The organism is Streptomyces sp. NPDC027962, from assembly GCF_055566095.1.
Window position 1 is genome coordinate 189607 of the sequence record NZ_JBVHTA010000005.1, and the last position, 55837, is coordinate 245443.

Genomic DNA, 55837 nt, shown 5'->3' on the forward strand with positions numbered 1-55837 from the left:
CCCAGCGACGAAGGGAGGCACCATGACCGTGGTGCCGCAAGGCGGAGGGGGCGTCTCCAGAGGAGGCGCCGGCTCCGGAAATCTCTACGACGTCCTCGAGCTCATACTGGACCGCGGACTCGTCATCGACGTCTTCGTCCGTGTCTCCCTGGTCGGCATCGAGATCCTGAAGATCGACGCACGCATCGTCGTGGCCAGCGTCGACACCTATCTGCGCTTCGCCGAGGCCTGCAACCGACTCGACCTCGAGTCCGGCAGAAAGGCGCCCGCCCAGCTGACCGACATCGTCGGCGACACCGTCGAGAGCGGTGCCCGCGGAAAGTCGAAGGGCGCCCTCGGCGGCGCGGTGGATGCGGTGACCGACGCACTGGGGAGCGGCGGGAAGAGCGGGCGCGACGAGGAGAGCGAGGACGAGGAAGAGTCCGAGCCGCAGCGGGTGGAGAGGCGCAAGCCGGTCCGGCGTACCGCCCGGCGCGAACGCGGGCGGGAGTGACCGGCAGCAGTGACCGCAGTGAGGAGCGACCATGGCCGTATACGTCTACTCGATCACCGCCGAGCGGCATCCGCTGCGCCTCGACGGCGTCGAGGGGATCGGAGACCCGCCGGTGGCCCTGCGGAAGGTGGTCGCGGGCCCGCTCTGCGCGGTCGTCAGCGACGCGCCCGACGGCCTGCGGCCCAAGCGCCGCGATGTCATGGCGCACCAGACGGTGCAGGAGCACCTCATGGCCGACGGCACCGTCCTGCCGCTGCGCTTCGGCCTCACCGCCGCCGATGACGACGCCGTGCGGGAGGCGCTGGAGAAGGACGCGGCGAAGTACACCGAGCGCCTGGAGCAGCTCGACAGCTGCACCGAATACAACCTCAAGGCGTCGCAGGACGAGGAGGCGCTGCTCCGCGAGATCCTTCTGGAGTCGGACACGGCCCGCGAGCTCAACGACCGGATCCGGGGCGGCGACACGTCCGCGGAACTGCCGATGCGCCTCGGGGAACTGGTGGCGGCGGAGGTGCAGGCGAGGCAGGAAGCCCTGGCGTCCGGTGTGATCGAGGCCCTGCGCCCCTTCGCACGGGACCTGAGCACCTCCGATCCCACCGGCGACGACTTCGTCAACGTGTCCTTCCTGGTGGCGGAGGACCAGGAGGAGCTCTTCCTCACGACCCAGCTCAGCGTCGCCAACCAGATGGGCGAGGGCTACAACTTCCGGCTGAACGGGCCACTGCCGCCGTACAGCTTCGTGTGACGCAACGGATGGGGGTGATCACCATGGGCCTGTTGACACAGATCGTCACCCTCCCGCTCGCGCCGGTGCGCGGTGTCGTGTGGGTGGTCGAGCGCGTGCGGGAGGCAGCGGAGGACGAGTACTACGATCCCGCGCCGATCCACCGTGCCCTGGCAGAGCTCGAGGCACAGCTGGTGGCGGGCGAGATCGACGAGGAGACGTTCGACCGGCGAGAGGACGAGCTGCTGGACCGACTGGAAGAGATCATGGAATACCGGTCGCAGGACGGGGCCTGACACCGGCACTCCGTCCACCGTGCGTCTGACGCGCACGCACCGGGAAACACGCCTTACGCACCGGGAAACGCGAGGTCCGATCGTGACCGAACCCCTGGCCGGCAGGACCGGCTCCTACCCCTCCCGAGCAGCGCCGCAGTACGCGCAGGGCTCGTCCGCGAACCTTGCCGACATCCTGGAACGAGTGCTGGACAAGGGCATCGTGATCGCCGGCGACATCCAGATCAATCTGCTCGACATCGAGCTGTTGACCATCAAACTCCGGCTGCTGGTGGCGTCGGTGGACAAGGCGAAGGAGATGGGCATCGACTGGTGGGAGCACGATCCCTCCCTGTCGTCACGGGCCGCTCCGGAGCGCTCGCTGGCCGCCGAGAACCGCCGCCTGCGAGAGGAGATCGAGGCCCTGCGGCGCGGCGGGGAAGTGACCGGCCGCACCGGCCTCGGGGAAGTGACCGGGCCTGCCGACGAAGACAGCGTCGAGGAGCTGACGGAGTCCGGAGAGGAAGCGTCTGCGGCACCTCGCACCAGGCGTGCGGCGCCTCGCGCCAAGCCTGCGGCGCCTCGCACCCGCAAGCGCGGAGGAACGGGATCCGATGACCGCTGAGGACACCGCACACGTCACCTACGTCTATGCCGTCGCCCGCGACACCGAGGTGCTGCGGAAGTCCGCGGCGGGGCTGGCCGGTGTGGCGGGCGCGCCGGTGCGTGTCGTGTCGGGTGGCGGCGCCGGGGACATCGCCTTCGCGGCGAGTTCCGTGAGCGCGCTGGACTTCGACGAGCAGGCCCTGCGGCAGCACCTGGAGGATCTCGAGTGGCTGGAGTCGGTCGCGCGGGCCCACAACGCGGTGATCGAGACTCTCGGCGCCGCCACGACCGTTCTGCCGCTGCGGCTCGCGACCGTGTACCTCGGCGATGAACGCGCCCGCGACGCGCTGGAAGCCGACCGGGACGGGTTCGCCCGGCTTCTGGACCGGCTGGAAGGGCACGTCGAGTGGGGCGTCAAGGTCTACGTGGAGCCTCCCGAGGAAGCACCCGAGCCCCCGGCGCCCCCCGCCTCCTCCGACAGGGATCTCAGCCCCGGACGCGCCTATCTCAGCCGGCGCCGCGCGCAGCGGCACCTCCGTGACCACGCCCACCGGGCGGCGCGGACGGCGGCGGAGCGTATCGAGGCCGCCGGGCGGGCGTTCGCGACCGACCGGGCCCGTCACCGTGTCCAGCAGGGCGAACTCGCGGGTTCGAACGGCGAGAACGTCGTGAACGACGCGTATCTGCTGGCCGAGGACCGGTCCGACGCGTTCCGCGCAGAAGTGGCCGGGGCCGCCGACGACCTGCCGGGCGTACGCGTCGAGATCACCGGCCCCTGGGCGCCCTACTCGTTCGCGGCACCTGCCGACACGGCCGTCGAGGTGGCGGAAGACGTGGAAGAGAACGTGGAGGAGGACTCGCAGGGAGGAGGGCGGCCATGACGGAGCCCGCCGTACCCGGTGCCGCGGACCCCCTCCCCGGGAAGGAACCCCTTCCCCAGCGACAGGTCGCCCTGATCGACCTGCTGGACCGCCTCCTCAGCGGCGGAGTGGTCATCACCGGGGACGTCCTGCTGTCCATCGCCGACATCGACCTGGTCCGCGTCTCGCTACGGGCCCTCATCGTGTCCGTGGACGCCGAGACCCGGCCGCTGTGGGCACGGACGCTTCCGGAAGGCGACCGCGAGCCCGGTAGCGCCGAGACGCTGTGGGCCCGGGCGCTCCCGGAGGGGGACCGCCATGCCCGTGACGCCGGGATCCGGCCGCTGCCCGGAGGCGACCCCGATGTCCGATGACGCCCCGCGCGTCCCGCAGCGGCTCGACGAGGTGGCCGACGCCGCTGCCCGCGCCTTCCGTCTCCTCCCGGCGGCCCCGCAGGATCTCCCCGCGTCGGAGCGCCTTCCGCACGCGCCCGCCCGCCGGATCCGCACCGACCCGGACACGGTCGAACGGGACCTGATGAAACTGGTCCTCACCCTCGTCGAGCTGCTGCGCCAGCTCATGGAGCGGCAGGCGCTGCACCGCGTCGACCAGGGCGATCTCACGGAGGAAGAGGAGGAACGGCTGGGGGCCACACTCATGCTGCTGCACGACCGCATGGCCGGGCTGTGCGAGCGGTACGGGCTGAGCATGAAGGACCTCAACCTCGACCTCGGCCCGCTGGGGACGCTCCTGCCGCCCGACGACTGACTGCCGCGGCGAACGGCCGGGTACGTGGTACCGACGACAAGGACTGCGAAAGGCCGGCCCCGTATGACCACGCTCCACCACGAGAGCGGCTTCCCCAGCGCCCTGATCTCCATCGAGGGGGCCACCGGCCTGCAGCGCAACGAACGGGGCCTGCGCCCGTTGCGACTGCCCGTGTGGGCCATGGACCAGGTGCTCGACCCGTTCTTCGAACTGGAGGCGCAGTTGTCCGCCGGCGTACGGCTCGCCCTGCGGACCGCGGCCACCCACCTGGAGCTGACCCTGCATGCCGTCCGTGCGCCGGGCCGCGGTGGTGAACCGGCACCCGCGTCCGTCGACCTGCTCGTCGACGGACGCCTCGCGCGCAGGGAGCCACTCACCGGCGGTGACCTGATGCTGCCCGCGACGGCGACGAGCGCCGCGACGCTCGTGTCCGGGGAGGCGGAGACGATCGGCTTTCCCGGCCTCCCGCCCGGCGAGAAGGAGATCCAGATCTGGCTGCCGCACACCGCCGTCAGCGATCTCGTCTCCCTCCGCGGCGATCTGCCGGTCCTGCCGTCGCGGCAGATCGCTTCACAACGGCGGTGGGTCCACTACGGGTCGTCCATCAGCCACTGCGCCGAAGCCGACGGCCCCACGGGGATGTGGCCCGCCGTCGCGGCGACGGCCCGTGATCTTCATCTGACGAATCTGGGCCTCTCGGGCAACGCGATGATCGATCCCTGCGTGGCGCGCACCATCCGGGATCTGCCCGCCGACTTCATCAGCCTCGAGATCGGCGTCAACATCGTCGGCGCCGCGGTGATGCGACTGCGGACGTTCTGGCCCGCCGTCCACGGCTTCCTCGACACGGTCCGTGAGAAACACCCCGACGTACCCCTGCTGATCGTCTCGCCCGTACCCTGCCCGGCCCTCGAGGACCGTCCCGGCCCCCTCGCCGTCGACCCCGACACCGGAACCGTCCACGCCGTGGGGGACCCACGGGACATCCCACTGGGTGCGCTCACCCTCGCCTCGGCCAGGTATCACCTGGCGCGCCTCGTCCGGGAACGGCAGCGGTCCGACCCCGCCCTCGAGCATCTCGACGGGCGGGCACTGCTGCGACCGGACGAGACGGCGGACCTGCATGACGGCCTGCACCCGAACGCAGCGGCGTATCTGCGCATGGGCGCCCGATTCGCCGATTTCTTCGCCGCACGGTACTGAATGGTTTCCAGTTCTTCACACACCCGGACGGCGGATGAATTCGACGCCGATTCAGAGACGGCGGACTCGTGCGGCTATTCCGTGTCCAATCAGCAGGTAGATGACGGCGGGCAGACCGTAATTGAGGAGAACTCGAAGACCCTCTGTGTCCATGGTGAAGATGTCCTGTGACCACCAGGCCAAGCCGTCCGCGACGCCCTCCACGAACTCGACGAATACGTTCCCCTGGTTGGCCTCGAGCAGGAACAGCAGGATCCACAGGCCCAGGAACAGGGCGGCGATGTCGGCGACGGTGTGGATGATCAGCGCCGTACGCCGTACGCCGGAGCCGTCGCCACCGCGTTCGTACCTGTGCTGATCGGCGACCGGGGAGTGGTCGTACCGCTGGTTCTCCGGCATGGGTTCGATATTGCTCACTGGAATTCCCATCTGAATAGGGAGCCGCCGTCCGCGTCTCTCTTCGCATCTGCGCCGCACGGGCGGCGCGCGTTACACAGAAGACCGAATTGAGCGCGTGCGAGCGACCACCAGTGCCCGACGCCTTCACGTCAGCCGGAAAACCGGGCCCCGGGGTGTGAACGGCAGAGTGGCACCCTGGGGGATCAGGAAGGCGTGCTCCCGCCGGATGCGCAGGGTGTCGCACCAGCCGTCGGTGATCACGAGCACCGGGGCGGCCGGCGGGAAGTCGTCGGCCCGCTGCAAGAGGTCGATACCCGGCTGCAGTTCCGTCCCGCCACGTCCGCGCACCCGCACCCGGCCGGCGATCTCGGTCGCCGGCAGATAGCCGGCGTCGTACGCCGCGGCGTCGCAGAACACGACGCGGGCGGCCGGCACGTCGCGTGCCTCCGCGTACGAGGCGATGGCGCCCAGGGCCTTGCCGAGCAGGGCACTGTTCATCGAGCCCGACGTGTCGAGGACGACGCCGAAGGTGCAGCGGGGCGTCTCCTCTGCGGGGAAGTACCGGCCCGCGCGCGGGATGTCCGGCGTGGAGGCCTGCCGGCGGGCGGGGCGCGCGTAGGAGCGTACGGGCTCCGGCCGGGGCACGTACTCGTCGAACCAGCGGGCGAGTCGCGCGTCCCACGGCACGGGCGGATGCGCGAGGGCCCGGATCTCCTGGACCAGCCCGGCGGGCAGCAGCCCACGCTCACCGCACTGGTGCAGATCGAACCCCTGGACCAGACCGCGCCGGTAGAAGTCGTCCAGGTCGGTGTACGGGCGGGCCGCCGCGTGCGGCAGCGGCTCGCCGACGATGTCGCCGACGCCCTTGCCGCGCAGGGTCGCGAACCGCCGCAGCCGGCGAAGGTCCGTGGCGATGCGGTCGTACACCTCCTCGACGGACAGGTCCTTCAGCTCCGGGTCGTACAGCAGCCCTTCGGGCATGTCGCCGACGCGCATCTGCACGAGCCAGCCGTTCACGACGTAGTCGGCGGCGACGTTGAAGAGGAACGGGTCCCGGGCGCCCGCGCGTTCGCCGTGGCGCAGGGCGGCGTGCAGCATCTCGTGGGCGAGGATGAAACGCCATTCCTCGTCGGTGAAGGTGCGCAGCGGATTGATGTAGATCTCACCGGCGGCGGAGCTCACGGCGGCGATCGAGATGCCCTGCGCGCGGGACAGTTCGGCGTCGGCGACGACCGTGAGACCGGCCGCGAGCCCGCCGAGCAGCGGGTACGAGGACACGAACCAGTTCAGCGCGCGATTCCAGGGCCGCTGCGGAACACGCTCGCCGGTGACGCGGTCGCGGCGGCCGCCCGCCACGTCCATGGCGGCGGACACGCTGCGGGTGAGCGCGTGCGCGAACGAGGTCTCCCAGTCGGGAACGGTGGTTTCCCATGCCGGCCAGACCGTCAGGACCTGGTCGGGATGTTCGCCCGCGGTGCCGCAGCGCTCGTAGGCGGCGGGGATGCCGTCGCGGCGCCAGCGGGCGGAGAGCTGCTCCTCGTCGCCTCCGGGATACGCCTCGGGGAGGTGCTCGGGAGCGGTGCCCATCGGGAAGGTGAGCAGGAAGCGGTTGACGACGGTGCAGCGGGCCGCGAGCTCGAACCGGTCGGGCTGCTCGCGCCGCCGGTCCTTGGCCGCGGGCACATGGCCGAAACCCAGGTGCAGCAGGCAGTGCGCCAAGGCCCAGGCCCAGTCGGCCGGTTCGGCCCGCTTGCTGGGGTGGACGTGGACGGTGCCGTTGGAGTCGACGGCCGCCAGCCCCCCGGCCGGCGTCATGGCGCACTTGTGCTGCCGGCAGAAGTCCGCCTCGACGGCGGCGAAGGCCGGGTTGCGTTTGACCATCGCGAGCCCGGCCGCGAACGCTTCCGTGGCGGGGTCCGGCTTGCCCTTCCTGCCGCCCGGTGCGGCGGTCATCGCCGGGCCTCGACCAGCCTGGGCATGTCCCGTGCGGCCTCCACCAGGAACCAGGCGGGCAGCACCGGCTGTCCGTCGGTGTCATCCGCGATGACGGTCTGCGCGACCTCGACGGAGATCTCGGCGAGCTGGACGAGCAGCGACTTGGAGCGGTAGACGGTCTGGCGCAGGGACGGCGAGACGTGTTCCTTCTGCCGGGGCAGCTCCTTCACGAGCCGCCCCCGGAACGCCTCCGCGAGGTAGTAGAGGAGGTCCCTGTCCTCGAGCCGGGTCGGCCAGGAGGCGTCGCCCTTGAGGATCGCCTCGATGCCGAACGTGTGCCGCACGATCTTCGCGTACCCGCAGAAGGAGACGGCGTGCGCGGGCGTGAGCGTGCCGTGGACGATCACCTTCAGGGTGTCCTCGTCGAGGCCGGGCCCGAAGGAGTGCAGGGCGTCGGAGAGCATGTGCCAGGAGCGGGGTGTGGAGAACGGCTCCTCGGTCTTGGGCGGCTGCGACCAGAGGTGGTCGGGACGGTCGGTGAGATAGTCCGTCACCCATGGATGGATGCCGTGCTCCCCCGCCCACACCAGCCAGTCCTCCGCCGAAGCCCGCAGATGGACGTGGGTGAGCCGATTGACCAGCGCGGACGCGATGGGCCGCGCCAGCGCGTTGTCCTTGGCGCGGTTGCCGGCCCCGATGACGATCGACCCGGGGGGCAGCTCGTACGAGCCGATCCGCCGGTCCAGGATCAGCGAGTAGAACGCCTTCTGGACATCGGGGGCGGCGGCGTTGAGCTCGTCGAGGAAGAGGCAGTACGGCTCGTCACGGGCGATGGCTTCCGGCGGGCAGAACACCGACCGTCCGTCCCGGATCTGCGGCACGCCGATCAGGTCCTCCGGCGCGAGCTGCGTCCCCAGGAGGCTGACGCACTCCAGCCCCAGCGACTCGGCGAACCTCCGCACGAGCGACGACTTCCCGATCCCGGGCGCCCCCCACAGGAACACGGGACGCACGGTGGCGAGCCCCAGCAGCAGTTCGGGGATCTGAGCGGGAGTGACGGTGACGGCGGCCTGCACGCGGAGGTGTTCCTTCGGGGCTCGGGAGATCGGGCCCGCCCAGTGTGGGCACGGCTGGTGCCCCCGCGCAGCCGAATTTCCCGCCCCCGGAGTCACTTCAGGTCCACCTCCACGCGCACGGTCTTCCCCACCGGTACGCGGTCGAGCACCGTCCACCGGTCCGCGAGCGCCTCGACCAGCAGGAGCCCCCGACCGCCGTCGAGGCGGTCAGCCTCTGCACGTACGAATGCCGGTTGATTCCGGGCCTGTTGCAGACGGAGGCGTACGCGCTGCGGCTGTTCCGGGACCAGTTGCCGCCGCTCGGTGACGAGCAGGTCGAGGCGCAGATGACGGCCCGGCAGGAGCGGCAGCGGCTGCTGACGGAGCGGCCCAACACCGCGTACAGCTTCATCGTCGAGGAGCATCTGCTGCGCAGGGAGCTGGACGGTGAGCGGACGACGCGTGAGCTGATCGACCACCTCATCAGCCTCGCGGAACGCCGCAACATCGAGTTCCAGATCATGCCGGTGGTACGGGAGAGCCACGCGGGGCTGCACGGCCCCATGCGGCTCCTTGAGACCCCGGACAACCGGTGGCTGGCCTACTGCGAGGGACAGGAGAGTGGGCAACTCATCACCGACCGAAAAGTGGTCAGCGTGCTCCAGATACGGTATGCCAGGATGCGATCGCAGGCTCTCACGCTTCCGGACTCCCTGGGCCTGCTACGGCAGATGCGAGGAGCGGCATGAGCGGCACCACCGAACTGGCCTGGTTCAAGAGCAGCTACAGCGGCGGCTCCGGCGACTCCTGCGTGGAGGTCGCCCTGTCCTGGCACAAGTCCAGCTACAGCAGCGGCTCCGGCGACGACTGCGTCGAGGTCGCCGCCTGCCCCACCACCGTCCACGTCCGCGACTCCAAGGTCACCGAGGGCCCGCAACTCGCCCTCGCGCCGTCCGCCTGGACGAACTTCGTGCGCGACACCAGGGACGCCGCCGCCGTCTGACACCTGTCGTCCCGGGTCCTCGTCCTGCACCGGGCGTTGTCAGTGGTGGGACCTACCGTGGAGCACGGAGGATCACCGCTGACGAGGGATATGGGGGACGATCATGTCGGCGAGGACTGTCGTAGTGCCTGAGGACATGCTCCATCCGGCGATCACGCACCACGCGACGCGGCGTCGGCTGGCGGGGGCGGGGCTGCCCGTCGAGGGGTCGGTGCGCTTCGTGCTGTCGGCCGGCTCCCGGGCTCGCACCGTGGACCGGTATCTGGCGGACTGCGGAGGCGACCCGGCGGAGCTCGCCCCGGGCATCTCCAAACTACTGCTCATCGGCCGCCTCCGGGGAAGCGACGGCGAGGACTCGGACGAGGTCGTCCTCGACGGCGCCACAGGACGCGTGTTCACGATGTGGCTGTACGACAAATCCCCGGAGAGCGCGAAGCTGTTCCCGCTCGCCCCGTCCCTCGACGCGCTGGTGCGTTTCGTGTCGGCGGTCGGCGACTTCGGCTCCCTGAGAGGGCGGTTCGCAGGGCTCGCCGAGCAGTCGGGGGCGGATGCGGTGGCCGAGGCGTCGGCGCTGCTCATGTCGGTCTTCACCGAAGAGGAGTGGGGAGAGGACGGCTGGGGCGATGCGGGCGCCCCGTCGGGATGGGCACACGCGATCCCGCCGTTCTGGCGGATGCTCGCGGTGATACGTCCGATGGCCCTGATGGCCGGGCCGGGGCGGGGCCTGCTGCTCGAACTGCCGAAGGGCCTGCTGGACGAGGAGTTCGGGGCGGACGACATCGTCCGCATCGACCCGTCCGGGCTGCCGGCCGTGCTGACGCACGAGCCGACACGGCGCTTCCTGACGGACGTGGGTCTGCCGCGCGGCGCCCAGATGTTCTGCATGGACCCGGAGGACGTTCTGGTACCCCTGCCGGACGACCGCGAACGCTCCAAGCAGAACCCCGCCCACCAGCACCTGTGGAACGGCAGCGACTCGCTGCCCCCCGACGCGGAACACCTGCTGGTCCTCGGCGGCCTGATGCACGACTTCACCGTCCTCGTCGACGGACGGACGGGCGAGGTCCACTACGCCGAGTACGACGCCGACCGGGTCGTTCCGGTCAACAAGGACGTCTCCACGCTCGCGTTCACGGTGTGGCTGCACAACCGCGAGCGGCAGCTCGACGAGGAGCACGACTTCACCGACGACTTCTACTACCAGCTCGCCGTCACCATGACCGACACTCTCGCCGCGGTCGACCCCGTGGCCTGCCTGCCGGCCAGGGACCCTGACGACTACCGCTACTGGCCGGAGGTGTTCCACGACTGTGCAGGGGCCGTTCTCTGACGCCCGCCGAGGAGCCGAGGAGGCATCCGCCGGCCCCGACGGCCTCCACCGAGGCTTCCGGCAGTGGGCCGATGGGGGACGACTGCGTCGAGGTCGCCGCCTGCCCCACCACCGTCCACGTCCGCGACTCCAAGGTCACCGAGGGCCCGCAACTCGCCCTCGCGCCGTCCGCCTGGACGAACTTCGTGCGCGACACCGCGGCCGCCGTCGTCTGACGGCGGTGCGGCCCCGCGCGCTTGCGGGGCCGCACGGCGGGCGTTCCTGCGCGGTCAGCTCGTGACGGCTGGCTGCTCCGGCTCCAGGGAGTTGCCGGCGGGGATACGGCCGCAACTGCTCGGGGCTGCCTCACCTTCGAAGCGGTTGTCCAGCCAGGCCATCGCGCGCGGCGTCCAGTACAGCATGGCTCCGACGTGGCTGAGCAGGTTGTACTGCTCGTAGGTGATCGCCTCGTTGCCCGTGGCGCAGTACTGGCGGGCCAATGCCCGCACGTCGCCGGCGACCATGACGCCGTCGCCCGTGCCGATGCCCGGCCGGTTGCCGAACGTCCCCTCCGGCCAGCCCGCGTTGCCCTGCCCGATGAACCCGGGGACGGTCGGGGTGGGGGCCTGGCCGAGGTTGACCTTGTTGACCGCCTCGGTGAAGGCGGGAATGGCGTTCGGGTTCTCGTACCCCGGCTTCACCAGCTCCTTCCACGTCATCCCCGGGTAGCGGCCCAGCGCGTCGATGATGGACGCGTGCTCGAGCTCACCGAAGACCTCACGACCCTTCTCGCTCAGGTAGGGCTCGAGGTCGATGCCGTACGCGCGGGCGACGCCGATGACCGCCATAGGGATCACGCCGTTCCACGCGAGCGAGGCGTCGACGTACTTCAGGTTGTGCGCCGGGGCGACGAGCACCCCTCCCTCGGCGAAGCCGACCAGCTGCTCGTTGACCTCGGGCGCGTAGGCCGGGGCCAGCGCCACCGCCCAGTTGGTGGCGATGGACCCGCCCGAGTAGCCGAACAGGCCGAACTCGGTTCCGCCGTGCAGGCGGGACCCCTCGGCGCGGATGCCCGCCCGGATCGAGTCCAGCGTGTTCGTCCCGTACGCCGGACCGGCGGCGAACTCGGCGGTCTGGCCCTCGGTGTCCGGGATGACGAGGTCGTACCCCTTGAGCAGCATCGGCGCCATGACGATGGCCTCGACGTTGGCGATCATTCCGCCGAGGGAGACATCACCGGCGATGGCCCGGGAGGGGCCGTGCTCGGGGTCGAGGGAGTCGTAGAACGACTGATACGACACGGCCTTGCTGCCGTCGCCGACATGGCTGCGGACCACCGTGGTCACGTTGGCCGAGGGTCGGCCCTGGGCGTCGGTCGAGCGGTATAGAAGCTGGATCGCCTTCACCGGTGTGGGGATTCCGACGACGTGGTAGTCCAGCGTGCGCTTCTTCAGGACGTCACCCGGCTCGTACGAGGACAGTGGTTTGCTGCCGTCATAGCGGTAGAACGGGTCGGACGACGCGGTGTCCGCCTGTGCGTACGCGGCGGTTGCGGTGGGCGCGGCGGTTGCGGTGGGCGCGGCGGTCGCGGCCGGCGCGGTGCCGACGGTGAGTGCAGCGACAACGGCGGTGGCCAACAGGCCGGCGGCTCTCCGGTTCATGGCTCCCCTGGGTATGTGAAGTGGGACACGCAAACTTACTCGGGGGTAAGTTACCGGAGGTTAACCGTGCTGCCCATAGGCGTGTTGACAAAATTTCAACACCCGCTGGTCCCGGTTCCGATCACCCGGCCGGTCACCGAAGAGGACACGCGCAGCCGTCATGACGGGGTCGTCAGTCAGACCCTGAAGCGACCTCCGGAACCTGAGTATCGGCATCGATGCCGGACCCGCGCGGCACAATGACGGGATGATCGGCAACCGGATCACCCATCGCACCGCGGACGGCGTCCGCATACCCGGCACCTGGCGGCACGCGTTCATCTGCAACGGCGGCCAGTACTTCCTCACCGACCTGTTCGTCTTCGCCGACGGACTGGTCGACTGCTGGGGCCTGGTCACCCTCGACGAGTTCGAGGAGAAGCTGCGCCAGGGCTGGGTGGCCACGACGCTCCCCGAGGGGGCACGCGCGTCCGCGCACGGCCTGGCCGCCTGGAAGTTCGCCGAGCCGCACATCTGGCTGACGCCCGAGCTGCTGATGGCCGAAGTGCTTGACACAGTGGAACAGTTGAACGGCCGCCCCGACTCGACGGCCCGGTGCCTGGCCGCAGTCGACGCCTTCCTCGCCGACCGGACCGAGGAGAACCGGGCCGCCGCCCGCGCCGCCTACCTCGCCATCCCGGAGACGCAGCGCCTCTACGCGCTCGGCGACATGGACAGCAAGGACTGGCCGCTCCAGGTGCTGGTGGCCGGGCCGGGGGGAGAGCTCGAGGACTGGTCCGACGAGCCGGTCTCGCAGGAGGACTACGACGACGCCCTCGCCTACTTCGAGGAGCGGGCGCGGTCGATCGCCGAACGCCCCTCACGGGTCCCGGCGGACGGACCGGTCACCTCGTACGCACCGGCGATCCACCTGTACCAGACGTACCCGAGGGACCGGGAGGACGATCCGGGCGCGAAGGCCCTGCGCAACGACTATCCGGCGCCCGTCGAGGTCGAGGGGGTCACTTATCCGTCCGTCGCCCACGCCTACTGGGCTCTGTCGGTCGCCGACGCCGACGCGCGGGCGGCCGTCCTGTCGGCCGACAATCCGTACGCCGCCCAGCGAGTCGCGGCGGACTCGGGTCGACGTGCGGGCTGGGAGCACGCCCGCACGGCCGTGATGACGGGCCTCCTGCGCGCCAAGTACGCCCAGCATCCCGACCTGGCCGAGATCCTCCTCGCCACCGGCGACGCGACCGTCGTCTACGACGACGCCGCGTCCGGCTTCTGGGGCGACAACGGCGGCCGGGGCCGTAACTGGACCGGCCGCCTGCTGGAGCTCGTCCGCTCCGAAATCCAGGCACGGCAGGCCGGCATCCCGCTGCCCGGCCAGTAGTGCTTCGTCAGGCTCCGGGTCTGCTCCTGTGGCGGGCAGGTTGGTCATCCACGCGAACGTGCACAACGCTTCGTGGTCGACGTGGCGGGACTGTCATGGAGTGGCGTTGCCGCCCCGGCCGAGACGTTCAGGAACTGTCGCTGGTCGTCCAGGAATCCGTCCGCGAACAGCGAGCGGGGGAAGAAGAGCGCGGTGAGCGTGATCTTGAGGTCCGACCGCTCGATGGACTGCTTGAGCAGTGAATGGGCCGCGTCCGGGTAGCACTTGACTTTCAACGCACCGCCTGCTTTCAGCACCTTGTGGTAGATGCGCTGCGTGTCGGCGGTGTCCACGTTGATGTCATGGCCTGCGAGGGTCAGCAGCACCGGTACTCCGTGCAGGACGCGGAGGTCTCGTGTGGCGTCCGCGGTGTAGTTCTTGGAGATGAAGCCCCAGCGGCCGGCGGTCATGCCGTCCGCGTCGCCGCCCATGGCCTTGACGTACTCCTCGAACGTCGCCCGCCGTTCCAGCAGTCGGCGGGTGGTGTCGCTCTTGGCGATCGCGGCCTTGGTGCGGGCCGGCGATGCGCCGTCGGCCCGCAGCTCGGCGAGCAGGTTGTAGCGGCCCTGCCGGAGCCAGTTGATCGCGGGCGAGACGGCGATGACGAAGCTCACCGGCGTCTTGGCGGCGACCTTCGGCAGGACCCAGCCCGCCTGGCTGGCGCCCCAGAGCCCGATCCGGTCGCCGTCGATGTCCGGACGGGCGCGCGCCCAGGCTATGGCGGCGGCGGCCTCGTCGGCCCGGTCGTCCATCGACTGGTCGAGCCAGTCGCCGGGTGCGCCCGCGACGCCGGGCTTGTCCCAGGACAGGGAGGCGTACCCGGCCTTGGCGTTCGCTTCCCACATGGGCTTGTAACCGTCGTCGTGGGTGGCGTCGACGGAGCCGTCGCCGTGGACGTACACGACCAGGCCGTGGCGCTTGCGGCCGTCCTTGGGGGTGGCCAGTACGCCGTTGAGGGTGTGGTCCCCGTGGCGGATCGAGACCCGCTGTTCGTGCATGCCGTAGGAGTGCTGCCACAGCACCACGCCGACGAGGCCCGCGGCCACGACCAGGACCGTGACGAGCAACCACACGGCGATGCGGAGCCCACGCCGTCGGGGCTGAATCTTGGGACACATGCGATCTGACCGCCTCTGCTCGGATCTACGCCCGACACTTAAACTATCATTGTGTGAACGATCGTCGCCAAAGTGATAGTTTCGAGTAAGGTTGCAGCACGGAGGGGGCAGGGCATGGGACGGGACGCGGCGGGTACCGGCACGGGACCGGTGACAGTCCGGCGGGGGGTTCCCGCCGGCGCCGAGCGGCAGGCGGCCGAGCTGTACTGGGGGGCCTTCGGTCGCAAACTCGGCCCCGCCCTGAACCCGCCGGACAAGGCGGTGCCCTTCATCGCCGCCCATCTGAACACCGATCGCGCGGTCTGCGCGCTCCTCGACGGGCAGCTCGTCGGCCTCGCCGGCTACCAGCTCGCAGGCCGGGCCCTCACCGGGGGATCGGCTTCTGCCGTGCTGCGCGCGTACGGACACCTGCGCGGACTGCACCGACTCCTGCTCCTCGCCCTGTTCGAACGCAACCCGGCACCCGGGCAACTCGTCATGGACGGCATCGCCGTGGACCCGGACATACGCGGCCGCGGCGTGGGGAGTCTGCTCATCGAGGAAGTGGCCGCCGTCGCGGCCGAGCAGGACTGCCGGGAGATCAGACTGGACGTGATCGACACCAATCCGCGCGCCAGAGCCCTGTACGAGCGGCGCGGCTTCACGGCCGTACGGACCGAGCAGACGCCCTACCTGCGCCGGCTGCTGGGATTCGGCGCGGTGACCACCATGCACCGCGCCGTCGAGGCGAAGGGACCGGGAGGACTGCGCACACCATGACCGACCACATCGAGATCCCCACCCGCATGCTCGTCCACGCGCTGATCCGCGAGGACGGCACGGTCAGCGCGGACGAGCTCTACACCGTCGCCGCGACCCTCGGCATGAGCGACCAGCAGGTACGGCTGTGCATCAAACGCCTGGTGGCCGAGAGCCGGTTCACCCACGAAGGCCGCGGCCGCAAAGCACTGCTGCACGCCACAGAAGACACCACACGCACCCTGGCCCCCAACACGGACTTCGTGCGGCACGCATTCCGCCAGGACGCCGGGCTCGCCCCGTGGGACGGCGTCTGGCACCTGGCCGCCTTCGCGGTGCCCGAATCGGCCCGCACCACCCGCGACGCCCTCCGCGAGACGCTCGTCCACCTCGGCGGCGCGCCGCTCCAGGGCGGACTGTACGTCTGCGCCAACACCTGGGAACCGTACGTCGAAGACGCGGCCCACCGCCTGGGCGCCCACGGCGCGCTCACCCTCCTCACGACGGCTGACCTGCGCAGGGGCGAGACCCGAGAGCCTGCCGAACTCGCCCGCCACCTGTGGCCGCTGCAGGAGATCGCCGACCGCTACCACCGCCTCAGCCGCGTCGCCCGGCCCCGCCTCGCCCGGCTCACCGGCCCTGCCGGGCTCTCCCCATCCGCACTCCTCACCATCGCGGTCGAGCTGGCCGCCGAACTCACCCGCGCCATGGAGCCCGACCCGCTGCTGCCGCCTCAGCTCCTGCCCCGGCCCTGGCCCGGCAGCCAGGCCCGCGAGCTCATCGCCCGCTGCTGGGCAGCCCTGCACGAACGCGACCACGGCGAAGCCCGCCCTGCCCTCTTCCGCCTCTACGCCGACATCACCCGAGAAGCAGCAGACCGGGCCACGCGCTGAAGACGAAACAGACGGCGCAGGTCATGCCGGTTGGGCGAAGGCACCGAGAGAGCGCCCTTCCTGACAGACGCGCATCAGATCAAGGCTGTGCACTTTGATCCGTACGCCGGCGCAGGCGCAAGGTCCGGGCGGCGATCCCCGTCGCGGCCGACCAACGTGGCCACCGACAGCGACGCAGAAACCACGGCGGCGGGCCACCTGCATTCGACCGCGAGGTTGACACGCGGCAGCAATACGGTCGAGCGGTCCGGCAATTGGTGGTGAGTCCGACAGCTCGTCTTCATGACCTCGATCGCCCGACCCGGCGCACCTGTGCGGTCGAAGCACTGGGCGCGCGCCGGTCGCCCTGGCCCTTCGGGGCGCCTCATGCGCGCCGGGCTGTCGGTGGGCGCCTCTCGCGGACCTGCCCCGGCCCTGGGGGGAACGTCCATGCGAACCCGTCGCTCGCCAACGTGGACTTCGGGGTCCGCCGACGAGGCGTCCGCGGCCCCCGACGGCCCGTTCCGGTCTTTCCGTTGAGGCAGGTCCGGTCCCTCAGTCGTCGGCGAACAAGTCCTCAGCCTCGGTGACGGTGAGCGCCCGGTCCAGCCACTGGTCGAGGCTGTCCGGGTCGGTGCAGCCGGTGATGCGGTCGCGGGTGCTCTCCAGGGTCGGAATCTGACGCTTCTCGAGAACGCGGAGGATCATCTGCGCCCGCGCCTCGACCCGCCCGGCCTCCAGGCCCTCCTCGCGTCCCTTCTCACGTCCCTCTTCGACGCCCTTGAGGTACGACTCCTCGACGATGGTGCCCCGGCCGGGAAAGAAGGTTCCCCTGCTCATCAACGTCCTCCAGATGGTTCGGGCCGGGCTGTCACCCAGGCCGATCTCCAGCAGCTCGGTGAAGTACTCGGCGGATGCGCCGTCGGCGGATCCGATCGCGGAGGCCAGCGCCTCCAGTATTGCAGTGACGTTGGGGTCCGCGGCGTGTGTCATCGCCGAGAACGCCGCGAGTGCGAGATCCCGCGCCGCGTCCTCGGTGTCTTTGATCACCGGGATGTTCTCCGGCCCCAGAACGAGCGGATGCACCGCGAGTGCCGTCCGCCAGCCCTCCGGCCCCAGCTCGAAGGGCCCTGCGGCCCAGCGTGCCGTGGCCGGGTCCTGGCACGTCACCAGCAGAAGGACCGGACATTCGTACTTCGCCCCCAGGTGGGCGAGATAGTACGCCCAGCTCTTCGGCTTGATCTTGTCCCGTCGCCCTTGGGCCTCGATGGCGAGGAGGAAGCCGCCGGATCTGCCCGCCTCTGGCTGGATGCGGAGCACGCTGTCGACCCTGCGCTCGAGCGGGCGGATCTCGGTGGCGTCGGGCGACAGAACCTCCACGGTCGCCGGCGCCGGAAGGGGGACGCCCAGGATCCGGAAGACCGGAGCCAGGAGTTCCGGGCGGTCCTGAAAGATCCGGTGTGACGCCTCGTGTGAGGAAGTGACCATGATCGGAACGCTAGGGACAGCCGACGCACCGGAATGCACCATCGGCATATGACCACCCTCAAGTGTGACGATCGGGTGGTCGCCTTGACCGCATGGGCCGCCGACCGGCGCCGGGCCGAGCAGGCGCGGCCGTCACACGTGCGCGACGCCCAGCGGGTTTCCTGGTCAAGGACATGGCCCTGGACGACATCCTGGCGGCGGTACGGATCGTGGCCGCCGGCGACGGCCTCATCGCGCCGGCCGTGACCCGTCGGCTGATCCGCGAGTTCGCGGGGCGCCCCGTGGGCACCGGGCAGAGGCGGGAGCTCACCGGCATCACCGTCCGGGAACGGGAGGTGGCGGCCGGCGGGTTGTCCAACACGGAGATCGCCCAGACCCTCTTCAGAGGCGTCGCCACCGCCAAGACCTGTGTGACCCGCCTGTTCTCGAAGCTCGGCGCCCGTGACCGGGTCCAGTTGGTGATCATCGCGTACGAGACGGGGCTTGTCTCCGCGTCGGGGTGAGCGCGCGATGCCGACCGGTGGGGCGGATGTCGTCCGGGCTCCCGCGAGCCGCCAAGAGGGAGATCACGACCGCCACGTCGAGGGCTGACCCCGCCGCACACGCATCAAGGCCCGTCGGCGTGTGCCGACGGGCCCTGATGCCGGTCAGGTCATGACTGGTCCGGCTCCAGCCGCAGCGAGATCGAGTTGATGCAGTACCGCTGGTCCGTCGGCGTCGGGTAGCCCTCGCCCTCGAAGACATGGCCCAGGTGCGACCCGCACCGGGCGCACCGCACCTCCGTGCGGACCATGCCGTGGGAGGTGTCCGCGATCAGCTCCACTGCGTCCGTGTCCTTCGGGTCGTAGAACGACGGCCAGCCGCAGTGGGACGCGAACTTGGTGTCGGAGCGGAACAGCTCGGCCCCGCAGGCGCGGCACGAGTAGGTGCCGACCGTCTTCGTGTCCGTGTATTCGCCCACGAACGCGGGCTCCGTGCCGGCCTGGCGCAGGACCGCGTACTCGGCGGGGGTCAGCTCCTCCCGCCACTGCTCGTCGGGCTTTTCGACCTCGTACGACATCAAGCGCTCCCTCGGTTCGACAGGCGGGCCAGGATCGCCGGACCCAGGTCCGTGACGTCGCCCGCGCCCATCGTGAGAACGAGATCACCCGGCTTCGCCATTCCCGCCACGACCTCCGGGACGGCCGCCTTGTCCTGGACCGCCGTGACCTCCGCGCCGGCTGTCCGGGCGGCGTCGATGATCAGGTCGCTGGTGATGCCCGGGATCGGGTCCTCGCGGGCCGGATAGATGTCGAGAACGACCGACGCGTCGGCCAGGGAGAGCGCCTGGCCCATCTCCGTGCCCAGCTCCTGGGTGCGGGAGAAGAGGTGGGGCTGGAAGACCACCAGCAGCCGCGATCCGGATGCCGCGCCACGCATGGCCTCGAGGTCCGCGGTCATCTCGGTGGGGTGGTGCGCGTACGAGTCGATGACCTGGACGCCCGCGGCCTCGCCCTTGAGCTGGAGGCGGCGCTTGACGCCCGTGTACGTGCCGATCGCGGAGGCCAGGTTGTGCGCGGGGATGCCGAGGGCGACTCCGGCGGCGAGCGCGGCCACCGCGTTGTGCGCGTAGTGGCTTCCGGGGACGGAGACCGTGAAGGTCAGGAACTTCCCGTTCAGCAGGATCGTGACCTCGCTGGACAGGCCACGAGGGGTGATCTTGTGGACGCGGACGTCGGCGTTCTGCGACTCGCCGTACGTGACGACCTTGAGCGACGACTGCTCGCGGACGCGGGACGTCAGCTCGACCGCGCCGGGCTGGTCCGCGGAGATCACCAGCGTGCCGCCGGGCACGATCTTGCCTACGAAGGTCTCGAAGGACTCGTAGATCTCGTCCATCGACGCGTAGTTGGCGTGGTGGTCCAGTTCCACGTTGAGGACGATCGCGACCTCGGGGTCGTACTTCTGGAAGCTGCGGTCGCTCTCGTCGGCCTCCGCGACGAAGATGTCGCCCTCGCCGTGCCGCGCGTTCGTGCCGGGCCCCGCGAGGTCGCCGCCGATCGCGTACGACGGGTCGAGGCCCAGCTCGGTCAGGGCGACGGCGAGCATCGAGGTCGTCGTGGTCTTGCCGTGGGTGCCGGCGACGGCGATCGAGCGCAGGCCGGTCATCAGGGAGGCGAGCGCGTCCGAGCGGTGCACCACCGGCACGGACAGTTCGGCGGCGCGCGCCAGCTCAGGGTTGTCGGCGCGAATGGCGCTGGAGACGACGACGCAGCTGGCGTCTGCGGCCAGGTGCTCGGCCGCGTGTCCGATGTGGACGGTGGCGCCGAGCTCGCGCAGGGCCTCTGCGGTCGCCGACTCCTTGGCGTCGCTGCCCGCCACCTTCGCGCCGCGCCGGGCGAGGATCTTCGCGATGCCCGACATGCCGGCTCCGCCGATGCCGATGAAGTGCGGGCGCTCCATCGCGCCAGGGACGGCGGGTGCCATGTGCTTCTCTCCCCAAGGTGAACGAGTACGTGCGGCTGCCCACCCTATTGCCTGTGGCGCTACTCGCTGTGCGCGAAGAGCTTCAGCACCGGCACGCCGACCTTGTGGCGGGCTCTGGAGGCCCAGTCGCGGTGGAAGAACTCCTCCACGTAGTGGGGCTCGGTGAGCACGATCACCTCGTCGGCTTCCGCCTCGTCGACGACCGACTTCAGCTTGTCGAGCGGATGGTCCTCCACAAGGTGTCCCACGGCTTCGCAGCCGGCCGCCCGCAGGGCGGCCAGCGAGTGCTCCAGGGCTCGCTGGGCCGGGGCCTTGGCTTCCTCCCCTTCGGGCTCCTCGCCCTCGCGGACCGCCTCCCTCAGTTCGCCGACCGCCACGTCGTCGATGGCGCGCAGCAGTACGTCGGCCTGGTCGCCGCGCGGCTGCATCAGCACGACGAACGAGACGCCCTCGTCGCCGTGCAGAGTGGTGACGAACTCCACGTCCTCCGAGGTCAGGGGCTTCTCGATCATCAGTACGCTTGTGAACACGTCAGGAGCCCTTCTGCGGAAACGGCGGAACTGCGCGGACTACGGGGACAGCGGAACTGCGGTGCTGCAGTGTTGCGCGGTACTGCGGAAACCATCCTTCCCGTGCCCACACTGGGTCTGCGAGGTAAGTGTGCCCGGCGGGCGGCAAGCGGAACGATAAATTCCGCCGATTGTCAGACGCGGCGGTACCGGGTGAACAGGAATCCCGCCTCCTCCAGTACCGAGTCCAGGGCGAACCGTGCCGGGTCCGGCAGTCCCGGCCCGCCCGCGATGCGCTGCGCATCCCCCACCGTCATCGTCGGCGACACCGTCAGACACAGCTCATCCAGTACCCCGGCCGCCGCGAATTGACCGAGCAACCTCGGACCTCCCTCGGTCAGCAGCCGCACCAGACCCCGCTCCGCCAGCGCGCGCACGGCCCGTGCGGGCTCCACCCCGGGCCCGTCACCTGCGACGACGACCTCCACACCGGCCTTCTCTGCGTCCCGGATCCGGTCCGGTGAAGCGGCGGCCCCGGTCAGCACCAGCGTCGGCACCAGCGGCTCGGTGAACAGCGGGAGCGAGAAGTCCAGCCGCAGCGAGGCGCTCACGACGGCGATCGCCGGCGCCCGCCCCTGCCCTGCCGCGGCCCTGCGCTCGGCGAAGGCGTCCCTGGCGCGGGCGGGCCGGTAGCCCTCCAGCCGTACGGTCTCCGCGCCCACCACCACGGCGTCGGCAAGGCCCCGCAGGGTCCCGAAGATCCGCATGTCGGTGTCGGAGGAGATGGGCTGCGAGCGGCCGTCGTGCTGGGCCGCGCCGTCGAGGGAGGAGACCATGTTGGCGCGCAGCCAGGCACCGCCGCCCCCGCCCCGGGCCACGGCGGCGCCGGCCCCTGGGACGCCGTCGGCACCCGCCTCTGTGCCGGCGGCGGGGCCGGTCTCCGGATAGGCGTAGGCCTCGGCGAGTTCGTCCAGCGACCACTCCCGGTCGTCGGCTGCCGCTGTCTGGTCGGTCACAGGGAACAGGCGTCGCATACGGTGCAGTCTGGCACGCGCTTACAGTTGAGTACTGTGCCGACCAGCCCGATAGCAGAAGCCGCTCCCCTGTCGCTGTGCGCCCGCGAGCCGCATGTCCCCGCCGACCGTCTGGTCGCCGAGATGGTGCCGCCGCCGCGCTTCGACTCGGTCCGCTTCGACACGTACGTCCCCGATCCCCACCAGCCCAGCCAGGTCGAGGCCGTCAGGGTGCTGAGCGACTTCGCCCAGGGCCTCGGCGGTGCGCACGCCAGTGGCAGCGGCCGGCGGCGCTGGTTCGCCAAGAAGCCCGCCGCCCCCACCGGGCCGGCGGGCGTCTACCTCGACGGTGGTTACGGCGTCGGCAAGACCCATCTGCTCGCCTCGCTGTGGCACGCGACTCCCGCGGAACGCTCGCTCAAGGCGTTCGGCACCTTCGTCGAGCTGACCAACCTGGTCGGCGCGCTCGGCTTCCAGCAGACCGTGCAGACACTGAGCGGGCACCGGCTGCTGTGCATCGACGAATTCGAACTGGACGATCCCGGCGACACCGTCCTCGTCTCCACGCTGCTGCGCCGGCTGGTCGAGGCGGGCGTCGCGCTGGCGGCGACCTCCAACACGCTGCCCGGCAAGCTCGGTGAGGGCCGGTTCGCAGCTGCCGACTTCCTCCGGGAGATCCAGGGCCTGTCCGCCCACTTCCGCCCGCTGCGGATCGACGGGGAGGACTACCGCCACCGAGGGCTGCCCGAGGCCCCTCCCCCGTACTCGGACGAGCAGGTCACCAAGGCCGGGTACGCCGCCGAGGGCGCCTCGCTCGACGACTTCCCGAGCCTGCTGGAGCACCTCGCGAAGGTCCACCCCAGCCGTTACGGGGCGCTGACCGACGGAGTTCGGGCGGTCTGCCTCACCGATGTCACGCCGGTGCCCGACCAGTCCACCGCACTGCGGCTGGTCGTGCTCGCCGACCGGTTGTACGACAGGGAGGTCCCGGTGCTCGCCTCCGGTCTGCCCTTCGACCAGCTGTTCAGTGACGAGATGCTGAACGGGGGCTACCGGAAGAAGTACTTCCGGGCGATCTCGCGGCTCACCGCGCTGGCGCGCGACGCGAAGGCCTTGGTGGCGCAGTAGGTTTGGCGCGTAACCCGATCTGAAGGGAACCACCATGGCCACCACCCGCCAGGCCCACACCGTCTGGGAAGGCAGTCTCCTCGAGGGCAAGGGCGTCGTCACCCTGGACTCCTCGGGCGTCGGCGAGTACCCGGTCACCTGGGCGGCTCGCAGCGAGCCCGCACAGAGTGGCCGCACCAGCCCGGAGGAGCTGATCGCAGCCGCTCACTCCGCCTGCTTCAACATGGCGTTCTCGCACGCCCTCGCCGGTGCGGGCACCCCGCCGGCCCGTCTGGACACCAAGGCCGAGGTGACCTTCCAGCCCGGTGAGGGCATCACCGGCATCCACCTCACCGTCGAGGGTGACGTCCCCGGCATGGACGAGGCGGCGTTCGCCAAGGCCGCCGAGGACGCGAAGGCGAACTGCCCGGTCAGCCAGGCGCTTTCCGGAACGGACATCACGCTCGCCGCGTCGCTCGCCTAGCACAGAGGCACCTTCAGGCACAGTGGCCCGCACGGTTACGTGACGCGTAATCTGCGTGATACACACGTGCGGGTCACATCTCCTGTCCTCCCCATGGCCTTCGGCATGGGGGTACCCCACAGGGAGCTGCCGAGTGTCTGCAACACGACGTCAAGTTCTGGCCCGTACTGGCGCGGTGGGCGCCGGGATCGCCTTCAGCGGTGCGTTCACCGAGCTCTTCGCGGGGACCGCGGCCGCCCGCGGGAACGGCGGCTACGGCCCGCTGGTCCCCGACCCGGACGGCCTGCTCGATCTGCCGAGGGGCTTCCACTACAAGGTCCTTTCCCGCGAGGGCGATCCACTGCGCTCGGGCGAGGGACCGGTCCCGACCAACCATGACGGCATGGCCGCGTTCGCCGGCCGCCGCGGCAGGGTCCATCTGGTCCGCAATCACGAGAACCGGCACAACGGCAGGATCGGCGTACCGGCCGTCGAGGGGCTGACGTACGACCCGATGGGCAAGGGCGGCTGTACGGCCCTTGAGCTCGACGGCCGCAACAACGTCCTCGGCGAGTACGTCGCCATCGCCGGCACCGCGGTCAACTGCGCCGGCGGGCCCTCCCCCTGGGGCACCTGGCTGACCTGTGAAGAGACCGAGGACAGGGCCGGCACGAACGGCTACACCAAGGACCACGGCTTCATCTTCGAGGTCGACGGCGCGGACCCCCACTGCACCGGAGCCGTTCCGCTCACCGCGATGGGCCGCTTCCAGCACGAGGCGATCGCCATCGATCCCAGGAACGGGATCGTGTACGAGACGGAGGACGCGTTCGAGCGGCCGTTCGGGCTGTTCTACCGTTTCCTGCCCCACAAGCCGCTGGGCGGCACGGGCTCGCTGCGTGCGGGCGGCGTGCTGGAAGCCATGCGGGTGCCGGGCGTTGCGGACCTGTCGGAGATCCAGGAGATCGGCGCGTCGTTCGACCGGATCGATTGGGTGCCGGTGCCGGACAGCCAGGCGAAGGAAACGCCCATCAGACTGCAGGACTTCGGCCCCAAGGGCATCACGCACGCCCAGAAGCTGGAGGGTTGCTACTGGGGCGGGAAGTCCGTGTACTTCGTCTCCAGCTTCGCGCACAGCTCCGAGGGCTCGGCGGGCGACCACTTCGGGCAGGTGTGGAAGTACGAGCCGCACAGGCGCAGGCTCACGCTCGTGATCGTCTTCGGGCCCGACACGGACATCCAACTGCCGGGCGAGTCGCCGGACAACATCTGCCTGGCGCCCGGCGGCGGGCTGATGGTGTGCGAGGACGGCAGTGGCGTGCAGCACGTGTACGGGCTGACCAAGCGCGGCGACGTGTATCCGATGGCGCGCAACGCGCAGAACATCGGTACGGAGGCCGAGCCGGAGTGGGGCGAGTTCGCGGGTGTCACGTTCTCGCCGGACGGCGACACGATGTACGTGAACTGCTACACGCCCGGTACGACGTTCGCGGTCACGGGACCGTGGCACTGATCTGATCAGATCTGATCTGATCTGATCTGCGCCGAGCTGACTGCGGCCCCGGGGGACACGTCGTCCACCCCGGGGCCGCGGCCGTATCTGCGCCCTACTCGATGACGAGCTCGATGGGCAGGTTGCCGCGGGTCGCCTTGGAGTACGGGCAGTAGGCGTGGGTCTTCTCGAGGAGCTCGCGGCCCGGCTCGCCCTGCAGGTGGTCGGGAAGCTCGACGCGCATGATCACCGAGAGGCCGAAGCCGCCGTCGGTGTCCTTGCCGATGCTGACCTCGGCGGTCACGGAGGCGTCCTTGACGTCGATCTTCTCCTGGCGGCCTATCGCGCCCATCGCGCTGGCGAAGCAGGCGGCGTACCCGGCGGCGAAGAGCTGCTCGGGGTTGGTGCCCTGGCCGTTGCCGCCGAGAGCCGCGGGGAAGGCGAGCGGCAGGTCGATCTGACCGTCGGAGCTGACGGCGCGGCCTTCGCGGCCGTTGGCGGTGGCGACAGCGGTGTAGAGCGCGTCCATGGGTGCATCCCTCTTCGTGTCGGGGTCGGAAACCGATGACCCAAATGAAAGCACACAATTCAGTTGCGAACAACTTAATGGGCCACAGCTTGGTAGAGTGAGGGCATGGAGAAGAAGACGCTGCGGGACGTGCCGGACGAGGACTTCCTCCTCCTCGAGCATCAGATCTGCTTCTCGCTGCACGCCGCGGCGCGAGCCTTCAACGGCGTGTACCGCTCGGCCCTCAAGGACCTCGGCCTCACCTACCCCCAGTACCTGGTGATGCTGGTGCTGTGGGAGCACGGCGAGCTGCCGGTCAAGCAGATCGGCGAACATCTGCGACTGGACTCCGGCACGCTTTCACCGCTGCTGAAGCGGCTCGAGTCGTCGGGCTACGTGGAGCGCCGGCGCAGCACCCACGACGAACGCTCGGTCACCGCGCGCCCCACGGCGTCGGGTGCGGCCCTGCGGGAGAAGGCGCTCGCCACCCCGCGCAGGATCGCCGAGGCGACGGGCCTCCCTCTGGACCGCCTCCGCGCGCTGCACGCGGAACTGGACGCACTGACGGCCCACCTCGACGCAGCCGCCCCGTGACGCGCCGGGGGCGCCCAGCCTCCGGTCCGTCCGGCCGCCGCTCCGCCCCCGAACCCCGCACCTCGCACTCCCCCTGCGGCCTGACGGCCATGGGAGGCGCCCCTGCGCGAGGCCGACGCCGCCCCGGGGCCCCGCGAAGCGCGGACCGGATCCGGGCGCAGCCCGACGTGCCGGCAGAGCCTGGTACGCCGGGCCCGGGCGCAGCACGACGGGCAGCTCCACCCCGACGTCGCCACACACCGCCACATCGGGGAACGCTTCGCCGCGCCGGCTTTCGGCTCCGGCGGCCCGTTCGCCGCCGAGGGTGCCTGAGACGTCCACCGCAACGGAGCCCGGAGCAAGGTCTAGAACCGCAGCTCCGCCGCCACCCGGTCGTGCGACGCCAGCTCGTCGTCCGGCACGAACACCACCTCGGCGCCGCCGTCCAGCGCCTTCTCCACCAGTTCGTCGACGATGTCCTCCCGTACCGCGGGATCGGCCGCCTCCAAGCCGTCGGCCGGGCGCAGGTGCTCACCGTCGACGCGGACGGTCCGCTGGTAGTGCTCCTCGACGACGACGAGCCCCGCCCGGCCCTCCCGTACCGACTGCCAGACCTCGTCGAGACCGGCCGCGAAGGCGTGGCGGCCGATGGCGGCGTCGAGGCGCCCCTCGACGCGGGCCGCCTCGGCACGGCGGTATTCGTCCAGCGCCGGTCGCAGTTCCTTGAGCAGCTCGGGTGCGGGGCCGTCGGTGAGACCGCCCTTGACCACCCGGGCTGCCGGTGACAAGGGGCGCGCGGCCGTCGACGCCTCCTCCAGGAGGGCGAGGGCGGGCGCGAGGCCGACCAGGAACAGTGGCCTCGGCTCGGCCGCGAGGACGGCGGCGATCGCGTTGTCGACGTCCCGCATGAACTGGCGGGTCGTTTCATCGGTGAAGGTGCTCGCCACGTCACCCTGGCGCTCCTCGCGCTGCGGGTTGGGCGGCTCCTGCGGCAGCACCTTCGGGAAGCCGCCGCCGGTGTGCCGGCGTACCGACGTCTCCGCGCCGCTCCACAGCGTGGCACGGTCCGCGGCGACCACCAGGACCCAGTACGGCCTGGCCTGCGCCTTGGCGGAGACGAGGTTGCGGGTGAGATAGCTGTCGCTGAGGACGACCCGTTCCGGCACGCTGCGCGGCAGGGTCCACAGCTGGTGGTCGTCGGCGCCGGCGAAGATCGCCAGGCCGTCGAGGAACCGTCGCAGGTCGATGTCGTCGGCGGCCTTCTCCAGCTGCGCCTTGATGCCGAGACGTGCCTGGCGGCTGATGGCGTCGTCGGCGTCGAGCCTGCGCCCGGCCTCGGCCATCAGGTTCCGCAGCCGTACGGCGTCCTGCCCGTTGTCCGGCTCGCGCCGGTGGGTGGGCATGGTCAGGGAGACGGCCGGGTAGGCCTTCGGCTCGCGCAGCTTCCGCAGCAGGTCAGGTGTCAGGGCGTCGGTGTCCATGTCTTCCTCTCGACAAGATCCAAAGAGAGGCCCTAGGCCCCGTGCTCGACCAGACAACCTTCCCTCCGCGCCACAGAGCCCGCATCCGGACGACGCATGCCCGCCCCGCGGCAGGGCCGTGGGGCGGGCATGGTCGGGGAGAGGGCCGGGTGGCGGGGCTACTTCACGGAGCCCGCCATCACGCCCTGCACGAAGTGCCGCTGGAAGGCGAAGAAGACGACCAGCGGAACCACCAGCGACAGGAAGGCCCCCGGCGCGAGGACGCCGATGTTGCTGCCGAACTGGCGCATCTGGGACTGCAGTGCCACCGTCAGCGGCTGCGACTCGCTGTCCGCGAAGAGCAGGGCGACGAGCATGTCGTTCCAGACCCACAGGAACTGGAAGATCGCCAGGCTCGCGAGGGCCGGCCGCCCGAGCGGCAGGACGAGCCGGGAGAAGATCCGCCACTCCGAGCCTCCGTCCATCCGCGCGGCCTCGAGCATCTCCCTCGGGATCTCCGCGAAGTAGTTGCGCAGCAGGAAGATCGCGAAGGGCAGCCCGTAGGCGACGTGGAAGAGGATGACGCCCGCGACGGTGCCGAACAGGCCGACCGCGCCGAACAGCTTCGCCACCGGCAGCAGCCCGATCTGGACCGGCACCACCAGCAGGCCGACGACGACCAGGAAGATCGCGTCACGGCCGGGGAACTCCAGCCACGCGAAGGCGTAGCCGGCGAGCGCCGCGATGCCTACGACGAGCAGGGTCGCGGGCACCGAGATCAGGACCGTGTTCCAGAAGGCACCGGCGATGCCGGAGTCCTCGAAGAGCGCCGTGTAGTTGTCCAGCGACAGTTGCGAGGGGTCGGTCAGCGCCGTCCACCAGCCGTCGGACGCGTTGTCCCGCTCGGAGCGCAGGGAGGACAGGAAGAGACCGGCCAGCGGGGTGATCCAGATCAGGGCGACCACGATCAGCAGCGCCTGGACCACCGAGCTGCTCAGCCACTTGGCGAGTCCGCCCTTGCGCCGCGGACGGGACGGGCCAGGGGGAGGGACCGGTGCCGTCGGCGCGGCCGGCCTGCGTTCGACGGTGGTCTGGCCGCTCATGCTCCGCTCCTTCTGAAGCGCCGGACGTTGAAGATCATGGCCGGTACGACCAGCAGGAGCAGCAGGACGCTGAGGGCACTGCCCAGGCCCTGGTCGTTGCCGCCGCCGAAGGACACCAGCCACATCCGGGTGGCCAGTACGTTGGCCTCTTCCTGGACCGGTCCGGGCGCGATGATGTAGACGAGGTCGAAGACCTTCATCACGTTGATGACCAGTGTCACGAAGACGACGGTCAGCACGGGGGCGAGCAGCGGCACCGTGATCCTGCGGAAGATCTGGCCCTCGCTCGCGCCGTCCATCCTCGCCGCCTCCAGCGCGTCGCGCGGGATGGCGGCGAGGCCGGCGCCGATGAGGACCATCGCGAAGCCGGTCCACACCCACAGGTAGGCGCCGATGATGGCCGGTGTGACCAGGGCGGGGCCGAGCCAGTTCACGCCTTCGTAGGGCGCGGCGAAGTTGGCCGCGGGCAGCCGGACGGTGTACTCGCCGTCGTCGAGGCCCTGGAAGCGGAACGAGCCGTCGGCGGCGGTCGTCGCGGTGGCGGCGACCTTGCCGTCGCGTACGGCCTCGACGGTCATGCCGGGCAGGCCCTTCTCCGCCGGGTCGACCTTGCCCTGGGTGCCGCCGCCGCCCGGGGTGAAGTCGAGGTAGGCGACACCTCCGATGCCGTCGGGGCCGGGTGCGGCGTCGGCCTGGGCGGGCTTGGCACCGGCGGGGATCGCGTCGGGGGCCACGCCGACGAAGCCGAGGTTCACCGAGCCGCCGGGGCGCACGGCGTCCTGTGTGGCGTACGGCCCGCCGGCCTTGCCGGTCAGGCCCTGGTTCTCACGGGCGCGGGCCGTCGGGTAGGCGGCCGGGTCCTCGAAGGTGTCGTGGACGCCGACGACGACCGCGTTGAGGACGCCGCGGTCCGGGTTCTGCTCGTAGGCGAGCCGGAAGATGATGCCCGCGGCGAGGAAGGACACCGCCATGGGCAGGAAGAGCACCAGCTTGAACGCGGTGGCCCAGCGGACCTTCTCGGTGAGGACCGCCAGCATCAGCCCGAGGCCGGTCAGCAGGACCGGTGCCACGACGACCCAGATGGTGCTGTTGCGGATGGCCTTGAGGGTGGCGGGGTCCTGGAAGATCTCCGTGTAGTTCGCGGCGCCGACGAACTGCTCGCCGCCGGCGTCGAACAGGCTCCGCCCGACGGAGAAGAGGACGGGGTAGACGACGAGGGCGCCGAGCAGCAGCACGGCCGGCAGGACGAAGAGGACCGCGAGGCGGCGCTTTCTGCGCTGGGCGCGGCGCCGCGCGTCGAGCGCGGCGCCGGCCTTGGGAGAACGGGCCCCCCGGGCCCGTTCCTTGAGGGTGTCGGCCATGGCGATCGGCCTCAGTTCCCGTACGCCTTGGCGGCCGCGGCCTCGAGCTTCGCCGCGGTGGCCTTGGGGTCGGACGGGTCGCGCAGGAAGTCCTGAAGCAGCTTCCACTCACCGGCGCCCTTGGTGCCGCCGAAGGCGGCAGGCGCCTGGTCCGACATGTCGAAGCGGACCGAGTTGCCGGCCGCTACAAGGGACTTCGCCGTGGAGCGGGTGGTGTCGTCTCCGTACGCGTCGAGGTTCACGTCCTTGTTGGGCGACAGGAAGCCGCCGGCGCCCGCCCAGATCTCGGCCGCCTCCGGAGTGGCGAGGAACTCGAGGAGCTTCATGCCGGCCTTGTTGTTCTTGCCGTCCTTGAGGACCACGGCCGCGTCTCCGCCGCTGACCACCGGGGCCTTGCCGCCGCCGACGGCGGGGAACGGGAAGAAGTCGGCGTCCTCGCCGAGCTTGCGGCCGAACTCGTCCTTGGCTATGCCGCCGACGAAGTCCCCTTCGTAGACCATGCCCGCCTTGGGCTCGGGGCCGAAGACCTGCTCGACGGAGGCCGGGAAGTCGGTGCGCAGCGCGGCTTTCGCCCCGCCGGCGACGAGCTGGTCGTCCTTGAACAGTTCGCCCAGTGTGGTCAGTGCCGCGACGACGCTCTTGTCGGTCCACTTGAGTTCGTGCTTGGCGAGCTGGTCGTACTTCTCGGGGCCGGCCTGGGAGAGGTAGATGTTCTCGAACCAGTCGGTGAGGGTCCAGCCGTCCTCGCCGGCGACGGAGAAGGCGGGGCGGCCGGAGTCGGCGAGCGTGCGGCCCGTCTTGAGGAGGTCCTCGTAGGTCTTGGGTGCGCCGACGCCGGCCTGGGTGAACGCCTCGGGGCTGTACCAGACGGTCGACTTGTGGGCGGCCTTGAAGTAGAGCCCGTAGTACGTGTTGTCAACAGTGCCGTAGTTCTTCCACACCGGGGCGAGGCCCGCCGTGGCCGTCTTCGCGGTCTTGTCGGACAACGGCTCGAGCCAGCCCTCCTTCGCGAACTGCTGGAGCACGCCGACCTGGGGCACCATCACGACGTCCGGTGCGTTGCCGCCCTCGATCTTGCTGCCGACGAAGGTGGAGACGTTGTCGCCGGAGGGGACGAAGACGGTCTTGGCGCCGGTCTTCTCGGTGAAGGCGTCCAGCACCTTCTTGAAGTTCTTCTGCTCGCTGCCGGTCCAGACGCCGGCCACGGTCACGGTCTGGCCGCTGAGTTCGCCGCCGCTCGCGGGTCCGGTGGTGCCGCCGCAGGCGGTGGCGCCGAGGGCGAGGCCGAGCACGACCGAGGTTGCGGCCGTCGTGCGCAGGGCGGTGTTTCTGGCGTTGCGTCGCATGGTGTGGGTCCTTCCAGGGAGGGGCGGGAGTGAGGTCCGGCCGACGGGTCGGCGTCGGGCAGGCGCTACGGGAGGGTGCTGTCGTCGGTCCACCACGCGGCGGTCGCTCCGGGGAGCACACCGTCGGGGCAGGGACCGCTGGAGAGCAGGGGCGTTCCGGTCACGGGGGCGGGCACCGGCTCCGTACCGAAGTTGACCGCGCAGATCAGTCCGTCGCCGCGGGACATCGCGAGGACCTGCTGAGGCGCGTCGAGCCAGCGCAGCGTGCCCTCGCCCAACTGCGGCAGGCTCTGCCGCAGTTGGAGTCCGTCGCGGTACAGGTGCCAGAAGGAGCGGGTGTCGGCCAGGGCCCGGTCGGTGGCGTGTTCCGCGAACCACTCGGGCTGCGGGAGCCACGGCCGGGCCCCGGCCGCGCCCTGGCTGAAGCCGAACGGGGAAGCGTGGCCGGACCAGGGCAGCGGGACCCGGCAGCCGTCGCGGATGCGCTTGCGGCTGCCGGTGCGGTGGAAGATCGGGTCGGTGAGCACCTCGTCGGGCAGATCGAGAACCTCGGGGAGGCCGAGCTCCTCGCCCTGGTAGACGTAGGCGGCACCGGGCAGGGCGAGCATGAGCAGGGCCGCGGCGCGGGCGCGGGCGGCGCCGAGCCCACTGCCTTCCACACCGGGTTCGCCCGCGTACCGGGTGACCGTGCGGACCTGGTCGTGGTTGTTGAGCACCCAGGTGACGGTGGACCCGGTGCCGGCGATGTCGCGTATCGCCTCGTCGATCGTCGACCGGAAGGCGTCCGCGTCCCAGGGTGCGCTGAGCAGGTCGAAGAAGAAGGCCTGGTGCAGTTCGTCGGGGCGGACGTACTGGGCGTGTTCGCGGGCGGTGGGCACGGAGACCTCGCCGACCAGGAGCCGGTCGTGCCCGTCCTCTGCGGCGTACTCGTCGCACACCGAACGCCAGCGGCGCCACACGTCGTGGACCTCGGGCTGGTTCCAGGCGAGCTGGTTGACGGAGTCGCGGGCGCGTTCGTCGGCGGCCGGGTCGTCGGAGTCGGGCAGTTCGGGGTGCTTGAAGAGGCCCGCGGCGACATCGATCCGGAAGCCGTCGACGCCCCGGTCCAGCCAGAAGCGCAGGACCTGCTCGAATTCGTCGCCGACGGCCGGGTCGCGCCAGTTGAGGTCCGGCTGCTCGGGGGTGAAGAGGTGGAGGTACCACTGACCGGGCGTCCCGTCGGGCTCGGTGACCCGGCTCCACGCGGGGCCGCCGAACATGGCGCGCCAGTTGTTGGGCGGCTCGGCACCGTCCGGGCCACGGCCGGGCGCGAAGTGGAAGCGGGAGCGGGCCGCACCGCCGGGGCCGGCGGCGAGTGCCTCACGGAACCACGGGTGCTCGCTGGAGCAGTGGTTGGGGACGATGTCGAGCAGCAGCTTGAGCCCGAGGCGGCGGGCGTCCGCCATGAGCCGGTCGAATTCGGCGAGGTCGCCGTAGACGGGGTCGACACCCTGGTAGTCGGCGACGTCGTAGCCGTGGTCGTGCTGCGGCGACGGGTAGAAGGGGCTGAGCCAGATGCCGTCGACACCGAGCTTCCGCAGGTAGGGAAGCCCGGCGCGTACGCCGGCCAGGTCGCCGATGCCGTCCCCGGTGCTGTCGAGGAAGCTGCGGACGTAGACCTGGTAGATCACCGCGTCACGCCACCAGGGGTCGGGGGTGGTGGCGGTGCGGGAGGGGTGGCCGGTGCCGGCCGGAAGCGTGCTGAGCATCTCGCGTCGACCTGTTTCTGCTGGATGCGAGGGCGCCCCGGATCGGGTGCGCTGTTATGCATGCATGTTAAGTAGCAGTGACTGGAAGGTGTCAACGATGCGTCCGGAAACAGCGCAAAGCTGGGGTGATTTGCCCGAAAATGAGGAGCGCACAGCAGTAAGCCTCTACTTAACATGTAAGTAGAGGCTCTGGATGAAGGCGTTCGACGCGGCCTGAACGCAGCGTCCGGAGGTCAGCCTCTGCGGGAGATGACCTCGAGCTCACGCGCGAGACGCGCCACAGCCTCGGCGGGCGTCTGCCGCAGCGCCATCACGTCCTGCACCACCGCCTGCACGGCGAGGCTCACCTGGTCGTACCGCGGGCTCTTGGGGCGCGGCACCGCCGACAGCACGCTCTGGCGCAGCGTCGGCAGATAGGGGTGAGCCTTGATCAGCTCCGGATCCTCGTACAGCGCGGCACGCACCGGCGGCAGCGAGCCCTCGGTGAGCACCTGACGCTGGACCCGTTCACTGGTGAGGTAGGCGATCAGGTCGGCGGCCGAAGCGGGATGCCGGGAATGGCTGCTGACGGCCAGGTTGGAGCCACCCAGCACACTCGTACCCGGCCCGTCGGGACCGGGCAGCGGCACCGCGCCGAACCTGCCCGCCACCTTCGATCCCTTGGCGCCGGCGTCCGCATACACATAGGGCCAGTTGCGGAGGAAGAGCAGCCGGCCGTCCTGGAACGCCTGCCGGGACTCCTCCTCCTTGTAGCGGAGCGCCGCGCGGGGGATCCAGCCCTCCCGCACCCCGTCCGCGAGGAACGCCAGTCCGGCGCGGGCGGCCCCGGAGTCGACGGTGACGCGGTCGCCGTCGTCCCGGAGGATCGAGCCGCCCGCGGAGTGGACCGCCTCCGTGGCGTTGACAGTGAGCCCCTCGTACGGCAGGAACTGTCCCGCGTAACCGTCCAGGCCGTATTTCGGGGCGAGAGTACGCGCCTGCCGGGCCAGCTCGGCCCAGGTGCGCGGCGGCTTCTCGCCCTCGCGGTCGAGGATGTCCTTGCGGTAGTAGAGCAGTCCGGCATTGGTGACGTACGGGACCGCGTACAGCCGTCCGTCGAAGGTGGCGGTCTCGACGACCGGCCGCAGGAAGGCGTCGAGCGGGAACCGGTCGCGCTTCAGCGGGGAGATCCAGCCCGCCGCGGCGAACTCGGACGTCCAGGCGACATCGATGTTCAGCACATCGAAACGATCGCTGCCGGAACGCAGTTCGCTGATCATCTGCGCCCGGGTCTCGTCCGCCGAGTCCGGAAGCTCGACCAGGGTGACCCGCTCGTCGGGGTGCGCGCTGTTCCAGTCGTCGAGCAGCGGCGAGAGATAGTCGGTCAGGTCACCCGCCGTCACCAGCGTCATGGGGCCACGCCCCGCGGGATCCGCTCCCGGGCCGGGGGTGGCGAAACCGGCATAACCCGCCAGCAGCACCGCCACGACCAGGAGTCCCCTACCCGCGGCACGCATCCACCGCATAGGTTCCTCCCAGTGCACGATCCGGCTGCGCTGCCGACCAGTGCGGCCTATATATACCCGTTAGGCATGGGCGATACTAGACGTCCAGGCAGACGAGGCGAGTGCCGCACGACACACGTCCGATGCCCGGCCAACAGGAAACTACCGCAGCGGGAGAGAGGGGGAGCGCGTGCGGCTGCCGCTCCTGGCACTCCTCACCCGTGGCCCCGCGCATGGTTACGAGCTGAAACAGGACCTTGAGAAGCTCCTGGGCGCCGCGTACCCTCAGCCGAACGTCGGCCAGATCTACGTGACCCTCGGCCGGCTCGAGAAGAGCGGTCTGATCGACGGCGAGGACGTCGAGCAGTCGGGCCGGCCCAACAAGCGCACGTACCGGCTGACCGATGCCGGGCGTGAGGCGGTCCGGGCCTGGTTCGAGGAGACCACGGACGAACCGCGGGTACGGGACGAGTTCTTCATGAAGGTCGCCCTCGCACCGGAATCGGGACTCGCCGACCCCATCGCCCTGATCAACAAACAACGGCGGCAGTACCTCAACACCATGCGGGACCTGTCGAAGCTGGCCGCCGCGGAGGACCGGGACAACAGGGTCTCCCAGCTGCTGATCGAGGGCGCCATGCTGCATCTGCAGGCCGACCTGGACTGGCTGGAACGCTGTCAGGAGGAGCTGGAATGAGCGACGCCGCAGCGTCTCCCGGCGGGCAGACCGCCGCGCCCATCGTGCGGGCCGTGGGACTGACCAAGACCCACCACGGCGAGGGCGCGCCCGTGCACGCCGTGCGGGGCGTGGACCTGACCGTGCGCCCCGGCGAGTTCGTCGCGGTCACCGGGCCGTCCGGCGCCGGGAAGTCCACGCTGCTGCATCTGATCGGCGGGCTCCAGCGGCCCGACAGCGGAGAGCTCTGGCTCGACGGGCAGCGCGTCGACGAATACCGCGAGGCCCGCTGGGCGGTGCTGCGGCGACGCAGCATCGGTGTCGTCTTCCAGTTCTTCAACCTGGTCTCCAACCTCACCGTCGCCGACAACGTCGAACTGCCCGCCCTGCTCGCCGGGGCCTCTCCGAGGGCCGCCCGCGCCTCCCGCGCCGAACTCCTCGCGGAGCTGGGCCTCGAAGGCCGCGAGAAGTCCATGCCCGGCGAACTCTCCGGAGGCGAGCAGCAGCGGGTCGCCCTCGCCAGGGCCCTCGTCAACCACCCCGCGCTGCTCCTCGCCGACGAGCCGGCCGGCAGCCTGGACAGCAAGGGCACCCGGGAGGTGCTGCGGCTGCTCTCCCGCTTCCACCAGCGGGGGCAGACGATCCTGATGGTCACCCATGACGCCCGGATGGCGAGCGCCGCCGACCGTGTCATCAGCTTCTTCGACGGGCGCATCGCGGACGACGCAGAGCTCGGCGGCGGCCGCCGGGGCCCTGGCGGCGGAGTGTCCGGCGTACTCGAACTGAAGGACTGAGCGTGCGGGCCACTCTGCGCTGGGCGCACGCCGACTTCCGCGCACACCGCGGCGAAGCCCTGTTCGTCGTGCTGGCCAGCGCCGGGATCATCGCCTCCCTGCTGCTGGCCGGCGCGCTCTTCAGCTATGCCGCCAACCCCTGGCAGCGGATCTTCAACCAGTCCCAGGGAGCTCACATCTGGCTGCAGACCCGGGCGGGGGCCGACCCCGCAGCCCTGTCCCGGCTCGACGGCGTCGCCGCGCTCTCCGGCCCGTACCGGACGGCCACCACCACCGTCGAGTCACGGGGCGCGCGGGCGGGCGTGGCCCTGCGGGCGGCGGACGTACGACCGCCGGAGGTCGGCCGGCCGCTCGTCACCTCCGGCAGCTGGCTCGCTCCACCGGACGGCGCCGGCACGGCCGGCACCGTCGTCCTGGAGAGCTCGGTCGCACGGGCGCTGTGGGCAGAGCCCGGCGACACCGTACGGGTCACCGGGCCCGACGGCGCAGCCCACACACTGCGGGTCACCGGGGTCGCGGAGGCGGCCGAGCCCCGCTACCGGTCCGGCGGCGGACCCGGCATCGGCTGGGTGCGGTCGGACACCCTCGACACGATCGCCCCCGGCAGCACCGGGCAGAGCGTCGGACTGCGGCTGGACGATCCCGGCGACACCGACTTCATGGTGCAGCGGGCCGTCACCGTCCTGGGCGCCGACCGCGTCGCCCAGGTCACCAAATGGCAGCAGGCGCGGGCCGAGGCCGGCGGCGACGACCGGCTGCTCGGCCAGCTGTTCGCCGTCTTCGGTCTCGGCGCGCTGCTGGCGGCCGCGCTCGCCGCGTCCGGGGCGATCAGCGCCCGCGTACGCGGTCAGCTCCGGGACATCGCCGTGCTCAAGGCCGTCGGGTTCACACCGGGTCAGGTGGTGCGCGGCTTCCTCGTGCAGCATCTGGCCTTCGCCCTGCTCGGAGTCGCGCTCGGCACGGCGGCGATCGCCTCACTCGGGGCGCGGATACCGGGCCGGATCGGGGACGCGGCAGCGCTGTGGCAGGACCTGCCCGGCTACGCGGCCCTGATGATCGGTGTGCCGTGCGGTGCGGTGCTGCTGATCGCCTTGGCCACCGGGCTCGCCGCCTGGCGCGCCGGCCGCGTGCCTCCGGTGCCCGTGGCCCGGGCCGCACAGCCTTCGGCCGCGCCGATGACCGCGCTCGGCCGCCGGGCGCTCGGGATGCGGGTGCCCGTGGCGCTGGTGCTGGGGTGGCGGTCCGCCTTCCCGCGCCGGGGCCTGACGGTCGTCGCGGTGGGGCGACTGGCCCTCCCGCTGGTACTGATCACCGTCGCCCTCGTGGCCTGGTCGACCCTCGACCAGTTCCGCGGTCGGCCCGCGCAGATGGGACTTCCTGCGGCACTGACCGTACGAGCGCAGCAGCCCGGCGGGCCGTCGGAGAACGAGCTTCGACACACACTCGCGCAGGCCCCGGACATCACCGCCGTCCACCCGGGCGCCGAGATGGCGGCGCTCGTCCCCGGACAGACCGGCACGATCACCCTGCGCGGACTCGGCACCGCCCGCGACCCCTACCCGTCGGCGGTCGTCGAGGGCCGGGCTGCCCGCGGCCCGGACGAGGCCGTCGCCGGGCAGGGGCTGCTCGACCTCCTCGGAGTGCGGGTCGGCGACTGGGTACGGATGACGGTCGAGGGCCGGCCCCAGATCCTGCACATCGTGGGGCGCAGCATCGAGCCCGAGTCCGGCGGGCGGGTCATCTCCACGACCATCGACTCCCTGCGGGAACGCGACCCGGGGCTGCGGCCCGACTTCCACGCGCTGGTGCTGGCGGACGGCTCGGACCCGCGGGCGGTGAGCACCGCGCTCGCCGGCGCGGCGGGCGGAACGCTGGAGATCCGGGAGACGCCGAACCCGGCGGACCGACTTGAGCCCGCACGGGGGGTGATCGCGGCCCTCATCGCCGTCCTCGCCCTCATCGGGCTGACCGAGTTGCTGACGCTGATCAGCACCGGGGTACGCGACCGGGGACGCGACCTGCTCGCACTGAAGGCGATCGGACTGACGCCCCGGCAGATCGGCGCGGTCATCGTGACCGGGGCCGGGCTGACGGCGCTGGTGTCGGCCGTCGTCGGGACCGCTCTCGGGGTGGTCTCGGGCAGGTGGCTGGTGGACGCCCAGGGCAGCTCCAGCGGTATGGGGGCCGGCATCGCGCATCTGCCGCCGTGGCCGGTGCTGGTGATCGTGGTCGTCGGTGCCGTGCTGGGAGCGGTGGCCGCGGCCTCGCTGCCGGCGACGCGGGCGGCGCGGCGGCGGCCGGCGGACTCGCTCAGCGACACGCTCTGAGCACGGCCCGGGGGGTGGGCTCGGTGCGCGCCCACCCCCCGGGCCGATGGGGGTCAGGGGTCAGTTGTCGTCGAAGCCTCCCTGCTGCCGGCGCTGGTCCTGGCCGGCTTGGCCGTCCTGGCCCTCCAGGTCCTGACCGCCCTGGTCCTGGCCACCCTGGTCCTGGCCACCCTGGTCCTGACCTGCCTGGCCCTCCAGGTCCTGACCGCCCTGGTCCTGACCACCCTGGTCCTGACCTGCCTGACCACCCTGGTCCTGGCCGCCCTGGTCCTGGCCGCCCGCGCCGCCGGCGCCCTCGCCGATCTGCGCACCGACCGCGGCCAGCGCCGTCGTCACCGGCTGGAAGAACGTCTCACCACCCGAGGTGCAGTCTCCGCTGCCTCCCGAGGTCAGTCCGATCGCGCTGCCGTCACGGGTGAACAGCGCACCACCGCTGTCGCCCGGCTCGGCGCAGACGTTCGTCTGGATGAGGCCGGTGACCGTGCCCTCCGGATAGTTCACCGTGGCGTTCAGCCCGGTGACCTGGCCGTCGTCCAGTCCGGTGGTGCTGCCCATACGGATGACGTCCTGCCCTACGGCGGCGTCGTCCGCGCGCACGATGTCCAGCGTCTGGCCGTTGCCGAGGTCGACGGTGCTGGGGGCCTCGGTGGCCGGGTCGTCGTACGTGACGAGGGCGAAGTCGCCGTCGCCGGGGAACGTCGCGGACTGGACCGTACCGATCGGGGCGCCGTTCGGATCTTCGGACCACTGGTCGTCCGCCACCCCGCAGTGTCCGGCGGTGAGGAAGCCGGGCTGTCCGCCGTCGGTGGTCACGTTGAAGCCGAGCGAACAGCGTGCCCCGCCGCCGAAGATGGCGTCGCCGCCCTCGAGGAAGGTCTTGAACTCGCCCGCGGACTTCTGGATACGGGCCATGCCGGAGCCGAGCGACCGGACGGTGGACTCCAGTCGGTTCCAGCTGTCGCCGGCGACCGTGCGGTCCGCCGTGACGAGGATCTGGTTCGTCCTCGGGTCGACGGCCCACGCCGTGCCGGGGATGGTGGCCTTGTCGGCCAGTGTGTTCGTGGCGGACTTCAGTTCGCCCATGCTGTTCTCGACGGGCCTCGCCACCGCGCCGGCCTCGTTGACCTGGGCGACCACGTCGTCGCCGTCGCCGGCCACGTTGACGACGACCTGCTGCTTCTGTGCGTCGTAGTACGCACCCGCGTATGCGTCACCCAGCTCGGGTCCCAACTGCGACATGAGGTTCTGGGCCGCCGCGGCGCTCATCGTTCTGGGGGCCGCTTTCGACTCGGAACCGGAGCCGGACTGCGATGCGTTGGCGTGGGGCAGCAGCACGGCAGCCGCGGCGACGCCCACCGCCCCGGCTCCTGCAAGCACGGCCTTTCGCTTGGGTATTCGCCTGTGACTCAACTCGCCGCCTCCTGCGGGGGGATACGGAATCCGGTTGTCGGCGACAGACCGGGGGACGCGTCCGACCGTTGATACGGATGGGGCGGGAGTTGTACTCATCGCGACTGCGAAATCGTGAACTGGCTCACCGTCAAAAGACTGCGGAGAGAAGGTTTCAGGAGGGCAGACGGCTACCGCACCGGCTGCAGAAACGCGCAGCGGAGTCCTCGGCGGGGTGGTCGCAGTCGGGGCAGATACGGCCGAGCAGGCAGACGGGCTCGCCGCCGGCGGTGTCTGCACGGACCGCCGCCGCGTTGCCGATGGTCAGGCCCGGGCGGCGGCGGTGCGCCGTGACATGGACCAGGCCGTCCGGCCCGGCGGACAGCGAGCGCGCCATGCCGTGCGGCAGCCAGGCCACGCTGCCCGGCTCCAGTTTCTGCCGCTCTCCCCCGACCTCCAGCTCACCGCTGCCCGCGAGCACGCAGAGCAGCACATCCAGGTCCGGCTCGACGTGGCTCGGGCCCCGGGTGCCGGGCAGCAGCCGGATGAGGTTGGCGTCCAACTGCCGCGCGGCAGGGGTCAGGCGCCAGATGGCGCCGCCCTGATCGTCCGGCGCCGCGAGCAGGTCCCGCACACCGGCGAGCACACCGGCCGTCGGGGGCACTGTCATGCCGTTCCTCCAGAGCACGCGGACCTAAAGAGACGAAGGCATGATTGCACAATGCAATCCATACGGCGGGCGCGGGCCGTTGCTCCGGCCGGGCTCATCGCCGTGCAGGGACGTCGTCAGTGGCGACGCGTTCGCCACCGACGCGGACGCCGTCGCCGAGCAGGTGCTGGAGGCCGTGGAGCCCGGCTCGCCGGTCGTGCTGCACTGCACGCGCAGCGCGGCTGCCGCCACCGGAGCGGCGGTCCGCCGGATCGTCCCCGAACTGCGCCGGCGCGGCTACCGGTTCGTGAAGGTCTCGGTGCTGATGCGATCGGCCGGGACGGGGGCCCACTCCCCGGAGCGCACGCAGCCAACCCGGCGGGAGCAATCGGCCCGGAAACCGCGCGGCCGTGCCCCCGCCCGGCCGCCCCTACACCGAGGCGTCCACCTTGTCGTGGGCGACAAGCCACTGACGTACGGCGAAGACCATCCCGGACGCCGCCAGGATCACCGATCCGCCCACCCGCAGGATCACGTCGTACGCGGCCTCCGGCGGACGTTCGGGCGTCATCGCCGTGATCGCCGCCGCCGCGCCGGCGAGGGCGATGGCCCCCAGGGTGACGAGGAAGGTCAGCAGGACGCCGGATGCCTCACCAGCCCTGGCAGGCGCGACGACCTGCTGGGTGGCGACGCTGGAGAACGTCCAGCCGAGTCCGAGACCGAGACCGCACCACGCGAAGACGGGGATGTAGAGCCACCACGCGTTCACCAGGCTCAGGGCCACCATCCCGGTGCCCGCGATCACGCCGGCCAGAACCATCACCACCGTGGGCCGCATGCACGTCGCGAGGCGGGCTCCCAACGGGCCGGTGAGCGCCACCACCACGGCCGGGGCAAGGAAGACGACGCCGGCCATCAGAGGCGAGAGGCCCCGCACGCCCTGCAGGTAGAGCGTGGCCACGAAGACCGTGACGCCGTAGCCCATGTTGGCGACCGAGCCCATACCGGTGACCAGGTCGAACGGGATGTTGCGGAAGAGCCTGAGGTCGATGAGCGGATGGCGGGCCCGCTGCTCCCGCAGCAGGAACAGTCCGCCCGTGACGACGGCGACGCCGAACAGCGCCAGGGTGCGGGCATGGTCCCAGCCCCAGACGCTCCCGCGCTCCACGGCCAGGGTGACCGCGGCCAGGCAGCACACGATGGTGAAGCAGCCGGTCAGATCGAGCCGGCGCGGTGCGGAGACGTCCCGCGAGTCGGGTACGTGGATCACCGCGATGACCAGGGACAGCACGCTGAGCGGTGCCAGCAGCCAGAAGATCCAGCGCCACCCCGGCCCCTCGGTGAAGCCGCCGCCGACGAACGGACCCAGCGCGGTCCCGACGTTGGCAACACCGAAAGCGGCGCCCAGAGCCCGGGCACGGGTCTCCTTCGGGAAGACGTTGCTGATCACAGCCACGGAGACGGGGAAGACGAAGCCGGCCCCCACACCCTGCACGATCCGCGCGGCCACGAGGAGCTCCAGCCCCGGCGCCAACGCGCACCCCACGGAACCGGCCGCGAACAGCGCGAGGCCCGTGATCAGCACGCGTCTGCGGCCGAAGACGTCGCCCAGTCGGCCGCCCACGATGAAGGAGCAGCCGACGGCGAGCATGTAGGCGGAGAGGGTCCACTGGGCGGTCGACGGTGTCACCCCGAGTTCGTCCGAGATACCGGGGATGGCCAGGTTGAGTGCGAAGAAGTCGACCTGGATGCAGAAGAGCGCGACGGCGACGGCAACGAAAGCCCAGTGCCGGCCGGCGGCCGTGTCCGGGTCGGCGGCGCCGACCGGGGCGGCCTGCTCCGACTCGTCGTGCATGGACACCTGTCTCCCCTCGGACGAGGACCGGGCCGCGCCGCTGGTTGCCGCTGTGCACTCCCGCCCCCATTGTCGGCGCGCCGCCGGAGGCGCGCAGCCCCGCTCGGATCGCGGGCACAGGCCCCCGTGGGCACCATGGCAGAAGCGGTCCCGCACAGGGGCTGCGCGACATGTCCGGTCACGTCCGCGGCGCCGACGGCACTCCGCGGCGACCGCCGACCGCGGGAGGCGGACCACGGTGCACATCCTGCTGCCGGTCGTTTTCGCTCTGCTGGCCGCACTGAGCAACGCGTTCGCCACCGTGCTGCAGCGCAAGGCGGCCCTCGGCGTACCACGCTCCGACGGCCTTCGGGCCTCTCTGATGCTCGACCTGCTGCGGCAGCCCGTGTGGCTGGCCGGGATCCTCGCCGTCGTCGCCGCCGGTGTCTGCCAGGCGGTGGCGCTGGCGACCGGGCCGCTGACCATCGTCCAGCCGCTTTTTGTGCTCGAACTGCCACTCACCCTGGTCATCGCGTCCCTGGTGCTGCACCGGCACATGCCGCGCATCGGCTGGGTCGCCGTGGTCGGCGTGGTCGTGGGCCTGGGCATCGCCCTGGCTGCCGCCTCGCCCTCGGGCAACCTCACCCGGGTACCGCTGGATCGCTGGATCATCGCGCTGGCCGTCTGCGCCGCGGCGGTCCTCGCGCTCACCGCCGCGGCGCTGCGGCGCCCCGAGGGCCGCGCACGCGCCGCCCTCCTCGGCTCGGCCACCGCCATCAGCTACGCGGTCACCGCGGCCCTGCTGAAGGCCGCGATGCACATCCTGGACGACGACGGCATCACGGCCTTCCTCACGGCGTGGCAGACCTACGCCTTCGCGGCATTCGGCGCATGCGCCCTGTTCCTGCTGGAGAACGCCATGCAGGCCGGTCCGCTGGTCGCCTCCCAGCCCGCGCTCACCCTCGGCGATGCGGCGGTGAGCATGGCCCTCGGCATCCTGCTCTACGAGGAACACGTCCGCACCGGCTGGTGGCTGGTTCCCCAGGCCGTCGGCGTGGCTCTGGTGGCGGCGGGGGTGGTCGCCCTGGCGCGGATGCCCCTGGCCCAGTCGCTGGTCGGCGAGGAGCGGGAGACGGCCGCGCCCTGACAGCAGGTCAGCTCTGTCCTCCGGAAGCCTTACGGGGCGGGCCTGCACTACGGGCCGGACGAGCCTTCCGGCGCTGCCGGGCCTTCCGGGCCGGAGAGGCTCTTCGATCCGGACAAGCGGGCCTTTCTCAGGGCCTGACGGACCGACCAGACCACGGCCACCAGCGGCACGGCAACGACCGCGCCCACCAGGCCCGCCGCGACGGCTCCGCCGACGACCGACAGCGCGACCACCACGGGATGCAGCCGGACGGCCCAGCTCATCACGATCGGGTGGAGGAGATGCCCCTCGATCTGCCCGATGACCACGATCAGAGCGACGACCACGGCCGCGATCACCGGCCCCTTGGTTGCCAGAGCCACCACCGCGGCCACCGCGAGGGCGATGGGTGAGCCGACGAGGGGGATGAACGCGGCGAAGAACTCCAGCAGGGCCAGCGGCAGCGCGAGCGGCACGCCGAGGGCGGAGAGGGCGATACCGACGAGGACGGCGTTGGTGACTGCCACCAGGAAAATGCCGTGGGTGTAGCCGGTGAACGTCCGCCAGGCGGCCCGGCCCGCGACCGTCGCACGCTCGCGGGCGCCGAGCGGCAGCTGGTCGCAGAACCACCCCCACTGCCGGTCGCCGGAGTGGGTGAAGAAGACCGAGCAGAACAGCGCGAGGGCGAACACGGTCAGCACTTCGACCAGCCGTCCGGCGCCGCTCAGCGCCTCGCTGACCACGGTGGACCGGTGGCTGGACAGCAACTGGCCGATGCGGGACTGGACATCGGTGAGGGCTTCCGGGTCGACACGGAACGGCGGCTGCTCCAGCCAGTTCTCGATCCTCTCGATGCCGGTGCGGAACTCCCGCACCAACGTGGTGCGCTCCCCCGCGACCACCTCGCCGACCAGGGCGAGCACACCGAGGACGAGCGCGATGCTGCCGAGCAGTGCGACGGCGACGGCGAGCGGACGCGGCAGGAACCGTCCCAGCAGGTCGGCCACCGGCCGCAGCACGGCGGTGAGCACCAGGCCGAGAAAGACGGCCACGGCGATCTCGTGGAAGCGCCCGAGCACGGCGAAAACGCTGTAGACGGCGACGGCCACCACGATGACCCGCCATGCGTACGCGGCGGCGGTCCTCAGGGCGTCGGGCACGCGCGCCGCGCCTGTGGTGAAGTGCGGTGGGCACTCTGGCGGATCCGACGGCCTGGGGGTCATGCCCATCCGCGTACCACCGCACGCGCCGCCCGCCACGCGCGCGGCGCGTCATTCGCCCGAAGGTACCCCGGGCAGGACGGCCGACCGGCCGGTCGGCCCGAGCATGCCGTCCGCTCGGCCTCCCGCCACTCGCAGACCGGACACAGCGGCGCCCCCTCGACCGATTGCGGGCACTCGGTCGGCTCGCGGCACAGCACGCACTCGGCGAAGAGCCCGTCGGCGGCAGCTTCGGCCGGCTCGGCGGTCTCCCGCTCCGAGGTCCCGCAGTACGACTCCCGCTCGTCCATACGTACGACTCGAACTCGCGGCTCTACCGCCGTCCGTGCCGCGCAGGAAGACCGTCACGGCGGCGATCGCGAAGGCGACGGTGGCGATCAGCACCGCGTCGACTTGCCGCTGCCGTTCGTGCGGTGCACCCGCACCCGGGTGCACCGGCGCAGCGCGAGGTCGACGCCGCGCAGCACCCGTGGCCCACCGAGGCCGTAGCGCCGGCCTGCTCGTCTCAGCTTCAGTTCTGCGACGCCCTCTGCTGGGTGAGTTCGCTGGGCCGTACGATCACGAAGCCCTCGCCCTCCAGCTTGAGCTGCACCGCTTCGCCCGAGCCGCCGCGGATCATCGAGCCGACGGACTGTGAACGGTGCAGCGAGGTGTGGAGTTGGGCGCTCCAGCCGACGACCGCGTCCGTGTCGACGAAGACCGGCTGCTGGTGCGAGACGGGGATGACGATGGGGCTCCCCTCGCAGATGACGGCGAGCTTGCCGTAGCCGGTGAAGACGCTGTTGAACAGCCCGCCGCCGGTCATGCCCGCGCCCTTGACCGTCTTTATCTCGTACGACAGCGTCGCGTCGAAGCAGAGCACGTTGCGTCCGTTTATCGTCAGCGCGTCGCCCTGCTCGATGTCGACGATGAAGCAGTTGGCGGCCTCGTGCGCGAACCACGCCTCGCCCTGGCCTCGCACCGCCATCAGCGCGAGGCCCTCGCCCGTGACGGCGCGCTTGAGCATGCCGCCGATTCCCTGGCTCTTGCGCTCGAACTGGAGATTGCCGCGGAAGGCGATCATCGAGCCCTGCCTGGCGTGCATCTCGCCGTTGACCGCGTACTTGATCGACTTGGCGTTCTGCAGGGTCATTCCGGGCACCGTGGCCTGCTGTGCCATGTTCTCCGTGGAGAAAAGATCGCTCTTCATGGGATGCATCGTCGCCCGGAGGCACCCGTTCCGCCAACAACTCCCTGTCCGGCGGCTGGCAGACTGGCGGTGTGAGCAGCGAAGTCACCCGTGAAATCCGTCCCGCCGACAGCCCCTTCAGGCACGAGACGTCGTCCCGCGATGCCGCACCGCAATTCGTCCTGCCGTTGGTGGTACGCATCGAGAGGGCGGCGCCGCCGTCCCGTACGGACGCGCTGGAGACCGCCGCTCGCGCGGTGCTCGAGATCCTCGCCGACGAGCGATCCACCGGCGAGGGAGAGTGGGCGCGGGCGATGCGGGACTGGCAGGACGCCCGTATCCGCAAGGTCGTACGGCGGGCGCGTGGCGCAGAGTGGCGCAAGGCCTGCACCCTGCCGGGCATCACGGTGACGGGCGGAAGGGGTGAAACAGAGACGGAGGCGGAGGCCGGGGCGGCTGCAGAGGTACGGGTGTTTCCGCCCGTACCTCTCGACGGCTGGCCCAAGGAACTTGCGAAGCTCCAGGTGTCCGGCACCGAACTCGACGACCCTGAACCGCCCGCAGCCCCGGACCCGGCACGTCCCGTCCTGTGGCTCAGCCCCGAACTGGAGATGTCCGCGGGCAAGGCCATGGCCCAGGCCGGGCACGGCGCCCAACTCGCCTGGTTCGCGCTGCCGGAGACGGAGCGCAAGGCATGGCGGGAAACCGGCTTCGCGCTGTCCGTGCGGACGGCGGCCCCGGCAGACTGGCGCGCACTCACGGCGAGCGGACTGCCGGTCGTACGCGACGCGGGATTCACGGAGATCGCTCCGGGCTCGTGCACGGTGGTCGCCGACCACCCGTCGCTGCGAAGCCGAACCGGGCGTTGAACATCCTGTGCCCCGGCTGCGTACTCCTCGGTACCGCCGAGTAGTTTGACCGGCTAGGTTCGACCGGCGGTCGGCCGGCGGGTTGACCGGCCAGTCTGCCGGTCGGTTGGTTGCCGTGTAACGCATCGGCTCTGGAGGCACATTGTTGCGGCGCATCAACGGAACAGCACTCATCATCGCGGCTCTGGTCGTCACGGTCGGCGCACTCGCCTTCCCCGTGTGGTCCTACGCCGATCGTTCCGGCACCGGTCAGGACAATCTCAACGCCTCGAGCGTGGCCACCCAGTGGGGCCCGCTGTCGGCCACCGACCGCGACTTCCTCGTCAAGGTACGTCTGGCCGGGCTGTGGGAGCTCCCGGCCGGGCAGCAGGCGATGGAACGCGCGCCCACGGAGGCCATCAAGGCGGCGGGCGACCATCTCGTCGTCGGCCACACCGACCTGGACGTGCGGGCGCGCAACGTCGCGGCACAGCTCGGCGTCGAGCTGCCCAACCAGCCGACCGAGCAGCAGCAGGGCTGGCTGCGGGAACTCTCCGCGGCCCAGGGCGAGGAGTACGAGCGCAAGTTCGCCCAGATCCTGCGGACGGCGCACGGCAAGGTCTTCGCACTGATAGCGGAGGTCAGGCACACCACCCGCAACACACTTATCCGGCAGCTCGCGACGGACGCCAACCAGACGGTGCTCGACCACATCACCATGCTCGAACAGACGGGGCGGGTCGACTTTGACGACATCGCCAACGGTGAGGCGGCAACGGCGACGGTCAGCCCCAGCGGCCCGCCGCCGCCGAACGGCAACCTGCCGCCGTCGCCGCCGGCGGCCACGCCGACCGGGAACCAGTCGTTCACGTCGCAGCCGACGCCGCAGCCCGGCACCCCAACCGCGGTCAACACCAACCGCCCGGCGCCGAAGGACCCGGTCCCGGCGGGCTGACGGCAGCGCCGTCCCCTACGGCCCGAGGGCCGTGGGCCCCGGTTTCCGATACCGGGGCGAGCACCGGACCTCTCCGGTCCGGTGCTCGGCGCGGTGTCCGGCAACGCCGGACGGCTGACGAAGTCGCGCGCTGCGGGCGACGGGGGGCGGGGGGTTCGGGGCGGAGCCCCGGACCACCCCGGCGAGCGCGGGTGCCGGTTCCGGCAACGCCGGGCCGGCGGGGGCCGGAACCTCAAATCAAGCTCTGAACGTCCCCCCTTCCGGATTCACCGCGCCGTTCCGGGGCCATGACCCCTGCACCGTCACACAGCGGGCGTGGAGGAGGGGGACCATGGAACTGGGCATCGGAATCGGCTGGCGGCCGGAGATCGCGGACACGGTGGAGCGGCTGCCGGGCCTCGACTGGGTCGAGGTCGTCGCGGAGAACATCTGCCCCGGCCATCTGCCCCCCTCTCTGCTCCGGCTGCGCTCGCGCGGCATCCGCGTCGTCCCACACGGTGTCTCGCTCGGCCTCGGCGGCGCGGACCGCCCGTCGAAGCAGCGCCTGGCAGACCTGGCCGAGCGGGCGCAGGCGTTGGGCGCCCCGTTGGTCACGGAGCACATCGCGTTCGTACGGGCGGGAGGGGAGCTGACCGCCACCGCCGCGCTGGAGGCGGGTCACCTGCTGCCGGTCCCCCGCACCTGGGACGCGCTGTCGGTGCTGTGCGAGAACGTGCGCATCGCGCAGGACTCGCTGCCGGTGCCGCTGGCTCTGGAGAACATCGCGGCGATGATCTCCTGGCCCGACGAGGAGCTCACCGAGGGCCAGTTCCTCGCGGAACTCGTCGAGCGGACCGGTGTGCGGCTGCTGGTCGACGTGGCCAACCTCCACACCAACCATGTCAACCGCGGGGAGGACCCGACGGCGGCACTGGACGAGCTCCCGGTCGAGGCGATCGCGTACGTCCACGTCGCGGGCGGCGTCGAACGGGACGGGGTCTGGCACGACACCCACGCCCACCCGGTCACGCAGCCCGTCCTGGACGTGCTGTCGGACCTCCGGGCCAGGGTGAGTCCGCCGGGGGTCCTGCTGGAGAGGGACGACGACTTTCCGCCTGCGGCGGAGTTGGAGAGCGAACTGGCGACGATTCGCGCGACGTTGTCGGCGGCGGCTCAAGCCCCGTCGGCGATTGAGGCGCGGGGTCCGGGGCGGCGCCCCGGCGAGGAGGCACGTCCAGCCCCGCCGGCGACCGCGGCGGAGGACCCGGGGCCGAACCCCGACGAGGGAATGGTCTGCAAGGCGCACGCGGACGACGGAGCCCGCGAGCGCCTCGGGCTGGCGCAGGCCGCCGTGTTGTCCGCCCTCGTCGCCGGTACCCCCACCCCCGAGGGGTTCGACGCACGCCGGCTGCGCGTGCAGAGCCGGGCGCTCGCCGCGAAGCGGGCCGACATCGTGGGCACGGTGGCGCCCGAGCTGCCGGAGATCCTCGGGGCGGGCTACCGGCCCGCCTTCCTCGCCTACGCCAAGGGCCGCCCCATGCACGCCGGGTACCGCCGCGACGCGCTCGAGTTCGCCGAGCATCTGCTGGCCGCCGACCGCCCTGAGGACGGCGACGCCCGACGCCGGCTGACTCTCTGGTGGCAGGAGCGAGCCGCCGCGCGGCCGCCCCGCAGGACGACCCGCCTCGTTCGCGCCGCGCGCGCCGCGCTCGTGGGGAGGTGAGCGCTGTGGGCGTCCTGGCTCTGCTGGTCCACCTCGCCGTCGGTGATCGGGCTCCGGGTGCGGCAGCTCGAGCGGCGGCTCCAGCTGCGGCGGGTCCAGCGGGTCCGGCTCCAGCTGCGGCGGTGGTGGTGGCGGGTCCAGCTGCGGCGGCTCGAGCAGCAGCTCCTGACACACCGGCATCGGGGTCATTGATCCTGACACCGCCGGGCCGGTGCTTTACTTCGCGAACCTCCCCTGCCAAAGATCCCTTTCGTCCCATGGCCGCCGCCCGGCCGCGCCGCGCACGAAGGGAACGCGATGAGAACAGCTGCGAAGTACGGGGCCGTGGCAGGCCTCAGTTCCTTGGTCCTCATTTCCGTCGCCGTCGCCCCGGCCGGCGGAGCGGCCATCACCGACGCCGAGTTCCACGGCACCGTGGTGGCCGCCGAGCTCGCCGCGGCTGCCGGTATCGCGTTCGGCCGTTGCCCCGCCGTGGAGAAGCTTCCGAAGTCGGTGCAGTGCGGCACGGTGAAGGTGCCGCTCGACTACGCCGACCCGTCCGGCCGGCAGATCGAACTGACCGTCAGCCGCGTCAGAGCAAGCGGCAAGAAGGCCGAACGTCAGGGGGCGTTCGTCTACAACCCCGGCGGCCCCGGCGCCTCCAGCATGCGCTTCCCCCGCGCCGCCGAGACTCCCGAATGGCGGCGGATCGCCAAGGCGTACGACATCGTCGGCTACGCACCGCGCGGCGTCGGCCGGTCCGCCCCGCTGTCGTGCCAGGACCCCGAGGACTTCCTCAAGGCCCCCACGCACGCGCCGACCCACCCCTCCGCCTCGTACAAAATGGAACGCGTCGCCGAGGCCCAGGCGTACGCCAAGGGCTGCGCGGACAAGGCGGGCGCCACGCTGCGGCACTACACCTCTCTCAACAACGCCCGCGACCTCGACGTGCTGAGGGCCGCGCTCGGCGAGAAGAAGCTCACCTTCATGGGCGCCTCGTACGGCACCTACTTCGGTGCTCTGTACGCGACGATGTTCCCGTCGCATGTGCGCCGCATGGTCTTCGACTCGGCGGTCAACCCCGCGCCCGAGCAGATCTGGTACCGCAATAACCTGGACCAGTCGGAGGCCTTCGAGAGCCGGTGGGCCGACTTCCGCGCCTGGGTGGCCAAGCACGACGGCACGTACCACCTGGGGACGACGCCCGAGGAGGTGGCGCGCAGCTACGAGGAGGTGCGCGCCCGGCTCGCGGAGAAGCCCGCGGGCGGCAAGGTCGGCCCCGGTCAGCTGCACGCCGCGTTCCTGGGCGCCGGCTACTACGACGAGTACTGGCCGGTGCGTGCGAAGGCCCTGGCGGAGTATCTGGAGGGCGATCCGCAGCCGCTGATCGACCAGGCAGCCCCCGACCCCGCAGGCGCGAAGGCGGCGGAGAACGGCAGCGCCGTCTACACGGCGGTCGAGTGCAACGACGCCCCCTGGCCGGAGGACTTCTACGTCTGGGACCTCGACAACACACTGCTGGCGCAGCGCGCGCCGTTCGAGACGTGGGACAACGCCTGGATGAACCTGCCCTGCGCCTTCTGGCAGGCGCCCCGGCAGCAGCCCCTGGACGTCCGCACGGAGGCCGGGGAGCTGCCCGACACACTGATCCTGGCCGCTGAAAGGGACGCCGCCACCCCCTACGAGGGGGCGCTCGAGCTGCAGCGGCGGCTGCCTGGCTCCGTACTGATCACGGAGGAGGACGCGGGCACGCACGGCATCGGCGCCGGCAGCAACAGCTGCGTCAACGCCTATCTGGAGGACTATCTGCTGCGGGGTGAGACACCGGTGCGGCGCGCATCATGCGCGCCGCACCCGGAGCCCGACCCGGTGTCGCTGGACCGGCGCGCCGAGCAGCGGAAGCTGCCGCACGCCGTCTGATCTTCCGGGTCACATGGACGGCTGAGTATCCGCCTGGAACGGGCGGAAACTCAGCCGTCAAGTCGTTCGCGGACGGGACCCTACGCGAGTCCCGCCACGAGGTCCGCCACACTCTTGCGGCGGCCGGTGTAGAAGGGGACCTCCTCGCGGACGTGCATGCGGGCCTCGGAGGCGCGCAGGTGACGCATCAGGTCGACGATGCGGTACAGCTCGTCCGCCTCGAAGGCCAGCAGCCACTCGTAGTCGCCGAGCGAGAACGACGCGACCGTGTTGGCGCGGACGTCCGGGTAGCCGCGGGCCATCTTGCCGTGGTCCGCCAGCATGCGGCGGCGGTCCTCGTCCGGCAGCAGGTACCAGTCGTAGGAGCGCACGAACGGGTACACCGAGACGTAGTTGCGCGGCGTCTCGTCGGCCAGGAAGGCCGGGATGTGCGACTTGTTGAACTCGGCGGGGCGGTGCAGCGCCATGTTCGACCACACCGGTTCGAGTGCGCGGCCGAGGCGGGTGCGCCGGAAGCGGTTGTACGCGTCCTGAAGCTCGTCGGCGGTCTCGGCGTGCCACCAGATCATCACGTCGGCGTCGGCGCGCAGTCCGGAGACGTCGTACGTGCCGCGCACGGTGACGTCCTTGGCGGCGAGCTGGTCGAACAGCTCCTGGACCTCGTCGGCGTAGCCGGAGCGCGCCGTGCTGTCATCGGTTAGCACGTCTCGAAGCCTGAAGACGGACCACAGCGTGTACCGGATGACCTCATTGAGGTCCTTGGCCTTCTTGCCTGCGTTCGGGATCTTTTCTGGCGCACTCATACGGCTATTGTCCCGTGTCCGGATCAGTGCCCCGCGCCAGGGTCGGCGTGGCGAGAATCTCGTCGGCCGCGCGCTGTCCGCTCGCGATGCAGGCGGGGATGCCGACTCCGTCGTACACGGCGCCGCAGACCCTGAGGCCCGGCAGCTTGGCGATCTCGTCTCGGATGCGGGCGACGCGCGTGAGGTGCCCCACCGGGTACTGCGGCAGTCCGCCGGTCCACCGGGTGACCTCGGTGGCGACCGGACGGGCGGTGAGACCCGCCGCGGCGGCGAGGTCGGTCAGGGAGACGTCGACGAGCTCGGCGTCCTCCCTTTCGAGAGCCTCCTCCTCGCCGTAGCGGCCGACGGAGGTGCGCAGCACGAACAGGTCCCCGGTGCCCCGCGCGACCCAGCCCCACTTGTTGGAGGAGAAGGTGGACGCCTTGATCGTGCGGCCGTCGACGGGCGGGACGAGGAATCCGCTCCCGGCGGGCATCCCGGCGACGTCGGAGCGCCGGAACGCCATGGTGACCAGCGCCATGGAGGCGTACTCGACCTGCCCCAGTTCGGCCGCCGCGACCGGGGACTCGGCGGCGAGCAGCGCGGACGCGGACCAGGCGGGGGTGGCGAGAACGACGCCGTCGGCGGCGAGCGTTTCACGGTCGGTGCGGATCTGCCAGCCGGTCGTGCCGCGGGTCAGGCCGAGTACCGGTGCCTCGGTGCGGATGTCGACGCCCTGCGCGCGCACGGCGTCGGCGACGGCGCCCGGCAGGGCGCCGATGCCGCCGTCGATGCCCATGAAGACCGGTCCGCCCGTCTGCTGCCCGGCGGCGGCGCGTGCCTGGATGTCGCGTACCCCTTCGAGCAGCGAGGCGTGGGTCCTGGCGGCCTCGAAGAGCTGGGGGACGGCCGCTCGCATCGAGATGCGGTAGGCGTCCCCCGCGTACACCCCGCCGAGCAGCGGTTCCACGAGCCGGTCGACGACCTCCCGGCCCAGGCGCTGCGCGACGTACGCGCCGACGGCCACGTCGTCGCCCGGCTCCGAGGGGGCCAGGTCCTTCTCCCGCCCGATGCGGGCGATCCCCTCGGGCGAGAGCAGCCCGGCCAGCGCGGAGGCGTCTCCCGGGACGCCCATCACATGGCCCTTGGGCATGGGCCGCAGGGCGCCGCGGGTCCACACTGCGGAGGTCGCCGTGGCCGGTGGTACGAGCCGGTCGCCGAGACCGACCGCGCGGGCGAGATCGGTGCCCTCGGTGCGGCGGGCGAGCATCGACTCGGCGCCCAGGTCCACGCGTACGCCCTCGATCTCGCCGGAGTGCAGCTTGCCGCCGACCCGGTCGGCGGCCTCGAGGAGGGTGACGCGCAGGCCGGAGGCGAGCAGCCGGTGCGCGGCGGCGAGACCGGCGATGCCGCCGCCGATGACGACGACATGACGCGCTGGTGTGTCCACGTTCATGGGCCAACTCTCTCAAACGCCGTTCCGAGCCCTGACCGTGACCGCTTCGGAACCGTGGCCGGGCAACCCGGACCGGTGACCCCACGTCGAACCTGCAAAAGACGTTCACAACCCATCCCCGGGGGGCCGGTATGCGTGCACGGCGTGCGCTCGCGGTACTACTTCTCACTGCCTCGCTCGGCCTCGCCGGGTGCGGCGCAGGCAATTCGTCCGGCGACGGCGCGCAGAGCGCGGGGAAACCCGCCGCGGCCGACGCCAAGGAGGGTGCGGCCGGCTCCGGCTACGCCGCCGACGAGGCGGCCGGGAAACCGGCGGAGGGCGGGACGGGGCAAGGCGGCGCCACGAAACCGTCCGCACTGCCGAAGGCGCACGTCATCCGCACCGCCGAGCTCGATGTGGAGGTCAAGGACGCCACGAAGGCGCTCTCCGCCGCCCGGCGTGCGGCGGAGAGCGCCGGCGGCCGGGTGGAGAACGAGAGCACGGAGCGGATCGACGACACGCACATCACCTCCCATGTCGTGCTGCGCGTCCCCCAGGAGCGGTACGACTCCGTCCTGGCCGAACTCGCGGGCGCGGGCAAGCTGTTGTCCCGCAAGGCCGACGCGAAGGACGTCACCGACCAGGTGGTGGACGTGGAGAGCCGCATCGCGACGCAGCGGGCGAGCGTGGCCAGGGTGCGGGAGCTGATGGACCGGGCGACGAAGCTGTCCGACGTCGTCACGCTGGAAGGGCAGCTGAGCACCCGCCAGGCCGACCTCGAGTCACTGCTGGCGCAGCAGGCTGCGCTTAAGGACCGCACGTCCCTGGCGACGATCACGCTGACGCTCTCGGAGAAGGAACGCGAGGAGCCCGAGAAGGAGGACGACGGCCCCGGCTTCCTGGACGCCCTCGGCGGCGGCTGGGACGCGCTGGTCGCGACGCTGCGCTGGGTCGCGGTGACCATCGGCGCGGTGGCGCCGTTCGCGGCGGTGGGCGCGGTGCTGTACGTGCTGTGGCGGTGGCTGGTGCGGCCCCGGCTGCGCAAGCGGCCCGCCGCCGCTTCCCCGGCTCCGCCGGCCGCGCAGGACTGAACCTCCGCTTGTTTGTAGCGTGTTCCCCATGACAGCGACTGAGCGTCTGGTGATCGTCGGGGGCGATGCGGCGGGCATGTCCGCCGCATCGCAGGCACGCAGGATGAAGGACCCGGACGAACTGGAGATCGTGGCCTTCGAGCGCGGGCACTTCAGCTCGTTCTCCGCCTGCGGCATCCCGTACTGGGTGAGCGGCGACGTGGCCGAGCGCGACGAGCTGATCGCCCGGTCACCCGAAGAGCACCGCGAGCGCGCCATCGATCTGCGGATGCGCACCGAGGTGACGGAGATCGACGTCGCGGGCGGGCGGGTGCGCTCGCGCGACCTGGCGAGCGGCGCGGAGTCCTGGACCGGCTACGACAAGCTGGTGATCGCCACCGGCGCCCGTCCCGTGCGCCCCGCGCTCCCGGGCATCGACGCGCCGGGCGTCCACGGCGTACAGACCCTTGACGACGGTCAGGCGCTGCTGGACACCCTTTCCGGGACCGAGGGGCGGCGCGCGGTGGTCGTGGGCGCTGGATACATCGGCGTCGAGATGGCGGAGGCGCTGCTCAAGCGGGGCTATGAGGTGACGGTCGTCGACCGCGGCGAGCAGCCCATGTCCACGCTCGACCCGGACATGGGCCGGCTGGTCCGCGAGGCGATGTCCGGGATGGGCATCACGACCGTCTCCGGGACGGCAGTCACCAAGATCCTTACCGGCGACGACGGCCGCGTCCGCGCGGTCGCGGCCGACGACGCCGAGTACCCGGCGGACGTGGTCGTCCTCGGGATCGGCGTCGAACCGGAGACCGGGCTGGCCCGCGCTGCGGGACTGCCGCTGGGCCGCCACGGCGGCCTCCTCACCGACCTGGCGATGCGGGTCCGCGGCCACGACAACATCTGGGCGGGCGGCGACTGCGTCGAGGTCCTCGACCTCGTCTCCGGCCGCGAGCGCCACATCGCGCTCGGCACCCACGCCAACAAGCACGGCCAGATCATCGGCGCGAACGCGGGCGGCGGCTACGCCACGTTCCCCGGCGTGGTCGGCACGGCGGTGAGCAAGGTCTGCGAACTGGAGATCGCCCGCACGGGCCTGCGCGAGAAGGACGCGCGCGCGGAGGGCCTGCAGTACGTGACGGCGACGATCGAGTCGACGAGCCGCGCCGGCTACTTCCCCGGCGCGGCCCCGATGACGGTCAAGATGCTGGCGGAACGCCGCACGGGCCGCCTGCTGGGTGTCCAGATCGTGGGGCGCGAGGGCGCCGGCAAGCGCGTCGACATCGCGGCGGTGGCGTTGACGTCCCGCATGACGGCCGAACAGATGACGACCCTGGACCTCGGCTACGCCCCACCGTTCTCCCCGGTCTGGGACCCGGTCCTGGTGGCGGCGCGCAAGGCGACGACGG

General features: G+C 71.2%; 52 protein-coding genes and 4 pseudogenes (1 of these 56 cut by a window edge). 31 read left to right on the forward strand and 25 right to left on the reverse strand.

From position 1 onward, the window contains the following. Positions 1-22 precede the first annotated feature (22 nt). From ACZ4SA_RS07050 to ACZ4SA_RS07085, 8 genes and pseudogenes are all read left to right on the forward strand, one after another. Positions 23-493, forward strand: a complete 471-nt coding sequence (locus ACZ4SA_RS07050) for a gas vesicle structural protein GvpA (protein WP_468270664.1) — start codon at positions 23-25, stop codon at positions 491-493. A gap of 31 nt (positions 494-524) precedes the next feature. Next, the gene (locus tag ACZ4SA_RS07055) at positions 525-1238 is read left to right on the forward strand and encodes a GvpL/GvpF family gas vesicle protein (RefSeq protein WP_468270666.1); all 714 of its coding nucleotides are present in this window, start codon (positions 525-527) and stop codon (positions 1236-1238) included. Positions 1239-1261: 23 nt separating this feature from the next. Beyond that, entirely contained in the window at positions 1262-1513 is a 252-nt protein-coding gene (locus ACZ4SA_RS07060; protein ID WP_468270668.1) for a gas vesicle protein GvpG, read from the forward strand. Between the two features lie 82 nt (positions 1514-1595). Then, the gene (locus ACZ4SA_RS07065; protein WP_468270670.1) at positions 1596-2117 is read left to right on the forward strand and encodes a gas vesicle protein; all 522 of its coding nucleotides are present in this window, start codon (positions 1596-1598) and stop codon (positions 2115-2117) included. After that, positions 2107-2979, forward strand: a complete 873-nt coding sequence (locus ACZ4SA_RS07070) for a GvpL/GvpF family gas vesicle protein (RefSeq protein WP_468270672.1) — start codon at positions 2107-2109, stop codon at positions 2977-2979. The genes ACZ4SA_RS07065 and ACZ4SA_RS07070 overlap by 11 nt, the downstream gene beginning before the upstream one ends. Further along, positions 2976-3194: pseudogene (locus ACZ4SA_RS07075) on the forward strand (gas vesicle protein); the annotation flags it as partial. The gene ACZ4SA_RS07070 and the pseudogene ACZ4SA_RS07075, both read left to right, overlap by 4 nt. A 127-nt stretch (positions 3195-3321) precedes the next feature. After that, positions 3322-3726, forward strand: a complete 405-nt coding sequence (locus ACZ4SA_RS07080; RefSeq protein WP_468270674.1) for a gas vesicle protein K — start codon at positions 3322-3324, stop codon at positions 3724-3726. A 63-nt stretch (positions 3727-3789) separates the two neighbouring features. Continuing rightward, positions 3790-4929 (forward strand): GDSL-type esterase/lipase family protein, encoded by a 1140-nt coding sequence (locus tag ACZ4SA_RS07085; RefSeq protein ID WP_468270676.1) that lies wholly within the window; start codon positions 3790-3792, stop codon positions 4927-4929. Between the two features lie 51 nt (positions 4930-4980). On the opposite strand, the gene ACZ4SA_RS07090 is transcribed toward ACZ4SA_RS07085, so the two are convergent. The 3 genes from ACZ4SA_RS07090 to ACZ4SA_RS07100 form a co-directional block, all read right to left on the reverse strand. Next, positions 4981-5328: a hypothetical protein gene (locus ACZ4SA_RS07090; RefSeq protein WP_468270822.1), complete on the reverse strand. Its 348-nt coding sequence runs from the start codon at positions 5326-5328 to the stop codon at positions 4981-4983. A 144-nt stretch (positions 5329-5472) separates the two neighbouring features. Continuing rightward, positions 5473-7281 (reverse strand): vWA domain-containing protein, encoded by a 1809-nt coding sequence (locus ACZ4SA_RS07095; protein ID WP_468270678.1) that lies wholly within the window; start codon positions 7279-7281, stop codon positions 5473-5475. After that, entirely contained in the window at positions 7278-8339 is a 1062-nt protein-coding gene (locus ACZ4SA_RS07100; RefSeq protein WP_468270680.1) for an ATP-binding protein, read from the reverse strand. The genes ACZ4SA_RS07095 and ACZ4SA_RS07100 overlap by 4 nt, the downstream gene beginning before the upstream one ends. A gap of 44 nt (positions 8340-8383) precedes the next feature. Between ACZ4SA_RS07100 and ACZ4SA_RS07105 the strand changes: the two genes are divergently transcribed. The 4 genes from ACZ4SA_RS07105 to ACZ4SA_RS07120 all read left to right on the forward strand — a co-directional run bounded on the left by ACZ4SA_RS07105 (position 8384) and on the right by ACZ4SA_RS07120 (position 10866). Continuing rightward, a complete protein-coding gene (locus ACZ4SA_RS07105; RefSeq protein ID WP_468270682.1) occupies positions 8384-9067 on the forward strand; it encodes a DUF5753 domain-containing protein in 684 nt (227 codons plus the stop codon). Continuing rightward, complete coding sequence (locus ACZ4SA_RS07110) at positions 9064-9321, forward strand: DUF397 domain-containing protein (protein WP_468270684.1); 258 nt, start codon at positions 9064-9066, stop codon at positions 9319-9321. The genes ACZ4SA_RS07105 and ACZ4SA_RS07110 overlap by 4 nt, the downstream gene beginning before the upstream one ends. Positions 9322-9445: 124 nt before the next feature. Then, the gene (locus tag ACZ4SA_RS07115) at positions 9446-10651 is read left to right on the forward strand and encodes an SUKH-4 family immunity protein (protein WP_468270686.1); all 1206 of its coding nucleotides are present in this window, start codon (positions 9446-9448) and stop codon (positions 10649-10651) included. Further along, positions 10648-10866 (forward strand): DUF397 domain-containing protein, encoded by a 219-nt coding sequence (locus ACZ4SA_RS07120; RefSeq protein ID WP_468270824.1) that lies wholly within the window; start codon positions 10648-10650, stop codon positions 10864-10866. Before ACZ4SA_RS07115 ends, ACZ4SA_RS07120 begins: the two co-directional genes overlap by 4 nt. Positions 10867-10920: 54 nt before the next feature. On the opposite strand, the gene ACZ4SA_RS07125 is transcribed toward ACZ4SA_RS07120, so the two are convergent. Further along, positions 10921-12291, reverse strand: a complete 1371-nt coding sequence (locus tag ACZ4SA_RS07125) for a lipase family protein (RefSeq protein WP_468270688.1) — start codon at positions 12289-12291, stop codon at positions 10921-10923. 247 nt (positions 12292-12538) lie between these two features. Here ACZ4SA_RS07125 and ACZ4SA_RS07130 point away from each other — a divergent pair, with 247 nt between their 5' ends. Then, complete coding sequence (locus tag ACZ4SA_RS07130; protein ID WP_468270690.1) at positions 12539-13666, forward strand: NADAR family protein; 1128 nt, start codon at positions 12539-12541, stop codon at positions 13664-13666. 44 nt (positions 13667-13710) lie between these two features. Here ACZ4SA_RS07130 and ACZ4SA_RS07135 read toward each other — a convergent pair whose 3' ends face one another. After that, positions 13711-14823 (reverse strand): alpha/beta hydrolase family protein, encoded by a 1113-nt coding sequence (locus ACZ4SA_RS07135; RefSeq protein ID WP_468270692.1) that lies wholly within the window; start codon positions 14821-14823, stop codon positions 13711-13713. A 114-nt stretch (positions 14824-14937) separates the two neighbouring features. Here ACZ4SA_RS07135 and ACZ4SA_RS07140 point away from each other — a divergent pair, with 114 nt between their 5' ends. Continuing rightward, on the forward strand, positions 14938-15582 hold the full coding sequence (locus ACZ4SA_RS07140) for a GNAT family N-acetyltransferase (protein ID WP_468270694.1): 645 nt from the start codon (positions 14938-14940) through the stop codon (positions 15580-15582). Next, entirely contained in the window at positions 15579-16454 is an 876-nt protein-coding gene (locus tag ACZ4SA_RS07145) for a PaaX family transcriptional regulator C-terminal domain-containing protein (RefSeq protein WP_468270696.1), read from the forward strand. Before ACZ4SA_RS07140 ends, ACZ4SA_RS07145 begins: the two co-directional genes overlap by 4 nt. A gap of 534 nt (positions 16455-16988) precedes the next feature. Here ACZ4SA_RS07145 and ACZ4SA_RS07150 read toward each other — a convergent pair. Continuing rightward, a complete protein-coding gene (locus ACZ4SA_RS07150) occupies positions 16989-17921 on the reverse strand; it encodes a hypothetical protein (protein WP_468270698.1) in 933 nt (310 codons plus the stop codon). Between the two features lie 152 nt (positions 17922-18073). On the opposite strand from ACZ4SA_RS07150, the pseudogene ACZ4SA_RS07155 reads away from it, so the two are divergent. After that, a pseudogene (locus ACZ4SA_RS07155) lies at positions 18074-18424 on the forward strand (response regulator transcription factor); the annotation flags it as partial. Between the two features lie 149 nt (positions 18425-18573). Here the strand turns inward: ACZ4SA_RS07155 and msrB are convergent. The 4 genes from msrB to ACZ4SA_RS07175 all read right to left on the reverse strand — a co-directional run bounded on the left by msrB (position 18574) and on the right by ACZ4SA_RS07175 (position 21930). Further along, on the reverse strand, positions 18574-18981 hold the full coding sequence (msrB, locus tag ACZ4SA_RS07160) for a peptide-methionine (R)-S-oxide reductase MsrB (protein WP_468270700.1): 408 nt from the start codon (positions 18979-18981) through the stop codon (positions 18574-18576). Beyond that, positions 18981-20387 (reverse strand): UDP-N-acetylmuramate--L-alanine ligase, encoded by a 1407-nt coding sequence (murC, locus tag ACZ4SA_RS07165; protein WP_468270702.1) that lies wholly within the window; start codon positions 20385-20387, stop codon positions 18981-18983. Before murC ends, msrB begins: the two co-directional genes overlap by 1 nt. Positions 20388-20446: 59 nt before the next feature. After that, entirely contained in the window at positions 20447-20917 is a 471-nt protein-coding gene (locus ACZ4SA_RS07170) for an indole-3-glycerol phosphate synthase (protein WP_468270704.1), read from the reverse strand. A 173-nt stretch (positions 20918-21090) separates the two neighbouring features. Then, complete coding sequence (locus ACZ4SA_RS07175) at positions 21091-21930, reverse strand: pyrimidine reductase family protein (protein WP_468270706.1); 840 nt, start codon at positions 21928-21930, stop codon at positions 21091-21093. 27 nt (positions 21931-21957) lie between these two features. Here ACZ4SA_RS07175 and zapE point away from each other — a divergent pair, with 27 nt between their 5' ends. The 3 genes from zapE to ACZ4SA_RS07190 all read left to right on the forward strand — a co-directional run bounded on the left by zapE (position 21958) and on the right by ACZ4SA_RS07190 (position 24992). Continuing rightward, positions 21958-23037, forward strand: a complete 1080-nt coding sequence (gene zapE / locus ACZ4SA_RS07180) for a cell division protein ZapE (RefSeq protein ID WP_468270708.1) — start codon at positions 21958-21960, stop codon at positions 23035-23037. 34 nt (positions 23038-23071) lie between these two features. Beyond that, positions 23072-23500: an OsmC family peroxiredoxin gene (locus ACZ4SA_RS07185; RefSeq protein ID WP_468270710.1), complete on the forward strand. Its 429-nt coding sequence runs from the start codon at positions 23072-23074 to the stop codon at positions 23498-23500. Positions 23501-23582: 82 nt separating this feature from the next. Next, entirely contained in the window at positions 23583-24992 is a 1410-nt protein-coding gene (locus ACZ4SA_RS07190; protein ID WP_468270826.1) for an alkaline phosphatase PhoX, read from the forward strand. Positions 24993-25086: 94 nt separating this feature from the next. Here the strand turns inward: ACZ4SA_RS07190 and ACZ4SA_RS07195 are convergent, their stop codons facing one another. After that, positions 25087-25500 carry an organic hydroperoxide resistance protein gene (locus tag ACZ4SA_RS07195; RefSeq protein ID WP_468270712.1) on the reverse strand — a complete coding sequence of 138 codons (414 nt, stop codon included), beginning with the start codon at positions 25498-25500 and terminating at the stop codon, positions 25087-25089. Positions 25501-25605: 105 nt separating this feature from the next. On the opposite strand from ACZ4SA_RS07195, the gene ACZ4SA_RS07200 reads away from it, so the two are divergent. Next, positions 25606-26073, forward strand: coding sequence for a MarR family winged helix-turn-helix transcriptional regulator (locus ACZ4SA_RS07200; RefSeq protein ID WP_468270714.1), 468 nt, complete (start codon positions 25606-25608; stop codon positions 26071-26073). 344 nt (positions 26074-26417) lie between these two features. On the opposite strand, the gene ACZ4SA_RS07205 is transcribed toward ACZ4SA_RS07200, so the two are convergent. The 6 genes from ACZ4SA_RS07205 to ACZ4SA_RS07230 all read right to left on the reverse strand — a co-directional run bounded on the left by ACZ4SA_RS07205 (position 26418) and on the right by ACZ4SA_RS07230 (position 34575). Continuing rightward, positions 26418-27533 carry a baeRF3 domain-containing protein gene (locus ACZ4SA_RS07205; protein WP_468270716.1) on the reverse strand — a complete coding sequence of 372 codons (1116 nt, stop codon included), beginning with the start codon at positions 27531-27533 and terminating at the stop codon, positions 26418-26420. Positions 27534-27691: 158 nt separating this feature from the next. After that, positions 27692-28615: a carbohydrate ABC transporter permease gene (locus ACZ4SA_RS07210; RefSeq protein WP_468270718.1), complete on the reverse strand. Its 924-nt coding sequence runs from the start codon at positions 28613-28615 to the stop codon at positions 27692-27694. After that, positions 28612-29976 carry a carbohydrate ABC transporter permease gene (locus ACZ4SA_RS07215; protein WP_468270720.1) on the reverse strand — a complete coding sequence of 455 codons (1365 nt, stop codon included), beginning with the start codon at positions 29974-29976 and terminating at the stop codon, positions 28612-28614. The genes ACZ4SA_RS07210 and ACZ4SA_RS07215 overlap by 4 nt, the downstream gene beginning before the upstream one ends. A gap of 11 nt (positions 29977-29987) precedes the next feature. After that, positions 29988-31322 carry an ABC transporter substrate-binding protein gene (locus ACZ4SA_RS07220; RefSeq protein ID WP_468270722.1) on the reverse strand — a complete coding sequence of 445 codons (1335 nt, stop codon included), beginning with the start codon at positions 31320-31322 and terminating at the stop codon, positions 29988-29990. Between the two features lie 65 nt (positions 31323-31387). Beyond that, on the reverse strand, positions 31388-33070 hold the full coding sequence (locus ACZ4SA_RS07225; RefSeq protein ID WP_468270724.1) for a glycoside hydrolase family 13 protein: 1683 nt from the start codon (positions 33068-33070) through the stop codon (positions 31388-31390). Positions 33071-33303: 233 nt separating this feature from the next. Next, a complete protein-coding gene (locus ACZ4SA_RS07230) occupies positions 33304-34575 on the reverse strand; it encodes an ABC transporter substrate-binding protein (protein ID WP_468270726.1) in 1272 nt (423 codons plus the stop codon). A 169-nt stretch (positions 34576-34744) separates the two neighbouring features. Here ACZ4SA_RS07230 and ACZ4SA_RS07235 point away from each other — a divergent pair, with 169 nt between their 5' ends. The 3 genes from ACZ4SA_RS07235 to ACZ4SA_RS07245 are packed head-to-tail and all read left to right on the forward strand — an operon-like array spanning position 34745 to position 38351. After that, positions 34745-35251 (forward strand): PadR family transcriptional regulator, encoded by a 507-nt coding sequence (locus ACZ4SA_RS07235; RefSeq protein WP_468270728.1) that lies wholly within the window; start codon positions 34745-34747, stop codon positions 35249-35251. Beyond that, positions 35248-36024 carry an ABC transporter ATP-binding protein gene (locus tag ACZ4SA_RS07240; RefSeq protein ID WP_468270730.1) on the forward strand — a complete coding sequence of 259 codons (777 nt, stop codon included), beginning with the start codon at positions 35248-35250 and terminating at the stop codon, positions 36022-36024. The genes ACZ4SA_RS07235 and ACZ4SA_RS07240 overlap by 4 nt, the downstream gene beginning before the upstream one ends. A gap of 2 nt (positions 36025-36026) precedes the next feature. Continuing rightward, complete coding sequence (locus tag ACZ4SA_RS07245) at positions 36027-38351, forward strand: FtsX-like permease family protein (protein ID WP_468270732.1); 2325 nt, start codon at positions 36027-36029, stop codon at positions 38349-38351. A gap of 60 nt (positions 38352-38411) precedes the next feature. Here the strand turns inward: ACZ4SA_RS07245 and ACZ4SA_RS07250 are convergent, their stop codons facing one another. After that, complete coding sequence (locus ACZ4SA_RS07250; protein ID WP_468270734.1) at positions 38412-39761, reverse strand: S1 family peptidase; 1350 nt, start codon at positions 39759-39761, stop codon at positions 38412-38414. A gap of 154 nt (positions 39762-39915) precedes the next feature. Beyond that, positions 39916-40410, reverse strand: coding sequence for a cupin domain-containing protein (locus tag ACZ4SA_RS07255; protein ID WP_468270736.1), 495 nt, complete (start codon positions 40408-40410; stop codon positions 39916-39918). A 72-nt stretch (positions 40411-40482) separates the two neighbouring features. Here ACZ4SA_RS07255 and ACZ4SA_RS07260 point away from each other — a divergent pair. Further along, positions 40483-40720, forward strand: a pseudogene (locus tag ACZ4SA_RS07260) (polysaccharide deacetylase family protein); the annotation flags it as partial. A gap of 99 nt (positions 40721-40819) precedes the next feature. Here ACZ4SA_RS07260 and ACZ4SA_RS07265 read toward each other — a convergent pair. Continuing rightward, positions 40820-42244, reverse strand: coding sequence for an MFS transporter (locus ACZ4SA_RS07265; RefSeq protein ID WP_468270738.1), 1425 nt, complete (start codon positions 42242-42244; stop codon positions 40820-40822). A 238-nt stretch (positions 42245-42482) separates the two neighbouring features. On the opposite strand from ACZ4SA_RS07265, the gene ACZ4SA_RS07270 reads away from it, so the two are divergent. Continuing rightward, entirely contained in the window at positions 42483-43370 is an 888-nt protein-coding gene (locus ACZ4SA_RS07270) for a DMT family transporter (RefSeq protein ID WP_468270740.1), read from the forward strand. A 47-nt stretch (positions 43371-43417) separates the two neighbouring features. Here the strand turns inward: ACZ4SA_RS07270 and ACZ4SA_RS07275 are convergent, their stop codons facing one another. The 3 genes and pseudogenes from ACZ4SA_RS07275 to ACZ4SA_RS07285 all read right to left on the reverse strand — a co-directional run bounded on the left by ACZ4SA_RS07275 (position 43418) and on the right by ACZ4SA_RS07285 (position 45758). Continuing rightward, positions 43418-44509 (reverse strand): AI-2E family transporter, encoded by a 1092-nt coding sequence (locus ACZ4SA_RS07275; protein ID WP_468270742.1) that lies wholly within the window; start codon positions 44507-44509, stop codon positions 43418-43420. Between the two features lie 158 nt (positions 44510-44667). Next, positions 44668-44859: pseudogene (locus tag ACZ4SA_RS07280) on the reverse strand (hypothetical protein); the annotation flags it as partial. Positions 44860-45080: 221 nt separating this feature from the next. Continuing rightward, positions 45081-45758, reverse strand: a complete 678-nt coding sequence (locus ACZ4SA_RS07285; RefSeq protein ID WP_468270744.1) for an AIM24 family protein — start codon at positions 45756-45758, stop codon at positions 45081-45083. Positions 45759-45829: 71 nt separating this feature from the next. Between ACZ4SA_RS07285 and ACZ4SA_RS07290 the strand changes: the two genes are divergently transcribed. From ACZ4SA_RS07290 to ACZ4SA_RS07305, 4 genes are all read left to right on the forward strand, one after another. Further along, the gene (locus tag ACZ4SA_RS07290; protein ID WP_468270746.1) at positions 45830-46606 is read left to right on the forward strand and encodes an aminoacyl-tRNA hydrolase; all 777 of its coding nucleotides are present in this window, start codon (positions 45830-45832) and stop codon (positions 46604-46606) included. A gap of 145 nt (positions 46607-46751) precedes the next feature. Then, positions 46752-47540 (forward strand): DUF4142 domain-containing protein, encoded by a 789-nt coding sequence (locus ACZ4SA_RS07295; RefSeq protein ID WP_468270748.1) that lies wholly within the window; start codon positions 46752-46754, stop codon positions 47538-47540. A gap of 331 nt (positions 47541-47871) precedes the next feature. Continuing rightward, positions 47872-49242 carry an MbnB/TglH/ChrH family RiPP precursor modification enzyme gene (locus ACZ4SA_RS07300; protein WP_468270750.1) on the forward strand — a complete coding sequence of 457 codons (1371 nt, stop codon included), beginning with the start codon at positions 47872-47874 and terminating at the stop codon, positions 49240-49242. Positions 49243-49539: 297 nt separating this feature from the next. Next, complete coding sequence (locus tag ACZ4SA_RS07305; RefSeq protein WP_468270752.1) at positions 49540-51141, forward strand: alpha/beta hydrolase; 1602 nt, start codon at positions 49540-49542, stop codon at positions 51139-51141. 80 nt (positions 51142-51221) lie between these two features. On the opposite strand, the gene hemQ is transcribed toward ACZ4SA_RS07305, so the two are convergent. Then, positions 51222-51944 carry a hydrogen peroxide-dependent heme synthase gene (hemQ, locus tag ACZ4SA_RS07310; protein WP_468270754.1) on the reverse strand — a complete coding sequence of 241 codons (723 nt, stop codon included), beginning with the start codon at positions 51942-51944 and terminating at the stop codon, positions 51222-51224. Between the two features lie 4 nt (positions 51945-51948). Then, complete coding sequence (gene hemG / locus ACZ4SA_RS07315) at positions 51949-53379, reverse strand: protoporphyrinogen oxidase (RefSeq protein ID WP_468270756.1); 1431 nt, start codon at positions 53377-53379, stop codon at positions 51949-51951. A gap of 131 nt (positions 53380-53510) precedes the next feature. Here hemG and ACZ4SA_RS07320 point away from each other — a divergent pair, with 131 nt between their 5' ends. After that, entirely contained in the window at positions 53511-54449 is a 939-nt protein-coding gene (locus tag ACZ4SA_RS07320; RefSeq protein ID WP_468270758.1) for a DUF4349 domain-containing protein, read from the forward strand. Positions 54450-54477: 28 nt separating this feature from the next. Next, positions 54478-55837: the 5' portion of an FAD-dependent oxidoreductase gene (locus ACZ4SA_RS07325; RefSeq protein WP_468270760.1), read on the forward strand. Its footprint extends 23 nt past the window's final position; 1360 of the gene's 1383 nt are visible here — the first part of the coding sequence; the start codon lies at positions 54478-54480; its stop codon lies off the right edge, out of view.

Coding starts and splice junctions, on each gene's coding strand:
- ACZ4SA_RS07050 (WP_468270664.1), top strand. CDS start 23: ATGACCGTGGTGCCGCAAGGCGGAGGGGGCGTCTCCAGAGGAGGCGCC.
- ACZ4SA_RS07055 (WP_468270666.1), top strand. CDS start 525: ATGGCCGTATACGTCTACTCGATCACCGCCGAGCGGCATCCGCTGCGC.
- ACZ4SA_RS07060 (WP_468270668.1), top strand. CDS start 1,262: ATGGGCCTGTTGACACAGATCGTCACCCTCCCGCTCGCGCCGGTGCGC.
- ACZ4SA_RS07070 (WP_468270672.1), top strand. CDS start 2,107: ATGACCGCTGAGGACACCGCACACGTCACCTACGTCTATGCCGTCGCC.
- ACZ4SA_RS07080 (WP_468270674.1), top strand. CDS start 3,322: ATGTCCGATGACGCCCCGCGCGTCCCGCAGCGGCTCGACGAGGTGGCC.
- ACZ4SA_RS07085 (WP_468270676.1), top strand. CDS start 3,790: ATGACCACGCTCCACCACGAGAGCGGCTTCCCCAGCGCCCTGATCTCC.
- ACZ4SA_RS07090 (WP_468270822.1), bottom strand. CDS start 5,328: ATGCCGGAGAACCAGCGGTACGACCACTCCCCGGTCGCCGATCAGCAC.
- ACZ4SA_RS07095 (WP_468270678.1), bottom strand. CDS start 7,281: ATGACCGCCGCACCGGGCGGCAGGAAGGGCAAGCCGGACCCCGCCACG.
- ACZ4SA_RS07110 (WP_468270684.1), top strand. CDS start 9,064: ATGAGCGGCACCACCGAACTGGCCTGGTTCAAGAGCAGCTACAGCGGC.
- ACZ4SA_RS07125 (WP_468270688.1), bottom strand. CDS start 12,291: ATGAACCGGAGAGCCGCCGGCCTGTTGGCCACCGCCGTTGTCGCTGCA.
- ACZ4SA_RS07130 (WP_468270690.1), top strand. CDS start 12,539: ATGATCGGCAACCGGATCACCCATCGCACCGCGGACGGCGTCCGCATA.
- ACZ4SA_RS07135 (WP_468270692.1), bottom strand. CDS start 14,823: ATGTGTCCCAAGATTCAGCCCCGACGGCGTGGGCTCCGCATCGCCGTG.
- ACZ4SA_RS07140 (WP_468270694.1), top strand. CDS start 14,938: ATGGGACGGGACGCGGCGGGTACCGGCACGGGACCGGTGACAGTCCGG.
- ACZ4SA_RS07145 (WP_468270696.1), top strand. CDS start 15,579: ATGACCGACCACATCGAGATCCCCACCCGCATGCTCGTCCACGCGCTG.
- ACZ4SA_RS07150 (WP_468270698.1), bottom strand. CDS start 17,921: ATGGTCACTTCCTCACACGAGGCGTCACACCGGATCTTTCAGGACCGC.
- msrB (WP_468270700.1), bottom strand. CDS start 18,981: ATGTCGTACGAGGTCGAAAAGCCCGACGAGCAGTGGCGGGAGGAGCTG.
- murC (WP_468270702.1), bottom strand. CDS start 20,387: ATGGCACCCGCCGTCCCTGGCGCGATGGAGCGCCCGCACTTCATCGGC.
- ACZ4SA_RS07175 (WP_468270706.1), bottom strand. CDS start 21,930: ATGCGACGCCTGTTCCCTGTGACCGACCAGACAGCGGCAGCCGACGAC.
- ACZ4SA_RS07185 (WP_468270710.1), top strand. CDS start 23,072: ATGGCCACCACCCGCCAGGCCCACACCGTCTGGGAAGGCAGTCTCCTC.
- ACZ4SA_RS07195 (WP_468270712.1), bottom strand. CDS start 25,500: ATGGACGCGCTCTACACCGCTGTCGCCACCGCCAACGGCCGCGAAGGC.
- ACZ4SA_RS07200 (WP_468270714.1), top strand. CDS start 25,606: ATGGAGAAGAAGACGCTGCGGGACGTGCCGGACGAGGACTTCCTCCTC.
- ACZ4SA_RS07205 (WP_468270716.1), bottom strand. CDS start 27,533: ATGGACACCGACGCCCTGACACCTGACCTGCTGCGGAAGCTGCGCGAG.
- ACZ4SA_RS07210 (WP_468270718.1), bottom strand. CDS start 28,615: ATGAGCGGCCAGACCACCGTCGAACGCAGGCCGGCCGCGCCGACGGCA.
- ACZ4SA_RS07215 (WP_468270720.1), bottom strand. CDS start 29,976: ATGGCCGACACCCTCAAGGAACGGGCCCGGGGGGCCCGTTCTCCCAAG.
- ACZ4SA_RS07220 (WP_468270722.1), bottom strand. CDS start 31,322: ATGCGACGCAACGCCAGAAACACCGCCCTGCGCACGACGGCCGCAACC.
- ACZ4SA_RS07225 (WP_468270724.1), bottom strand. CDS start 33,070: ATGCTCAGCACGCTTCCGGCCGGCACCGGCCACCCCTCCCGCACCGCC.
- ACZ4SA_RS07230 (WP_468270726.1), bottom strand. CDS start 34,575: ATGCGGTGGATGCGTGCCGCGGGTAGGGGACTCCTGGTCGTGGCGGTG.
- ACZ4SA_RS07240 (WP_468270730.1), top strand. CDS start 35,248: ATGAGCGACGCCGCAGCGTCTCCCGGCGGGCAGACCGCCGCGCCCATC.
- ACZ4SA_RS07255 (WP_468270736.1), bottom strand. CDS start 40,410: ATGACAGTGCCCCCGACGGCCGGTGTGCTCGCCGGTGTGCGGGACCTG.
- ACZ4SA_RS07265 (WP_468270738.1), bottom strand. CDS start 42,244: ATGCACGACGAGTCGGAGCAGGCCGCCCCGGTCGGCGCCGCCGACCCG.
- ACZ4SA_RS07285 (WP_468270744.1), bottom strand. CDS start 45,758: ATGAAGAGCGATCTTTTCTCCACGGAGAACATGGCACAGCAGGCCACG.
- ACZ4SA_RS07300 (WP_468270750.1), top strand. CDS start 47,872: ATGGAACTGGGCATCGGAATCGGCTGGCGGCCGGAGATCGCGGACACG.
- ACZ4SA_RS07305 (WP_468270752.1), top strand. CDS start 49,540: ATGAGAACAGCTGCGAAGTACGGGGCCGTGGCAGGCCTCAGTTCCTTG.
- hemQ (WP_468270754.1), bottom strand. CDS start 51,944: ATGAGTGCGCCAGAAAAGATCCCGAACGCAGGCAAGAAGGCCAAGGAC.
- hemG (WP_468270756.1), bottom strand. CDS start 53,379: ATGAACGTGGACACACCAGCGCGTCATGTCGTCGTCATCGGCGGCGGC.
- ACZ4SA_RS07320 (WP_468270758.1), top strand. CDS start 53,511: ATGCGTGCACGGCGTGCGCTCGCGGTACTACTTCTCACTGCCTCGCTC.